Source organism: Streptomyces lasalocidi, from assembly GCF_005280215.1.
GTDB classification, from domain to species: domain Bacteria; phylum Actinomycetota; class Actinomycetes; order Streptomycetales; family Streptomycetaceae; genus Streptomyces; species Streptomyces longwoodensis.
In genome coordinates this window covers 1,755,325-1,812,103 of record NZ_SZNQ01000001.1, presented here as the reverse complement: position 1 = coordinate 1,812,103, position 56,779 = coordinate 1,755,325, and the positions used below count along the sequence as shown (strand labels likewise).

Sequence of the window (56,779 nt, the reverse complement as noted above, 5' to 3'; positions counted from 1 at the left end):
AGCGGCCCGGGTTGGGATGGGGGCACGCGGGCCTCTTGCGGGACGGGCGCCACCCCCCGCCGCGCTGACCGCCGAAGCCGCCGTACCCCCCGCCGCCGTAACCGCCGCCCGCCTGGCGGCCGATGAGCGGCGCGGGGCGGTCCTGCCACTCCGTCAGCGGCCGGCACTCGTGCAGCGGCAGGCGCAGGCCGCCCGCAGCGGCGGCCCGCAGGCTCGGCCGGAACGCCTCCGCGAGCACGCGCGCGTCGTCCAGCGCGTGGTGGGCCCGCTGCTGGACGACGCCGAAGTGCGCGGCGAGCGTCTCCAGTTTGTGGTTGGGCAGCGGCAGCCGCAGCTCCTTGGCGAGCGCGATGGTGCACAGCCGGTGCTTCACCGGGGCCTCGGACCGGGCCCGCGCGTACTCCCGGGCGATCATCTGCCAGTCGAAGACGGCGTTGTGCGCGACGAGGACCCGGCCCGCGAGCCGGGCCGCGAACTCCTCGGCGATGTCCGGGAAGAGGGGCGCGCCCTCCAGCGCCTCGCTCGTCAGGCCGTGGATCCACACCGGCCCCGGGTCCCGCTCCGGATTGACCGTCGTGTACCAGTGGTCCTCGACCTCGCCGCGCGCGTCCAGCCGGTACACGGCCGCCGAGATGATCCGGTCGTCGCGGGCCAGGCCGGTGGTCTCCACGTCGACGACCGCGTACCCCTGGGGATACGCGGCCGGCCACCCGGTGGGGGAGGACACTGCGGTGCGGTCTTCGAGCATGGTCACTGAGGATACGGGCCGGGACCGACAGCCGGACCGCCGCCTCCGGCGCGCGGGGGCGCGTGACGGCCCGCACGCGGGGGGCGCCACGCCCCCTGAGCGCGGGCGGAGCTAAGCGTGCGTCAGGGCGTCGCCGCCCGGCGCTCGGCCTCGGTCAGCGGCGGACCCGACAGGTGCGGCCGCTTCCGGCCGAGGAGCATCGGGAGCAGCATGCCGGGGGAGAACAGCCGGGTCGCGGGCTTCTCCAGGCCCATCACGTCGAGCAGCGCGCCGAGGGCCCGCGGGTCGCGGGCGCCGGTCTCCACGGCCCGGTCCACGAACCGGGCGAGGAAACGTTCCGTCGCGGTGGGCGGGGTGTCGCTCGCCCCGGGGTAGAAGGCGTCCTGACCCACAGCCAGGTCCCAGGCGGCGGCGACCGGCCGGGCCGCGGCGCGCTGGATCCGGCGGGCGGTGCCCGGCGCGGTGAGGGCGGTGGAGCGCAGGACGGTGCGCACGGCGAGGGCGCACTGCGCGGCGACCGTGAGGCCGTGCCCGTAGACCGGGTTGTAGCCCGCGACGGCGTCGCCGAGGACCACGAACCCGTCGGGCCAGCGCTCGGCCTTCTCGTAGTAGCGGCGGCGGTTGCCGGTGGCCCGGGTGGTGGCGACGCCGCCGAGCGGTTCGGCGTCCTTGATCAGCTCGCCGATCACCGGGTCGCCGAGCGTGAGCGCGAAGTCGGCGAAGGCGCCGGGGTCGTCGCCTGGCTCGCCGCCCCGGGTCCCGGCCAGGGTGACGATCCAGCGGTCGTCCTCGACCGGCAGCACGATGCCGCCCCGGCCCGGCGCCTTCGCCGGATTGGCCTGCACGTTGACGATCGGGAAGGCGAGGTGCCGGGTGGCCCCGGGTGCGCGGTAGAGCCGGGTGGCGTAGACGACGCCCGCGTCGACCTCGCGCTCGGTCACCCCGGGCAGCCCGAGGGCGGCCAGCCACCGGGGCGCGCGCGAGCCCCGTCCGGAGGCGTCGACGACCAGGTCCGCGGCCAGCACGTGCTCCTCGTCGCCCGCCCGTACGCGTACCCCGGTGACCCGTGCCGCGTCGCCCTCCAGCGCGAGGGCGGTGGTCCCCTGGCGGAGCGTCAGGCGCGGGTCGGCGAGCACCCGGTCGCGCAGCACCTGGTCGAGCAGGTCACGGGAGCAGACCAGGTTGCAGTGGTGGGTCGTCGTGAAGCGGCGGAACCAGACCTCGTTGGGGGCCCGGGAGACCATGTCGCCCATGATGTGCGCGAGCCGGGCGCCGCGCGCGAGGCTCGCGTCGACCACGCCCGGCAGCAGCTCCTCGAACGCCTTGACGCCGCCGCTCCACACCATGTGCGCGTGGCGGGACTGCGGGACGCCGCGCCGGGGTCCGGGGTCCGTGGGCAGCAGGTCGCGTTCGACGACCGTGACATCGGCGAACTCCGTGAGCGCGGCAGCGGCGAACAGACCGGCCGCGCTCGCGCCCAGCACGACGGCGGTGGGCCGGCGGGTGGTGGCTCTGTCGGGCATGGGGTGATCACGCTTTCTCGGTGCGAGCGACCGGAAGCCTACGTCCGGTCCCGCCGACTCTCAACGGCCGGGCGGACGTTGGCGCGGCCGGCCCGGCCGTCAGAGTCGGTGCGGACGTCGGTGCGGGCGCCCCGGCACCGGGGGTGGCATCCTCCCCGTGTGAACGCACCCACGCACGACGAGGCCCACGGCGGCACCCTCGGCGCCCGGCTGAACTGGCTGCGGGCGGCCGTCCTGGGCGCCAACGACGGCATCGTCTCCACGGCGGGCCTGGTGGTCGGCGTGGCCGGCGCGACCGACGACCGCGCGGCGCTGCTGACGGCGGGACTGGCCGGACTGCTCGCCGGCTCGATGTCGATGGCGGCGGGCGAGTACGTGTCCGTGTCGACCCAGCGGGACTCCGAGAAGGCGGCCCTCGCCCTGGAGAAGCGGGAGCTGCGCGACCAGCCCGAGGAGGAGCTGGAGGAGCTGGCCGGCCTCCTCCGGGAACGCGGGCTCAGCCGCGAGGTGGCCCGGGAGGCCGCGGAACAGCTGACCGAGCGCGACGCCCTGCGCGCCCACGCGCGCGTGGAGCTCGGCATCGACCCCGACGACCTGACCAACCCCTGGCACGCGGCCTGGGCGAGCTTCCTCGCCTTCACCGTGGGCGCGCTGCTGCCGCTGCTCGCGATCGTGCTGCCGCCCGCCGGGTGGCGGCTGTGGGTCACGGTCGGGTCCGTGCTGGCCGCCCTCGTCCTCACCGGCTGGTCGAGCGCCCGGCTGGGCGCCGCGCCCCCGGGCCGCGCGCTGGTGCGCAACGTGGCGGGCGGCGCGCTGGCAATGGGGGTCACCTACGCCGTCGGCACGCTGCTGGGGGCGGCCGGCGTCTGACCCACGCCGCCGGGACGCTGCTCGGGTGCGGCCGGTGTCCGACGCGGCACCCGGCGGGCGTCCGCCCGGGCCCGCCGCGCGCGCTCGACCTACCGCACCCCTGCCACGGCCCTGGCCGCCGTCCTGCCGCCCTGCCGCGCCGTCGTGCCGACCGGCGCCCTCGCCGCGCGGCCCGCGACCGGCGCGGCGTACGGTGAAGTGCGCTCGCCCACCCCGTGAGCGCAGCCGTTCCCCCGTCGGCCGACCCCGCACGAGAAGGACCCCCGCCCATGCGCGCCACCACCATCCACGCCCCCTACGACATGCGCGTGGAGGACGTGCCCGAGCCCGTCGTCCAGCTGCCGACCGACGCCGTGGTCCGGGTGCTGCGCGCCTGCATCTGCGGCAGCGACCTGTGGGCGTACCGCGGCGAGGCGGCCCGGCAGCCGGGCCAGCGGATCGGGCACGAGTTCCTCGGCGTCGTCGAGGAGACCGGCTCCGAGGTGGGCACGGTCCGGCGCGGTGACCTGGTGGTCGCGCCCTTCATGTGGTCCGACGGCGTCTGCGACTACTGCCGCGAGGGCCTGACGACGTCCTGCGAGCACGGCGGCTTCTGGGGCTCCGTCGGCTACGACGGCGGCCAGGGCGAGGCCGTGCGCGTGCCCTTCGCCGACGGCACCCTCGTGCAGCTCCCCAAGGACGCGGCCTCCGACGACCACCTGCTGTCCGCGCTGCTGACCCTCTCCGACGTCCTCGGCACCGGCCACCACGCCGCGCTCGGTGCGGGGGTCCGCCCCGGCGCCACGGTCGCCGTGGTCGGGGACGGCGCCGTGGGCCTGTGCGCGGTGCTGGCCGCCAAGCGGCTGGGCGCCGAGCGGATCATCGCACTGGGCCGGCACGAGGTCCGCACCGGCATCGCGCGCCGCTTCGGCGCCACCGACGTCGTCGCCGAGCGCGGTGACGCGGCGGTCGAGGCCGTCCGTGAGCTGACCCGGGGCCAGGGCGCGCACGCCGTCGTCGAGGCCGTCGGCACCGAGCAGTCCATGCGCACCGCGATCGGCGTCGCCCGGGACGGCGGGGCGGTCGGCTTCGTCGGCGTGCCGCACGGCAGCAGCACCGGCGTCGACCTGAGCGTCCTGTTCGACCGCAACGTCGCCCTGCGCGGCGGGGTCGCCCCGGTCCGCGCCTACATCCCGGACCTGCTGCCCGACGTGCTGGACGGCACGATCGACCCGTCGCCGGTGTTCGACCTGACCGTCGGCATCGAGGGCGTGCCGGACGGCTACAAGGCGATGGACGAGCGCACCGCCCTGAAGGTGCTCGTCACCAACTGACCCGCCCGCCCGGGCGTCCCGCGACGAGCGGCACCGGTCGCCCGCCCCTCGCGGCGCGCGACCGGTTCACCAGCGCGCCGCGTCCGCGCCCCAGGGCCCGGGCGGGCGCGCCCAGTCGTGCGGGCCGTCCGCGAACCACACGGCCGGGCGGGCGTACCGGAGGCGTCCCACCGGGCTGTCGGTCTCGGCGAGCCACCGCGCGGGGCCGTCGTACGGGACCGTGCCGACCTCCGCACCGTCCGCCGCCGCGCCGTCCGCCCCCGCACCGTCCGCCCCCGCACCGTCCTCCGGGAGAGGGCTCCCGCCCTGCAGCCACGCCGCCGTCCGGGCCAGCGCCAGCCGGACGAGCCGCCCCCGGCCCGCCGCGTCGCCGTACGCCTGCTCGGTCAGCGCCCGCAGGACGGCGGCCGCCAGCAGGTACCCCGTGCCGTGGTCGAGGGCCTGGGCCGGCAGGGCGCCCGGGCGCTCCGCGGAGCCCTCGACGGCCGCGATACCGGTGGCGACCTGCACCAGGCTGTCGAAGCCGCGCCGCCCGCCCCACGGCCCGTACGCGCCCCACGCCGACACCTGCGCCACCACCAGCCCCGGCCTGCGCTCGGCCAGCGCCTCGGGGGAGAGGCCGAAGCGGTCCAGCGCGCCGGGCCGGTAGCCGGTCACGACGACGTCCGCCGCCGCGAGCAGCTCCTCGAACCGGGCGCGGCCGGCCGCGAGGTCCAGCGTCGCCGACCGCTTCCCGAACCCGGTGTCGGCGTGCTGGTCCGGCAGTTCGGGCAGGTGCGGCGCGTCCAGGCGCAGCACGTCCGCGCCGAGCAGCGCGAGGGTACGGGTGGCCACCGGCCCGGCGAGGACCCGGGTCAGGTCCAGCACGCGCACTCCGGCGGCGGGCAGCAGGGGAGTGCCGTCGAGGGGCGGCAGCGCCCGCGCGCGTGAGGTGTCCAGGCGCACGCGCTCGACGAGCGGCCGGGTGGCGAGGGCCGCCGCCTGGCCGTGCGCGGCCCACTCGGCGGGCGTGCGCAGCGCCACGGCCAGTCCGCCGGCGCCGTACACGGCCGCCTCCACCTCCAGGGCGGGGCGGTCCCGCAGGGCGGACCCGACGGCCGCCGGGTCCTCGGGAACGTCCAGGGCGTGCAGCAACCGGGCGCGGTGGTGGGGGTAGTTGGCGTGGGTGCGCACCCAGCCGTCGGCGGTCCGCCAGAACCGCGACAGCGGGGCGAAGGTCTGCGGCGCGCGTCCGTCGACGAGCAGGTGCCGCTCGCCGGTGAACGCCGTGGCCACGGCCCCGTCGTCCACCGTCACCCGCGGCACCTCGACGCGGCCGGCCCGGTGGGCCCCGAGCTCGGCCGCGGCCAGCGCGCACGCGCCGACACAGGCGCGCGCCAGCTCCCGCACGGGCAGCCGCGCGGGCAGGGCGCCCGGCCGGACGACGGTCGACACGCGCGCGAGGAGCGCGGGGTCACCGCCCAGCTCGGACCAGACGGACCCGATGTCAGGCATGACTGTCATGACTGCCACTATGCATGATTGATTGAATCAATATGAACGAGCCCGTGCGGGCGCCGGTACACGCAGAAGGGGCCGGACGGTCTCCCGTCCGGCCCCGACCCCCTGCTCGACCGTCTACTTGACGGCCCGCAGCGCGTTGACGATGCCCCAGCCGTAGAAGCCGTTGACGCGCTTGTTGCCCACGCAGGTCGCGTCCTGCGTGCCGTTGCCGTCCTGGTCGTACGACTCGGGGCAGCCCGGGTTGACCGCCTGCACCTTCAGCAGCGCCTGCAGCTGCGCCGGGGTCGCCCACGGGTGCTTGGACTTCAGCAGCGCCGCGACGCCCGCCGCGTGCGGCGAGGCCATCGAGGTGCCCTGGAGCCAGCCGTACCCGCCGCCCGGCATCGTGGACAGGATGCGGCCGTTGGCCGACGGGGTGTCCGTCGGGATCTGGTAGAGCCGGTCACCGCCCGGCGCGGCCACGTCGATCACGCCGTAGCCGTACGACGAGTAGTACGACTTGTCGTTCTTGACGCCCGTCGCGCTCACCGTGACCACGCCCGGCAGCTGGGTCGGCACGTCGAAGCACTCGTGCGGGTCGATCGTGCGGGTCACCGGCGTCGCGTCGTCGGGGCTGCTGTCGTCCACGATCGCGTCGGAGTCCAGGTCGTCGGCGGAGTTGCCGGCGGACGCCAGGTTGAGCGTGCCCTTGCGCTGGGCGTACAGCTGGGCCCGGTTGACCGCGTCGACGATGGCCTTCTGGTCCGGGTCGTCCATGCAGTTGTACAGCCACGGGTCGACGTAGTAGCTGTTGTTCGTGATCTCCACGCCGTGGTCGGCGGCGAACACGAAGGCGCAGACCACGTTCTCCGGGTAGAACAGGCCGTTCGTCGGGTCGCTGACCTTGATGCCGGCGACCTTCACGCCGGGCGCGACACCGGCCACGCCGATGCCGTTGCGGGCCGCGGCTATCTCACCGGCGACGTGCGTGCCGTGGTAGTCCTCGGTCGGGTTGTAGGGACGCCAGGCCCCCGGCGTGGTGTCCGCGACACCGCCGACGCAGTTGGCCGACTGGGACGCGGAGAAGTTCGGCGCGAGGTCCGGGTGGGTGTCGTCCACACCGGTGTCGATCACCGCGACGGTGACCTTGCTGCTGCCGGGGTTGATCGCGGCCGCCTTGTCGGCGCCTATCGCGCGCAGGTCCCACTGGTCGGCCTCGAGCGGCTCGCTCTGGCCCGCCGCGGCGGAGGCGGCGGCGGCCTTCGCGGCCTCGGCCTTCGACAGGGGCTGCGCCGCGCCCTCGTCCGTGGTCCCGGCGGGGCTGAGCGGCGAGGTCCGCGTGGCACCCGCCGACTGCACCCCGCGCACGGCGCGTATCTGGGCGCCGAAGGAGGGGTTGGCCGAGTGCACGACGATCACGCCGATCTTGTCGTACGTGGTCACGACGGTGCCGTCGGCCGCGGCGATCGCCTTCTTCACCGACTCGATCGTGCGGTGGTCCACCTTGGTGTTGACGACGTACGCCAGCGTGCCGGCGTCCGCCGCCTGCGTGGCGGAGGTCGTGGCCGGCGCCGCCGAGGCCGCCGCCGGCAGGAAGCCGAGGGAGGCGGTCAGGGACAGCACGACCGGCACCGCGAGGGCGAGTCGGCGTCTGGAAGGCAGATGAGCCATGGGGTCTCCACATCATCCTGAAACGAAACCGGCCCGAGACGCAGGTGTGCTCGGGCAGGTACATGACGGGTGGTGCAGGCACCGAAGCTATCTCCCGCAGTCGCTGGCCAGCAATGACTTACGGCGATCTCGTGCACGCACTTGCGAAAGAACCCGGACCCGTTGAACCGGTCCATCCGTGGCGCCGTGACGTTGAACAGGGAGCCCGAGGACCGTCGAGCCCCCGGATTCCAGCCACCCGCAACACGAGGAGACTCCGTGGCCACCGAGACACCGCCCCCCTCGAGAACCCCAGCCCAACTCCCCTCCGCCGAGGAGTTCGTCGCGGTGCAGGAGAGCGCGGAGTTCGGTGAACTGCGCCGCGCGCACCGCTCGTTCGCGCTTCCGCTGACGCTCGCCTTCATCGTCTGGTACCTGCTGTACGTCCTGCTGTCCAACTACGCGGGCGACTTCATGGGCACCAAGGTGGCCGGCAACATCAACGTGGCCCTCGTGCTGGGCCTCGCGCAGTTCCTCACCACGTTCCTGATCGCCTGGTGGTACGCGCGGCACGCCGCCGCCAAGCTCGACCCGCGGGCCGAGGCCATCAAGTCCCGGATGGAGGGCGGCGCATGAGCCCCGTACAGCAGCACACCCTGCTCGCGGCCGGAGAGGCCAGTGAGCACCGGGGGCTGATCATCAGCCTGTTCGCGGTGTTCGTCCTCGCGACCCTCGTCATCACCGTGTGGGCCGGCCGCCAGACCAAGGACGCCGCCGACTTCTACGCCGGCGGACGGCAGTTCACCGGCTTCCAGAACGGACTCGCCGTCTCCGGCGACTACATGTCCGCCGCGTCCTTCCTCGGCATCGCCGGCGCCATCGCCCTCTTCGGCTACGACGGCTTCCTGTACTCCATCGGCTTCCTGGTCGCCTGGCTCGTCGCGCTGCTGCTGGTCGCCGAGCCGCTGCGCAACTCCGGCCGCTACACCATGGGTGACGTGCTGGCGTACCGCATGCGCCAGCGCCCCGTGCGCACCGCGGCCGGCACCTCCACGATCGTGGTGTCGATCTTCTACCTGCTCGCGCAGATGGCCGGCGCCGGCGTCCTGGTCTCGCTGCTGCTCGGCATCACCAGCGACAGCGGCAAGATCGGCATCGTGGCGCTGGTCGGCGTCCTGATGATCGTGTACGTCACCATCGGCGGCATGAAGGGCACCACCTGGGTCCAGATGGTCAAGGCGGTGCTGCTCATCGCGGGCGCGCTGCTGCTGACCTTCCTGGTCCTGCTGAAGTTCGACTTCAACGTCTCGGACCTGCTCGGCTCGGCCGCCGACAACAGCGGCAAGGGCGCCGCGTTCCTGGAGCCCGGCCTGAAGTACGGCGCCACCGGCACCACCAAGCTGGACTTCATCTCGCTCGGCATCGCGCTGGTCCTGGGCACCGCCGGCCTGCCGCACATCCTGATCCGCTTCTACACGGTGCCCACCGCCAAGGCCGCCCGGAAGTCGGTCATCTGGGCCATCGGCCTGATCGGCGCCTTCTACCTGATGACCCTGGCGCTCGGCTTCGGCGCCGCCGCCCTGATCAAGCCGGACGAGATCATCGCGTCCAACAAGGCGGGCAACACGGCGGCCCCGCTGCTCGCCCTGCACCTCGGCGGCGTCGACTCCAACTGGGGCGCCGTCCTGCTCGCCACCATCTCCGCGGTCGCCTTCGCCACGATCCTCGCGGTCGTCGCGGGCCTCACGCTCGCCTCGTCCTCGTCGTTCGCCCACGACATCTACGCGAACGTCATCAAGAAGGGCCGGGCCACCGAGAAGCAGGAGATCGGCGCGGCCCGCTGGGCCACCGTCGGCATCGGCGCCGTCTCGATCCTGCTGGGCGCCCTCGCCCGCGACCTGAACGTGGCCGGCCTCGTCGCCCTCGCCTTCGCGGTCGCCGCCTCCGCCAACCTGCCGACGCTCCTGTACAGCCTCTTCTGGAAGCGGTTCACCACCTCCGGCGCCCTGTGGTCGATCTACGGCGGCCTGGTCACCGCGGTCGGCCTGGTGCTGTTCTCCCCGGTCGTCTCCGGCAAGCCCACCTCGATGTTCCCGGACGTCGACTTCCACTGGTTCCCGCTGGAGAACCCCGGCATCATCTCCATCCCCGTCGGCTTCCTGCTCGGCATCGTCGGCACCCTGCTGTCCAAGGAGGAGCCCGACACCGCCAAGTACGCCGAACTGGAGGTCCGCTCCCTGACCGGCACCGGCGCCCACTGAGCCCACACCGCTCCCAGCGCACGACACGGCCGCGTCGTAGGTCCCTACGACGCGGCCGTGTCGTGCCTGTGGGATCGGGAACTGTCGTTGTCGGCGCCGTCACGTAGGCTCGCAGGTGACGGAAGAGATGACGTTCACGACGAGGGAGGGGGCCCACGTGCTCATCGACACCTACGGCCGGGTGGCCACCGACCTGAGGGTCTCGCTGACCGACCGGTGCAACCTGCGCTGCACGTACTGCATGCCCGAGGAGGGCCTGCAGTGGCTGGCCAAGCCCGACCTCCTGACCGACGACGAGATCGTCCGCCTCATCGACCTCGCCGTGCGCACCCTCGGCATCGAGGAGGTCCGCTTCACCGGCGGCGAACCCCTGCTGCGGCCCGGCCTGGTCGGCATCGTCGAGCGGGTCGCCGCCCTGACGCCCCGCCCCCAGATGTCCCTGACGACCAACGGCATCGGCCTGCGGCGCACGGCGACGGCCCTGAAGGCGGCCGGCCTGGACCGGGTCAACGTCTCGCTGGACACCCTGCGCCCGGACGTCTTCAAGACGCTCACCCGCCGCGACCGCCACCACGACGTCCTGGCCGGCCTGGAGGCCGCCCGCGAGGCGGGCCTGACCCCGGTCAAGGTCAACGCGGTCCTGATGCCGGGGCTGAACGCCGACGAGGCCCCCGACCTGCTCGCCTGGGCGGTCGAGCACGACTACGAACTGCGCTTCATCGAGCAGATGCCGCTGGACGCCCAGCACGGCTGGAAGCGCGACGGCATGGTCACCGCCGGCGACATCCTCACCTCCCTGCGCACCCGCTTCACCCTCACCCCCGAGGGCGAGGAGAAGCGCGGCTCGGCACCGGCGGAGCGCTGGCTGGTGGACGGCGGCCCGCACGTCGTCGGGGTCATCGCCTCCGTCACCCGCCCGTTCTGCGCGGCCTGCGACCGCACCCGCCTCACCGCCGACGGCCAGGTCCGCACCTGTCTGTTCGCCCGCGAGGAGACGGACCTGCGCGCCGCGCTCCGCTCCGGCGCCCCCGACGAGGAGATAGCCCGCCTGTGGCGGCTGGCGATGTGGGGCAAGAAGGCGGGCGCGGGCCTCGACGACCCGTCGTTCGTCCAGCCGGACCGCCCGATGTCGGCGATCGGCGGCTGAGCGCCGGGGTGCGTCCCGGGCCCTAGGAGCCCTCGGGCTCCCGCCAGTCCTCGAAGCGCACCACGTCCTTGAGGAAGCCCCGCACCCCGAGGAACTGCGACAGGTGCTCGCGGTGCTCCTCGCAGGCCAGCCACGTCTTCCGGCGCTCCGGCGTGTGGATCTTCGGGTTGTTCCAGGCCAGCACCCACACCGCGGCGGTGCGGCAGCCCTTGGCGGAACAGACCGGGGTCTCGTCACTCACCGCTTCGCTCCGCCCCTGCGCACACCCTGTGTCCCGCCCACTCGCGCTCCCCGCGCACTTGATCACTTCCGAACATCCCCGCACACAAAGGCGACGCCGAGCAGCCACGGGGGGAGCTGCCCGGCGTCGGTCCGTCGCTCCGACGGGGGATGCGGAGCGCGTACGCAGTATGTCACGGCGGACCATCCCCAGGGCACCTCAACAGCATGATTGGATCTGAGCTTTTCTTGAGCTTCGCCCGCGTATGACTCAAGGCCGCTCGGCCGGTCCACCGGGCCCGTCCTCCGGGACGGATTCCGCCTCCGGTCGCGCGCCGTGCGGCACGGTGGTCTCCGCCGGGCCCGGCAGCGCCTGCGGCGTGCCCAGCGACAGCGGCGTGGGCACGAACGTCGTGGGCATCCCCGGCGCGTTCTCCCGCCCGGCGTTCGCGATCACCACCGCGATGTACGGCAGGACCGCGCCGAGCACCAACGCCACCAGCGCCACGTGCCGTTCGACGTTCCACAGCGACGCCGCGAGGATCACCGCCAGCGTCCGGACCGTCATCGAGATGACGTACCGCCGCTGCCGTCCGCGCACGTCCTCCTGCAACCCCTGCCGCGCTCCGGTGATCCGGAACACCTGGACGCCGGTCCCGCCACCCTGCTTCCGCATCACATTCCACCATCCGCCCGCATCGCGCCCTGCCCCTCCACGGTACGCCGGGGCTGCGCCGCCTACGAGACCGGGTCGCCCCCCGGCCGGGCGAGCCGGCTGCGCCCGTCGCACGTACGGCGGTACCCGGCATGCGGCGTACCGCCCCCGGAACCAGACTGGGGGCACTGCTCACCCCTGAGCCGACGAGGAGGCAGCCATGGGCTGGTTGTGGGCGATCATCGTGGGATTCGTACTGGGCCTCATCGCCAAGGCGATCATCCCCGGCAAGCAGCACAGCCCGCTGTGGCTGACGACGATCTTCGGCATGCTCGGTGCGATCGTGGGCAACGCCATCGCCCGTGGTTTCGGCGTCGAGGAGACGCCCGGCATCGACTGGAGCCGCCACATCTTCCAGCTGATCGCGGCGATCGTCATCGTCGGCCTGGGCGACATGGCCTACATGGCCACGCTCGGCAAGCGCAAGCACCAGCGGGCCTGAGCGCGAACGCCCGCCGACGACGCGGGGCGGGTGCGCGGCCAGGGGCCCGCACCCGCCCCGCGTCGTTGCGACGACTACGCCCCGGTGACCTCGACGGCCGCCAGGTTCTTCTTGCCGCGCCGCAGCACCAGCCACCGGCCGTGCAGCAGGTCCCCGGCCGAGGGCACCGCGTCCTCGGCGGTCACCTTGACGTTGTTCACGTAGGCCCCGCCCTCCTTCACGGTCCGCCGCGCCGCGGACTTGCTGGCGACCAGGCCCACCTCGGCGAGCAGGTCCACCACGGGGGCCGGCTCGGCGACCCGGACGTGCGGCACCTCGGACAGCGCCGCGGCCAGCGTCCGCTCGTCCAGCTCCGCCAGCTCGCCCTGCCCGAACAGCGCCCTGGACGCGGCGATCACCGCGGCTGTCTGGTCGGCGCCGTGCACCAGCGTCGTCAGCTCCTCGGCCAGCGCACGCTGCGCGGCCCGGGCCTGCGGACGCTCCTCGGTCTGCCGCTCCAGCTCCTCCAGCTCCTCGCGGGACCGGAAGGACAGGATGCGCGCGTACCGCAAGATGTCCCGGTCGTCCACGTTCAGCCAGAACTGGTAGAACGCGTACGGCGTCGTCATCTCCGGGTCCAGCCAGACCGCGCCGCCCTCGGTCTTGCCGAACTTGGTGCCGTCGGCCTTCGTCATCAGCGGCGTGGCCAGCGCGTGCACGCTCGCTTCCGGCTCCAGCCGGTGGATCAGGTCCAGCCCGGCCGTGAGGTTGCCCCACTGGTCGCTGCCGCCCTGCTGGAGCGTGCAGCCGTAGCGCCGGTAGAGCTGGAGGAAGTCCATGCCCTGGAGGATCTGGTAGCTGAACTCCGTGTAGCTGATGCCCTGGTCGGACTCCAGGCGGCGGGCCACGGAGTCCTTCGTCAGCATCTTGTTGACGCGGAAGTGCTTGCCGATGTCCCGCAGGAACTCGATCGCGGACAGCCCGGCGGTCCAGTCGAGGTTGTTCACCATCACGGCGGCGTTCTCGCCCTCGAAGGACAGGAACGGCTCGATCTGCGAGCGCAGCCGGCCGACCCAACCGGCCACCGTCTCCGGGTCGTTCAGCGTGCGCTCCGCCGTCGGGCGGGGGTCGCCGATCAGGCCCGTCGCGCCGCCCACCAGCGCCAGCGGCCGGTGCCCGGCCTGCTGGAGGCGGCGCACGGTGAGCACCTGCACCAGATGTCCGACGTGCAGGGAGGGCGCGGTCGGGTCGAAGCCGCAATAGAACGTGACGGGACCGTCCGCGAGCGCCTTGCGCAAGGCGTCCTCGTCGGTGGACAGGGCGAACAGGCCCCGCCACTTCAGCTCGTCGACGATGTCCGTCACGGTTCTCGTGTCTCCTTGGATGATCCCGGGCGGCGAGCGCCGCCCGTCGGTGAACGCCTACGAGGTTATACGCCCCGGCTGACAGAGCTCATATTGAAATCGGGCACCCGCAGCGCGGGCATCGCGGCCCGGGTGAACCAGTCGCTCCACTCGCGCGGCAGCGTCTTCTCGGTGCGCCCGGCCTCGGTCGCCCGCCCCAGCAGGTCCACCGGCGACTCGTTGAACCGGAAGTTGTTCACCTCACCGGTGACCTCGCCGTCCTCCACGAGGTACACCCCGTCGCGGGTCAGCCCGGTCAGCAGCAGCGTGGCCGGGTCGACCTCGCGGATGTACCACAGGCAGGTCAGCAGCAGGCCCCGCTCGGTGCCCGCCACCATCTCCTCGAGCGACCGGTCGTCGCCGCCGTCCAGGATCAGGTTGCCGAGCGAGGGGGCCAGCGGCAGCCCCGTCAGCGCGGCGGCGAACCGGCTGGTGACCAGGTTCTCCAGGGCGCCGTCCGCGATCCAGTCGGTGGCCGGCACGGGCAGGCCGTTGTCGAACACCGACTGGTCGCCGCCGGAGGAGTGCGCGACGACGAACGGCGCCGACTCCAGGCCCGGCGCGTGCGGGTCGCTGCGCAGCGTGAGCGGCAGCTCGGTCAGCCGCTCGCCGAGCCGGGTGCCGCCGCCGGGCCGGGAGAACACCGTGCGCCCCTCGACCGCGTCCCGGCCCGACGCCGACCACATCTGGTAGATCAGCAGGTCCGCCACGGCCGTGGGCGGCAGCAGCGTCTCGTACCGCCCGGCCGGCAGGTCGACGCGCCGCTCGGCCCAGCCGAGGCGGACGGCGAGCTCGGCGTCCAGCGCGCCCGGGTCGACGTCCTTGAAGTCCCGCGTGGAGCGCCCCGCCCACGCCGAGCGCGTGCGGTCGGGCGACTTGGCGTTGAGCTCCAGCGTGCCCGTCGGCTGGTCGTGCCGCAGCCGCAGCCCGGTCGAGGTGCCGAGGTAGGTCGAGACCATCTCGTGGTTGGCGAAGCCGTACAGCTCGCGTCCGCCCGCCCGCGCGCGGGCGAACGCCTCGCCCAGCGCGGGCGCGAAGTCGGCGAACACCGCGGAGGACGTCTCGGCGGGCGGCTCGGTGAACTCCGGCGCCTGCGGCACCCCGGCGATCAGCGGCTGCGCGTCCTCGGCGGGACCGGCGCCGCGCGCGGCGGCCTCGGCGGCCCGCACCAGCGACTCCAGCTCGTCCACGGTCACGGCGGACCGCGACACCACGCCCGAGGCGGTGCCCTCGCGGCCGTCGACGGTCGCCACGACGGTGAGCGTCCGGCCGCGCGTCACGCCGTTCGTGGTGAGCGCGTTGCCCGCCCAGCGCAGGTTGGCCGTCGACTCCTCGTCGGCGATGACGACACAGCCGTCGGCCCGCGACAGCTCCAGGGCCCGCTCGACGATCTCGTGCGGCGTGTGGGTGGGGGCGCTCATCGACCGGCCTCCTGCGTGGTGTTCAGAATGTTGACGCCCTTGAAGAGGGCGGACGGGCAGCCGTGCGACACCGCGGCTACCTGGCCCGGCTGGGCCTTGCCGCAGTTGAAGGCGCCGCCGAGCACGTACGTCTGCGGGCCGCCGACGGCCGCCATCGAGCCCCAGAAGTCGGTGGTCGTCGCCTGGTAGGCCACGTCCCGCAGCTGCCCGGTCAGCCGCCCGTTCTCGATCCGGAAGAAGCGCTGCCCGGTGAACTGGAAGTTGTAGCGCTGCATGTCGATCGACCAGGAGCGGTCGCCCACCACGTAGACGCCGCGGTCGACGCCGCCGATCAGGTCCTCGGTCGACATCCCGGCGGGGTCCGGCCGCAGCGACACGTTCGCCATGCGCTGCACCGGCACATGCGCGGGGGAGTCGGCGTAGGCGCACCCGTTGGACCGCTCGAACCCGGTCAGCCGGGCGATCCGCCGGTCGAGCTGGTAGCCGACCAGGGTGCCCTCCTTCACCAGGTCCCAGGACTGCGCCTCGACGCCCTCGTCGTCGTAGCCGATGGTGGCCAGGCCGTGCTCGGCGGTGCGGTCACCGGTCACGTTCATCAGCTCAGAGCCGTAGCGCAGCGTGCCGAGCCGGTCGAAGGTGGCGAACGAGGTGCCCGCGTAGGCCGCCTCGTAGCCGAGCGCCCGGTCCAGCTCGGTGGCGTGCCCGATCGACTCGTGGATGGTCAGCCACAGGTTGGACGGGTCGACGACCAGGTCGTACAGGCCCGGCTCGACGCTCGGCGCGCGCATCTTCTCGGCCAGCAGCTCGGGGATCTGCTCCAGCTCGGTGTCCCAGTCCCAGCCGGTCCCGGTGAGGTACTCCCAGCCGCGTCCCGCCGGGGGCGCCAGGGTGCGCATGGAGTCGAACTCGCCGCTGGACTCGTCCACCGACACGGCGGTCAGCTGCGGGTGCAGCCGGACGCGCTGCTGCGTGGTCACCGTGCCCGCCGTGTCGGCGTAGAACTTGTTCTCGTGGACGGTGAGCAGCGAGGCGTCCACGTGGTCCACCCCGCGGGCCGCCAGCAGCCGGTCGCTCCAGTCGGCGAGCAGTGCGGTCTTCTCCGCGTCCGGCACGGCGAACGGATCGGTCTCGTACGACGACACCCACGTCCGGTCGGCGTGCACCGGCTCGTCGGCCAGCTCGACCAGCTCGTCCGAGCCCGCCGCCCTGATCACCTGCGCGGACAGCTTCGCCATCGCCACGGCCTGGCCCGCGACCCGGGCGGCCGCGTCCATGGTCAGGTCCACGCCCGAGGCGAACCCCCACGTCCCGCCGTGCACGACCCGCACCGCGTACCCGAGGTCGGTCGTGTCCGACGTCCCCGCGGGCCGGGCGTCCCGCAGCCGCCAGGACGCGCTGCGCACCCGTTCGAACCGGAAGTCCGCGTGCTGGGCCCCCAGCGCACGCGCGCGGGCGAGCGCGGCGTCGGCCAGCGCCCGGAGGGGGAGCGCCGTGAAGGCTTCGTCGATGGTATGAGGCACCTGCGTCTCTTTCTGCCGACGGGACGACCGTGAACGACCGGGTACGACCGGGGACGACCGAGGACCGGTGGGGGCGACGGACAGTGATCGTCACACCGCGGCCGTGAGCCTCCGATCATGTCGCGCCGACCGCCCCGCGGACCACACGTTTCCGGCGCCGTTGCGCAAACTTTCTGTAGGGACCCCACAGCGCGGCCCCTGCGCCACTGTCGGTGCCCCAATGTCCGCGGGCGCGGGCGGACCGATAGGTTTCTGGTGAAGCCGCCTGTCAGCCACGTGTCCGGGCGGGTGTGTCAGACCCCTATCGAAAGGGTGATCCGTTGAGCCGCTCGGTTCTCGTCACCGGAGGCAACCGGGGCATCGGCCTCGCCATCGCCCGTGCGTTCGCCGACGCCGGCGACAAGGTCGCGATCACGTACCGCTCGGGCGAGCCCCCGGAGGGCTTCCTGGCGGTCAAGTGCGACATCACCGACCCCGAGCAGGTGGAGCAGGCCTACAAGGAGATCGAGGAGCAGCACGGTGCCGTCGAGATCCTGGTCGCCAACGCCGGCATCACCAAGGACCAGCTGCTGATGCGGATGTCCGAGGAGGACTTCACCTCGGTCATCGACACCAACCTCACCGGCACCTTCCGCGTGGTCAAGCGCGCCAACCGCGGCATGCTGCGCGCCAAGAAGGGGCGGGTCGTCCTCGTCTCGTCCGTGGTGGGTCTGCTCGGCTCGCCCGGCCAGGCCAACTACGCCGCCTCCAAGGCCGCCCTGGTCGGCTTCGCGCGCTCCCTGGCCCGTGAGCTGGGCTCGCGCAACATCACCTTCAACGTCGTCGCACCCGGCTTCGTCGACACCGACATGACCAAGGCGCTCAGCGACGAGCAGCGCGCCGGCATCCTCGCGGGGGTGCCCCTCGGACGGTACGCGCAGCCGGAGGAGATCGCCGCGACGGTGCGGTTCCTCGCCTCGGACGACGCCTCGTACATCACTGGAGCCGTCATCCCCGTTGACGGCGGACTGGGAATGGGTCACTGATCACCATGAGCGGAATTCTCGAGGGCAAGCGCGTCCTGATCACCGGTGTGCTGATGGAGTCCTCCATCGCCTTCCACACCGCGAAGCTGGCCCAGGAGCAGGGTGCCGAGATCATCCTGACCGCGTTCCCGCGGCCCACGCTGACCGAGCGCATCGCCCGGAAGCTGCCCAAGCCCACCAAGGTCATCGAGCTCGACGTGACCAACGCCGAGCACCTCGGCCGGCTGGCCGACGTGGTCGGCGAGGAGCTCGGCGGCCTCGACGGCGTCGTGCACTCCGTCGGGTTCGCCCCGCAGGACGCCCTCGGCGGCAACTTCCTCAACACCCCGTTCGAGTCGGTGGCCACCGCCATGCACGTCTCGGCGTTCTCCCTGAAGTCGCTGACCATGGCCTGCCTGCCGCTGATGCAGAACGGCGGCTCGGTCGTCGGCCTCACCTTCGACGCCCAGTACGCCTGGCCGCAGTACGACTGGATGGGCCCGGCCAAGGCCGCCCTGGAGGCCACCAGCCGCTACGTGGCCCGCGACCTGGGCAAGCAGAACATCCGCTGCAACCTCATCTCGGCGGGCCCGATCGGCTCCATGGCCGCCAAGTCCATCCCGGGCTTCTCGGACCTCGCCGCCGTGTGGGACAGCCGCTCCCCGCTGGAGTGGGACCTGAAGGACCCGGAGCCGGCCGGCCGCGGCGTCGTCGCCCTGCTGAGCGACTGGTTCCCGAAGACCACCGGCGAGATCATCCACGTCGACGGCGGCCTGCACGCCATCGGTGCCTGACCGGCCCCCCACCGGCCCCGACGCCCCGTCCCCCGCAGCGCGCGGGGGGCGGGGCGTCGCCCGTTCGGCCCAGTCGGCCGGGCGGTCCGTACGGGTGACACGGCACGCTGGGAGGACGCACCGCCCGCCCCGCACCGCCCCGCCGCCGTACGGTCCGAGGAGGTCCCCTTGTGCGCCTGTCCCGAAGCCTGGCCCCAGTGACCGTCGCCGCCGCCCTCGTCCTGTGCGCGCCGTACGACGCGGTCTCGCACGCACGCGTGGACGCCTCCGCCGCACCGTTCGGGGCGGAGTGCCGCACGCGCGTGCACGGCTCCCACGTGGTCGCCGACTGCCACAACCCCTATGCCGACACGGACCGGGTCCGGCTGCACGTCGAATGCGCCCGCTGGTGGGACCTGGACACCGACGGCGCCCCTGTCGAGGCGGGACCCGCCGAGACCGTACGGCTGACCGGCCGCTGCTGGATGGAGGTCGGCAGGGCCTGGGTCAGCCACGAGAAGGTGTGAGCGGTGCCGCGCGCCGCCCCGGTCAGCCGGCCGCGGTGAAGCGTCCCGGGCGGCACAGGAACGGGTAGCTCGCGGCCTCCGCCGCCGCGGCCTCCGCGTCACCCGCGCGGACGGCGTCGACCAGCCGCGTGTGGTCCATGTGCGTCTCCGGGGTCAGCTCACGGCCGACGTCCTCGCGCAGCCAGTCCCGCAGCACCTCGCCCAGGTCGGCGTACATCGCCGTCATGACGTCGTTGTGGGAGGCCGCCACCACCGCAAGGTGGAACGTCGCGTCCGCCGCCACGAACGCCTCCGCGTCGCCGGACTCCCACGCCTCCTCGCGGCGCAGCAGCAGCGCGTCGAGCTGCTTGAGGTCCTTCTCGGTGCGCCGCTCGGCGGCCATCCGGGCCGCGCTCGACTCCAGCGTGGCCCGCAGCTCCGCGATGTGGCGGGGATCGGCGTCGGCGAACCGGCGGTGCATCACGCCCGCCAGCTCGCTGGTCGCGACCACGTAGGTGCCCGACCCCTGCCGGATGTCCAGCAGGCCGTTGTGGGCGAGGGCCCGGACGGCCTCGCGGACCGTGTTGCGGGCGACGCCCAGCTGCTCGACCAGCTCCGGCTCGGTGGGGATGCGGGAGCCGACCGGCCACTCGCCCGAGGTGATCTGGGTGCGCAGCGCGGAGATGACCTGCTCGGACAGCGCCGAGCGACGGGGATGGCTCAGAGGCATGGCTCACCTTCGCACGAGCGGGCCGGGACGGGGCCAACCGGGCCGGTCGCGACGGGACCACCCGGGCCGGTCGGGAGTGGACAACCAATCATCCCATGATTCTATGATGGCGCCATGGCACCCGAGGAGACCCGGACGACGACATCCGCCCCGAACCCCGCCCCGGCACCCGCCGGAGCCCCGGCCGCCGACGCGCACCGCCCCACGGCCGCGCGCGCGTGGCGGACCCGGCTGGTGGTCGTGGGCATCGTCCTGGCCGCCCTCAACCTGCGCCCCGCCATCACCAGCCTCGGCGCCCTCCTGGAAGAGGTCCGCGACGGACTCGGCATGAGCGGCGGCGTGGCCGGGCTGCTCACCTCCGTGCCGCCCCTGTGCTTCGCCGTCTTCGGCGTCACCGCGCCCCGCCTCGCCCGCCGCTTCGGCCCGGGCGCCGTGGTGTGCGCCGGCATGGTCGCCATCACCGCAGGTCTGCTCGTACGCCCCTACGCGGGCGGCACGGCGGGCTTCCTGGCCGCCAGCGCCCTGGCCCTCATGGGCATCGCGGTGAGCAACGTGCTGATGCCGGTCATCGTCAAGCGCCACTTCCCCGACCGGGTCGGCTCCATGACCGGGCTGTACTCGATGGCCCTGGCCCTCGGCACCTCCCTCGCCGCCGCGGCGACCGTGCCGATGACCGACTCGTTGGGCGGCAGCTGGCAGACCGGGCTCGCCGTGTGGGCGGGACTGGCCGGCGTCGCCGTCCTGCCCTGGCTGCTGCTCGTCCGCGACCGGGGGGACGAGTCCGCCGCGCCGGAGCGACCGCAGCGGCAGGCCGCGACGGAGGGGCGCACCGCGCGGGTGGAGTCGTCGGCGCCGCTGCGCATCACCCGCAGCCGCACCGCCTGGGCGCTCGCGGTGTTCTTCGGGCTCCAGGCCACCGCCGCCTACATCACGATGGGCTGGATGGCGCAGATCTTCCGTGACGCGGGCGTCGCCGCCGGCACCGCCGGGCTGCTGCTCGCGGTGACGATGGTGATGGGCGTCCCGCTGGCCTTCCTCATCCCGCGCGTGGCCGCCCGGCTGCCCCGGCAGGGCCCGATCGTCGTCGTGCTCGGCGTCTGCGGCCTCGTCGGCTACGCCGGGATGTACCTCGCCCCGGCCGCGGGCGCCTGGGCGTGGGCGCTGCTGCTCGGCGTCTCCAACTGCGCCTTCCCGCTCGCCCTCACCATGGTCGGGATGCGGGCCCGCACGGGCGCGGGCGTGGTCCAGCTGTCCGCCTTCGCGCAGAGCACCGGATACCTGATCTCGATCCCCGGCCCGCTCCTGGTGGGCGTCCTGTACGAGGCCACCGGCGGCTGGGGCGTGCCGCTGGCGCTGATGGCGGCCCTGATGGTGCCGCAGATGGTCGTCGGCGTCCTCGCGGGCCGCGACCGCACGATCGAGGACGAGGCGGCGGCGCGCGGGCCCCGGGGGACGGACCGGGCGCACGGGGTGGGAGACTGACCGCATGCCCGTGCTCGATCCGAATCCCCAGAACGGCCAGAAGAAGATGTTGATCGTCTTCGGCTCGTTCCTCGCCATCTTCGTGGTCATCGCCGTCATCGCGACGATCGCCTCGCCCTGAGCCGTCGCCGGTACCGCCCGTGCAGGCCGGCCCCGTGCGGGGTGGTGCTAGCCCCCCTGTCCCCTAGGGGGCCAGGGTCAGGGTCAAGTGGGTGGATCACCGGATGGGACGCGGCCCGCGGATTCCGTAGCTTCGAGATGTGGCCGCGGACGGCGGCCCGCACCCACTCGGAGACGATCGGCGACCCGCGGAGGCATCCATGTCGGCCCCTACGCACACCCGGCCCCACCCGGCGACCACGGGCGGCGTCGGCACCCGGCTGCCCTGGTGGGCCCTGGCCCTGCCGACCCTCGCCTTCATCACCCTGCTCGCGCTGATACTCAACCCGGCCGACGCCCAGGCGGCCGCCGGCGAGCCCGTCCTCGCGCACGTCCTGGAGCGGCTGCGGGACCTGCTCGCGCGGTGACCGGAGGCGTCGGTGAAGCCGCCCGTCAACTCCCTGAGCCCGGTGGCGTGTTTCGTGCGAAGCTGGGAGTCATGAGCGCCGCAGAACCTCGCACGATCGTCCTCTTCCGGCATGCGAAAGCCGACTGGCCCCAGGTGACCGACCACGAGCGACCGCTCGCGGACCGCGGCCGCAAGGACGCGGCCGAGGCCGGACGCAGACTGCTCGACACGGGCGTCGCCGTCGACCTGGCGCTGTGCTCCACCGCGACCCGCACCCGGGAGACCTGGAAACTGGCCGTGCACGAGTTCCCGCACCGGCCGAAGACCATCTACGAGGAGCGGATCTACGAGGCCTCGCCGGGCGAGCTGATCGCCCTGCTCAACGAGACCCCGGACGACGTCGGCAACCTCCTGCTGGTCGGCCACAACCCGGGGGTGCACGCCCTCGCCGAGATCCTCGCGGGCTCCGCCGAGGCCGACGCCGGCGGACGGATGAACCGCCGGGGCTTCCCGGCCGCCGCCTTCGCCGTCCTGTCCTTCGAGGGTCCCTGGAAGTCCCTGGAACCCCGGGTGGCGACCCTGCGCGACTACTGGGCCCCGAGCGACTGACCGGGCGGCCGACCCGCCGAGCACGGCGGGCCGTCAGCCGCGCCCCGTCACTGCTCGTCGTGGGCCGTCAGCCGCGCCCCGTCACTGCTCGTCGTGGGTGTCCGCCGCCTCGACCTCTTCGCGGGTGACGCCCAGCAGGTACAGCACGGTGTCCAGGAACGGCACGTTCACCGCGGCGTGCGCCGCCTCCCGCACCACCGGCTTGGCGTTGAAGGCGACCCCGAGACCGGCCGCGTTCAGCATGTCCAGGTCGTTGGCGCCGTCGCCGACGGCCACGGTCTGCGACAGCGGTACGCCCGCCTCCGAGGCGAACCGGCGCAGCAGCCGCGCCTTGCCCGCGCGGTCCACGATCTCGCCGGTCACCCGGCCGGTCAGCCGCCCGTCGACGATCTCCAGGGTGTTGGCCTGGGCGAAGTCGAGGCCCAGCCGCTCCTTGAGGTCGTCGGTGACCTGGGTGAACCCGCCGGAGACGACGCCCACCTGGTAGCCGAGCCGCTTCAGGGTGCGGATCAGCGTGCGGGCGCCCGGGGTCAGCCGTACCTCGGCGCGGACCTTCTCCACCACCGACGCGTCCAGCCCCTCCAGCAGCGCCACGCGCGCGTGCAGCGACTGCTCGAAGTCCAGCTCACCGCGCATCGCCGCCGCCGTGACCTCGGCGACCTTGTCCTCGCAGCCGGCGTGCGCCGCGAAGAGCTCGATCACCTCGTCCTGGATCAGCGTCGAGTCCACGTCCATCACCACGAGCCGCTGGGCCCGCCGGTGCAGCCCGGCCGAGACGACCGCGACATCCACGCCGACCGCGGCGGCGTCCGTGACCAGGGCGGTGCGCAGGGGCCCGGTCTCGACACCGGACACGGCGAACTCGACGGCCGTGACCGGGTACTTGGCGAGCCGGAAGATGCGGTCGATGTTGCCGCCGGCCTTCGCGATCCGCGCGGCGACGGCGGCGGTGGCCTCGGCGGTGAGCGGGTGGCCCAGCACGGTGACGAGGGACCGGCCCAGACCACGCGGACGGTTGTCACCGGTGCCGGAGATGATCTCCGCCTGCATCTTCATCGACTCGGCCCAGCTGTGCACGGTCGACCGCAGCTCACCCTCCAGGGCGTGCGGCGGCGCCGTGACCAGCGCGCACAGCACCATCCGGCCACGGGTCACGACCTGCTCGATGTCGACCACGTCCACGGAGTAGGCCGCGAGGGTGTCGAAGAGGCCGGCCGTGATGCCCGGCCGGTCCTTGCCGAAGATCTTGACGAGCAGAGTCGGAACGTCGGCGGGCGGAGTCTGCGAAGCGCTCATGGTGTGACCACCGTATCCGGCACTCGGTGCCTCCCGCCGCCCCGGTCCGCCTGGCGGACAGGGAACAGTGGGCGACGAGGAGGTGGCGACAGAGCGACGGAGCGACGGAAGGGCGGAACGACGGACGCGGCGCAATGACGTCCGCGACGCCCCTACCCCTTCGGTCGCTTGGGCGGACGCACCGGCGGGGGAGGGGGAGGGGGAGGCGGTGGCGGACCGTCGCCCCACGAGGTCCGCGGCTTCCTCCCCGGCGGCCGCCCGAGCGGCCCCGCGACCGTCGGCGCACCCGACGCGTCCCTCCGGGCCGGTGGCGCGGCGTCCTCCGGCTCCGGCTCTCCGCCCCGCGGCTCCCGCAGCTCCTCCGGCAGCCGCAGGTAGGGATTCGTCCCCGGGTTCGGCGGCCGGTACGGCGCACCCGGCGCGTAGGGACCGGCACCCGCGCCGGGGGAGACGGCCGCCTCACCCCGTACCTCCGCCGTTCCCGTCCCCACGGGTACCGCCCGCGCTCCCGCCGCCCCGCACACCCACGCCAGCCAGCCCCCGACCGCTCCCGCACCCACGCCCCACAGCGCCCCGCAGGCCAGCGCCGTCCCGAGCCGCCCCCGCAGCTCGACCCCCGCACCGAACGCGTCGAAGCCCAGCACCGACAGCGACGCGTCCGCCGACACCTCCGTCAGCCGGGCCAGCAGCGGAAGCGTCACGGCCGTGGCGATCCCCAGCCGCAGCGCACAGCGCCCCACGAACCCGCCGACACCGACGGAGCCGCCGACGCCGACGGGACCGCCGACACCAGCGCGACTGACGGGGCCGCCGACACCGGCGCGACCGCCGACACCGGCGCGACCGCCGACACCGACGGGGCCGCCGACGCCGTCGCGACCGCCGTCACCGTCAGGACCGGCTCCCGCACCGGCCCCCGTACCAACGCCCCGCGTACCCCCGCCGCCACCCCCGACCGGCGTCCGTACCCCCACCAACACCCCCGCCAGCAGCATCATCAGACCCGCCGCGACCCCCAACAGCCACACCCGGCCGTCCAGTTCGGCCAGCCGCGCCAGCGTCACCGTCCGGTCGCCGCCCGAGCCCAGCAGGTCGTCCAGGGGGTCGGGCAGCACCTTCGTCAGGGCCCCGGACGCCCGCCCGTCGAACGGCACGAGCAGGCCGACGTCGACCCCGAGCCACACCCCGTTCGGCGCTCCCAGCAGCGCGGCGCCCGCGATCCGCTTCGGGTGCGCGTCGCCGACCGCCGCGCAGGCCGCCGCGGCGAGACCGGCCAGGACCGCCGTCAGCACCACGGTGACCAGCGCGGAAACGGCCGGCCGCACCACCCGGTGCACGGCCTCCCAGCCGCGCGGCAGCGGTGTGCGGCGAGAGGCCAGCAGGGCGATCAGCAGCACCCCGGCCGACCAGGCCAGCCCGCCGAGTAGCGTCGGCGCGGTGTCCACCGTGAAGCCGACGGCCGCCTTCGCGTCGGCCAGGTCGCCGAGCCGGTCCGGCAGCAGGCCCCCGATGTCCCCGACCCCGGGCAGGGTCACCCCGGTCCGGCCGCTCCCGCCGGGCAGGTCGTCCAGCCCGAGCGAGCCGCCGTCGAGCGTGACGACGTCGTGTCCGGCCCACGCCAGTCCGCCGAGCATCGCCACGAACAACGCGACCACCGTGCCCGCGCGGGCGAGGAGTTCGGCCGGCGTGAGCACCGCTCCGGCCGCGCGCAGGGACCGCAGGAAGAACCACGACAGCAGCAGCGCGCCGACCAGGCCGACCCCGAGTGGCGTGATCTCCATGGCGGTGGCCGTCCGCGCGCCGGACAGCCCGAACGCGGACACGTCGCCCGACGGCGTCACCGAACCCCCGGCCCCCAGTGCCACGACGGCCGCCGTCATCGGGCCCAACGAGCCCTCGGCGTCCGCCTCCAGCAGGTGCAGCCCCAGTGCCGCCACGCCCGCCATCCCGATCAACGCCCAGCTCACCGCGGCGATCGCGGACAGCAGTACGTCCCCCCACGGCACACCCGGGGAGCGGCGCGCGTTCCCGGCCGTCCCGGTATCCGTCCCGGCACCCATGCAGACCCCCCGATCCGCGACGCGGGGCGACGCACTCCGGTGCGGTACGGCCGCCCGTGTCCCCCTCGCGTGCGTTTACCACTCTCCGGGCAGGTTTCAACCCCGTCAACGGGAACGGCCGATGAGGCGGCGGGCTCCGTTCGCAAGGCCCGACTTTCGGTCAGAGGGCCACTCCTGAAATAGTTCCCCCCGATGTTCGACATCCCTAGACTCCCCGCATCGGGGGCAATTCGGGGGACAACTCAGTGGGGCATGGAGTGCCGGAACTCGTACTGGAAACAAACGGACGTACCTGGACGCTCGATCCGTCCAGGGCCTACACCCTCGGACGTGATCCGCAGGGCGACATCGTCTTCGACGACGCCAGGGTCTCCTGGCGTCACGCCACGGTCAGCTTCGACGGCCGCGGTTGGGTCATCGAGGACCACGGCAGCACCAACGGCACGTACGCGCGGGGACAGCGCGTCCAGCGGCTGGAGCTGGGCCCGGGCACGGCGTTGTACCTGGGCAACGCCACCGACGGCCCCCGCCTGAACCTGACCGCCGACCCGGCCGCCGTGCCGGCGCCGCAGGCGCAACAGCCGTACGCGGCGCAGGGCGCGAACCCGGGCTGGGCGCAGCAGGCACCGCCGCAGCAGGCCCCGCAGCCGGGCTGGCAGCAGCCGCACCAGGCGCCGCCGCCCGCCTCGCACATCCCCCAGCAGCCGGGCCCGGGCGAGCAGTTCGCGCAGCAGGTCCCCGGTGGTGCCGCGGGGGCACCGCCGGCCCACGGCGACCGCAGCCCCACCACGTTCCACCAGTTCTCGCTGGGCCGCGTGATGCGCATCGGCCGTGCCCTGGAGAACGACCTGGTCGTCTCCGACCTGCAGGTCTCGCGCAACCACGCCGAGTTCCACGCGACGCCCGACGGCCGCATGGAGATCCGCGACCTGGGCTCGCACAACGGCACCTACGTCAACGGCCAGCCGATCCCCAAGGGCGGCACGCAGCTGCTCGGCCCGACGGACGTCGTCGGCGTCGGCCACTCGACGTTCCGCATCGTCGGTGACCGGCTCGAGGAGTTCGTCGACACCGGTGAGGTCTCCTTCTCGGCCCGCCACCTGACCGTCACGGTTGACGGCGGCAAGCAGATCCTCAAGGACGTCTCGTTCGGCGTCCCGGAGAAGTCGCTGGTCGCGGTGATCGGCCCGTCCGGTTCCGGCAAGTCGACGCTGTTGAAGGCGCTCACCGGGTACCGGCCCGCCGACCAGGGCGAGGTCCTCTACGACAACCGCAACCTGTACAAGCAGTTCGCCGAGCTGCGCCAGCGCATCGGTCTGGTCCCGCAGGACGACATCCTGCACAAGGAGCTGACCGTCAAGAAGGCCCTGAAGTACGCGGCCAAGCTGCGCTTCCCGGCCGACACCACGGGCGCCGAGCGCAACGCCCGCATCGGCGAGGTGCTGCGCGAGCTCAAGCTCGACATCCACAAGGACAAGAAGGTCACCTCGCTCTCCGGCGGCCAGCGCAAGCGCGTCTCGGTGGCCCTGGAGCTGCTGACCAAGCCGTCGCTGATCTTCCTCGACGAGCCCACGTCGGGCCTCGACCCGGGCATGGACCGCGACGTCATGCAGCTGCTGCGCGGCCTGGCGGACGACGGCCGCACGGTCCTGGTGGTGACCCACTCCGTGGCCGAGCTGGCGCTGTGCGACAAGCTGCTGGTGATGGCGCCGGGCGGCGCGGTCGCCTACTTCGGGCCGCCCGAGGAGGCGCTGAACTTCTTCGGCTACGACACCTGGGCCGACGTCTTCTCCGCCTTCGAGAACTACCGCGACTACGACTGGGCGGGCCGCTGGAAGGGCTCGCAGCACTACCAGATGTACGCCGCGGACATCGACGCGGTGGCGCCGCAGGCCGTACAGGTGCCGCCGATGCAGGCGATGAAGCCGCCGAAGCCGCAGGGCTGGCTGAGCCAGTTCCTCACGCTGGTGCGCCGCTACGTCTCGGTGATCGCGTCCGACAAGGGCTTCCTCGGCCTGATGGTGATCCTGCCGGCGGTGCTCGGCGCGGTGAGCCTGCTGATCGACTCCGACAAGGGCCTGCTGCCCAACCCGGTCAACCCGAACACCGGCCGGATCATCCCCAACGGCACGGCCACCACGGTCCTGCTGATCCTCGCGGTGGGCGCCTGCTTCGCGGGGGCCGCCAACTCGGTCCGCGAGCTGATCAAGGAACGGGTCATTTACGAGCGGGAGCGGGCGACCGGCCTGTCGCGCTCGGCGTACCTGATGTCGAAGGTGTTCGTGCTCGGCATGATCACCGTGCTGCAGGGCCTGCTGGTCGGCGTCATCGGCTTCTCCAGCCGGGAGATCCCCGAGAAGGGCCTCGTGCTGGGCGGCGCCACCCTGCTGGAACTCTCCGTTCCGATCATGGCGCTGGGCTTCACCTCGATGATGTTCGGCCTGATCATCTCCTCGCTGGTGAAGACCGCCGAGAAGACCATGCCGCTGCTGGTGATGTTCGCGATCATCCAGGTCGTCTTCACCGGCTGCTTGTTCACCCTGCACGGCTCGATCGGCGTCAACGAGTTCTCGTACCTGATGCCGTCGCGCTGGGCGGTCGCCGCGGCGGGCGCCACGTTGGACTTCAACAGGATCAGCCCGCCGGAGACGGCCGGGGACACCGACCCGCTGTGGGACCACACGGCCGGCGCCTGGGGCCTGGACATGGCCGCCCTGCTCGCTCTCGGCGTGATCTGCGGCTTCTTCGTGGCCCGCTTCCTGCGCCGCCACGAGCCCGAGGTCATGCGCAAGTAGGCGTCCCGGACGACCCCGAAGGGCGGCCCCCGGTCAGGTGGGGGGCCGCCCTTCGGTGTGCGGGGGCGCCGGTCAGTAGGCGCTGTTCACGTTGTCGATCGAGCCGTAGCGGTGCGCCGCGTAGTTGGCGGCGGCCGTGATGTTGGCGACCGGGTCGTAGATGTTCCAGGACGTGCCGGCCACGTGGTACGTGGCGAACGTCGGCGGGATCACCTGCAGCAGACCCTTGGACGGGATGCCGTTGATGGCGTTGATGTCCCAGTCGTTGATCGCGTACGGGTTGCCCGAGGACTCACGCATGATGTTGCGGTGCAGACCGCTGTAGCTGCCCGGGATGCCCTTGGACTTCATGATGTCCAGGGAGTGCCGGATCCAGCCGTCCAGGTTGTTGCTGTACGTCTTGGCGGAGACCAGCTTGACCTGGGGGCGCTGCGCCGAGCGGCTCGCGGCCTTGGCCTTGCGCGCGGCGGCGGCCTTCTTGGCCGCGGCCTTCTTCGCGGCGGCAGCGGAGGCCGCCTTCTTCGCGGCGGCGGCCTTCTTGGCGGCTGCGGCCTTCTTCACGGCGTCGGCGGCGGCCTTCTTCTTCGCCTCGATGGCGTCGACCTTCACGCTGCTGCCGGCGAGCTGGTCGGTGATGTCGGCCTTGACGCCGGCGAGCTGCTCGGAGCTGTACGCCACACGGGTCGACGCGGCGGCCTCGCGGGTGGTCGTCTGCGCGTCGGCCGGGACCACCGTGAAGGCGACGGCGGCGGCGCCGAGCGTGGCGACACCGGCGAGCGCGATCTTGTGGGTGTTCTTGGGCATGGCGGGATGGACCTCTTCGAATAGCGCGGAGATCGCTCGGCGGCCGTGGGGACAAAGGCTGCGTTTCGGCACGAACGCCGCGGGGAAAACTCCGCGGCGCTGAGCGACGAGAGCAATTCTTAGCGGCCGCAAAATCGCCAGGCAAAGGTGTGACCTACGATGCCGGGTAGTGGATCAGGTAAGGGCAAAACGGGACAGACCATGCCGTCTGCCCCGCTCGCGACGAATCTCTTTGTCTCCTAATGTCCTTCGTACGTGATGTGGGCCCTATGTGCGGGCTCACACGGCGGACACAGCGTTCTCACCACGAGTTGCTGGCGCAATGCGGTGCGTGAGGGGGTTCCCGGGCAGCAGCAGATGGACGTCCCCGAACTCGTGCCACAGGTAGCGCCCGTTCAGCGCCGCCTCGTAACTGCGCTCCACCACCGCCCGCCCCGCGACCGCCCGGAGCATCAGCAGGTGCGAGGCCTCCGGCTCGTGCAGCCCGGTCAGCAGCCCGTCCACCGCCCGCACCCCGCGCTCCGGCGTCACCACCAGGTCCGTCCACCCCTCCCGCGCGCGGACCACCCCGTCGGCACCGGCCGCCGACTCCACCGCCCGCACCGCGGTCGTCCCCACGGCGATGACCCGGCCGCCCCCGGCCCGCACCGCGTCGACCAGCCGCGCCGACGCCTCCGGCACCGAGAACCGCTCCGGGTACGGCGGCTCGTGCGCCTCCGCCGACGCCACCCCGGTGTGCAGCGTGACCGGCGCGAACTGCACCCCCCGGCTCACCAGCTCCGCCACCAGGGCGGCCGTGAAGGGACGCGCGGCACTCGGCATCTCCGCGCTGCCCGAACCGTCCGGCGAGGGCAGGGCGAACACCGTCTGGTAGACCGACAGCGGCTGGTCCCGCTCCGTGTAGGAGTAGCGAATGGGCCGCCCGTGCTCCCGCAGCAGCGCGGGGACGTCGGCCACGGCCCCGCGCGCGGGAGCGGCGGCCGCCGGCCCCCGCCCCGCTGTCCGCGCGGGGGCGTCCGGCGCGGACACCCGGGCCCACCACAGCCGCTCACCCCGCCCGCTCTGCGGCTCCTCCAGCACCAGCACGGCGCCCGGCAGCCGCACGCGGGTGCCCGCGGGGCCGCCCGCACGCGCGCGCGTGGTTCCTCTCCCGTCCGGGTCCCGCAGCTCGACCGCCCACCGCCCGTCGTCCCCGCGCGTGGAGAAGTGCACCACCACGCGCGCGGACCCGACCCACCCGTCCACGGCCGCGGCCAGCGTGGACGAGGTGTTCACGACCAGCACGTCCCCGGCCCGCAGCAGCCCCGGCAGCTCCCGGAACGCGTGGTGCGCCACCTCCGTCCCGCGCGACACCAGCAGCCGTACGTCGTCCCGGCGCAGCCCCGGACCGCGCTGCTCCGCGGGCACGCGCGCGGAGAGCTCCTCGGGCACCCGCAGCGCCGGGGTCATCGCCCCTCCACCAGGGTCGGCGCGCTGTAGCGGCCGCTCGCCGGACGGTCGTCCAGCAGCCGCAGGAAGCCCGGCACCACCGCGGCCGGCTCGGGCCGGGGCGCTCCGTCGTCGGGCACCGCCGCCGCGTACAGGTCGGTGGCCATGTCCCCGGGGTCCACCGCCCACACCCGCAGCCCCGGCTCCTCCACGGCCAGCACGGCCGCCAGGTGGTCCACGGCCGCCTTCGACGCCCCGTAGCCGCCCCAGGTGCCGTAGGCCTCGACCGCCGCGTCCGAGCTCACCACGACGACCGCGCCGGTCGCGGACGCCCGCAGCGGCGGCAGCGCCTCCTGCACCAGCCCCAGCGCCGCCACCACGTTCACCTCCAGCGCCCGGCGCAGCCCGTCCAGCGGCAGCCGCGCCAGCGGGACCAGCGGTTCGGCGCCCAGGGCGCTCGCGTTGTGCACCACCAGGTCCGGCCCGCCGAGCCGCCGGGCCGCACCGACCAGCTCCCCGCGGTGCGCGGCGTCCGTCACGTCGCCCGGCAGCGCCTCCACGCGCGTGCCGTGCACGGCGACGGCGCCCGCCGCCTCCTCCAGCTCCCGCGCCGTCCTGGCGTCCAGCACCAGGTCCCAGCCCCGCGCGGCGAGCCCCTCGGCCAGCGCGCGTCCCAGCCCCTTCGACGCCCCCGTGATGATCGCGACCGGCATGACGACCGTCCCCTCGTCCGTTCCGCCGCACCTCGGCGGTGCCGTCACCGTAGGAACGCCGACACGGCTGCCGCGTCGGACCGCGGACCCGCCCCGCGCGGGCCCTTCGCCCTACACCGCCGAGCCCGCGACCAGCGGCCTAGGACCCCGCCCGGGCCACCACCGCGACACGGCCTAGGACCCCCGCCCTAGCCGGAGCCGTCCACAGCCCGATCCGCGGTGTCACAGCCCGCCGGTACCGTGAGGAACATGAGTCACGGCCCCCGGTCCGGCCTCGCCGCGGTGAGCTCCGCGCTGCTGGCCATGAGCAGGCACCTCGAGGTGCGCGACGTCCTGAAGACGATCGTGGCCTCGGCCCGCGAGCTGCTCGGCGCGCAGTACGCGGCCCTCGGCGTGCCGGACGACCACGGGGGCTTCGCCCAGTTCGTCGTCGACGGGGTGAGCGACGAGCAGTGGCGGGCCATCGGGCCCCTGCCCCGCCAGCACGGCATCCTCGCGTCGATGCTCCACGAGGCCAGGGCCGAGCGCCTGGCCGACGTGCGCGAGGACCCCCGCTTCGAGGGCTGGCCGTCCGCGCACCCCGAGATGTCCGACTTCCTGGGCCTGCCCATCCGCGACGGCGACGAGGTCATCGGCGCCCTGTTCCTCGCCAACAAGGACTGCCCCAAGCCCGACGGCGGCTGCGGCTTCACCGAGGACGACGAGGAACTGCTGTCGATCCTCGCGCAGCACGCCGCGATCGCCCTGACCAACGCCCGCCTGTACGAGCGCAGCCGCGAGCTGACCATCGCCGAGGAGCGCTCCCGGCTGGCCCACGAGCTGCACGACGCGGTGAGCCAGAAGCTGTTCTCCCTGCGGCTGACCGCCCAGGCCGCCGCCGCCCTGGTCGACCGGGACCCCTCCCGCGCCAAGGGCGAGCTCCAGCAGGTCGCCGCACTCGCCGCCGAGGCCGCGGACGAGCTGCGCGCCGCCGTGGTCGAGCTGCGCCCCGCCGCCCTCGACGAGGACGGCCTCGTCGCCACCCTGCGCACCCAGGTGCACGTCCTGGACCGCGCCCACACCGCGCACGTCACCTTCCGCAGCCACGGCGTGCGCGCCCTGCCCGCTGCCCAGGAGGAGGCCCTGCTGCGCGTCGCCCAGGAGGCCCTGCACAACGCCCTGCGCCACGCGGACGCCACCCGTGTCGACGTCACCCTGGACAAGCACGGCCAGGGCGCCGTCCTGCGCGTCAGCGACGACGGCCGCGGCTTCGACACCCGGGTCGTGCGTCGGGCCGGCCGCCACCTCGGCCTCGTCTCCATGCGGGACCGGGCGAGCGGCGTCGGCGGCGCACTGACGGTGGAGTCGGCGCCCGGCAAGGGCACCGTGATCGAGATGGAGGTCCCCGGTGGCTGACGCAATCAGGGTGCTGCTCGTCGACGACCACCAGGTCGTCCGCCGGGGCCTGCGCACCTTCCTGGAGGTGCAGGACGACATCGAGGTCGTCGGCGAGGCCGCCGACGGCGCCGAAGGGATCGACCGCGCCGAGGAACTGCGGCCCGACGTCGTGCTGATGGACGTCAAGATGCCAGGACTGGACGGCGTCGACGCCCTGCGCCGGCTCCGCGAGCTCGACAACCCCGCGCGCGTGCTGATCGTCACCAGCTTCACCGAGCAGCGCACGGTGGTCCCCGCCCTGCGCGCGGGCGCCGCCGGCTACGTGTACAAGGACGTCGACCCCGACGCCCTCGCCACCGCCATCCGCTCGGTGCACGCCGGCCACGTGCTGCTCCAGCCCGAGGTCGCCGGCGCCCTGCTGTCCCAGGAGGAGGCGGGCGGCGGTCAGGGCAGGGGCGGTTCGCTCACCGACCGGGAGCGGGAGGTGCTTGGCCTCATCGCGGACGGCCGCTCCAACCGGGAGATCGCTCGCGCCCTCGTGCTGTCCGAGAAGACGGTCAAGACCCACGTCTCGAACATCCTGATGAAGCTCGACCTCGCGGACCGCACCCAGGCCGCGCTGTGGGCCGTGCGCCACGGCATGGCCGGCTGACCCCCGGCCGGGCACAGCTCCCCGGCCACCGCCGCCGCGGCACGCCCACGCCATCGCCGTACGCCGACCGCCGCGGCACGCCCATGCCATCGCCGTACGCCTACCGCCGCGGCACGCCCACCCGGCCGCCGCACGCCTGCCGCCGCGGTACGCGCGCGTCCGCTCAGCGCACCCCGCGCTCCCGCTCCTCCACGTACGCGTTGTACGCGGCCACCCGCGCCCGCCGGGCCGTCCGCTCCACCGGGCGCAGCGCGTGGGTCCGCGCCGCCATCTCGGACGCGCTGACCGCGCCCCCGTGCCCGTTGCCGTACGCCAGCGAGACCAGCAGCCCCACCCGCTCGGCCAGCTCCAGCACCCGCACCGCCCGCGGCGGGTACCCGGGCGCCAGCGCCTCCCGCTCCCGCTCGGCCCGCGCCCGGTACGCCTCGATCGCCGCCGCGGCCACCGGCCCCGACCCGGCCACGTCCAGCCGCGTCAGCACCTCCGTGGCGTCCCGCAGCGCCTCCGCCAGCTCCCGCTCCGCCTCGCCCAGCGACGGCACGTCCGCGGGCGGCGCCTCCCGCACCGGCAGGCAGTGCCACACCACCTCCACGTGCACGTCACCCTCGGGCCCGGCCTCGTGCACCTGCGGCACCAGCCCCAGCGCGGCCCCGTGACCGACCACCGCCTCCCCGGCCTCCAGGGCCCGCGCGTTGAACTCCGGCGGCCCGCTGAGCCCCAGCGGATGCCCGGGCGCCGGCAGCGCCACCCGCAGCCCGGTCACCCCCAGCGCCCGCAGGCGGCCGAGCGCCAGCGACAGCCCCACGGGCACCGGCTCACCGGGCAGCCCCTCCACCCGGTGCACCGCGTCACCGCCGACGATGGCGAGCACGGCGTCGTCCGGCGGGACAAGTCCGGCCAAGAGGGCATTTCCCCAGGCCGCGAGGCGACCCGAGCGAGGTTCCGAGTGCATGCCCTCCACCCTAAGGACCCCACCGATGGAACGGGCCGCCCGGCCGGTGGCGTAGATTTCTTCGAGGGCCGTGCCCACCGGCGCGGCGGACCGAGCCACTGGCGAACGCGACAGCCGAGACCGGCCACACTGCAAGGGGAGACAACGCGCTCATGAGCGATGTTCTGGAGCTTCAGGACGTATCCGTGGTCCGTGAGGGCCGGGCTCTGGTGGACCAGGTCTCCTGGTCGGTGAAGGAAGGCGAGCGCTGGGTCATCCTCGGCCCGAACGGCGCCGGCAAGACCACCCTGCTCAACGTCGCGTCCAGCTACCTCTACCCCAGCAAGGGCACCGCCACCATCCTCGGCGAGACCCTCGGCCGCCCCGGCACCGACGTCTTCGAGCTGCGCCCCCGCATCGGTGTGGCCGGCATCGCCATGGCCGACAAGCTCCCCAAGCGCCAGACCGTCCTGCAGACCGTGCTGACCGCCGCGTACGGCATGACGGCCGCCTGGCAGGAGGAGTACGAGGACATCGACGAGCAGCGCGCCCGCGCCTTCCTCGACCGCCTCGGCATGAGCGACTACCTGGACCGCAGGTTCGGCACCCTCTCCGAGGGAGAGCGCAAGCGCACCCTCATCGCCCGCGCCCTGATGACCGACCCCGAGCTGCTGCTCCTCGACGAGCCGGCGGCCGGACTCGACCTCGGCGGCCGCGAGGACCTCGTGCGCCGACTCGGCCGGCTCGCCCGCGACCCCATCGCCCCTTCGATGATCATGGTCACGCACCACGTCGAGGAGATCGCCCCCGGCTTCACCCACGTCCTCATGATCCGTCAGGGCAAGGTCCTCGCCGCCGGCCCCATCGAGCTCGAACTGAGTTCGCGCAACCTCTCCCACTGCTTCGGCCTCCCGCTCGTCGTCGAGCAGGTCGGCGACCGCTGGACGGCACAGGGCCTGCCGATGTCCTGAACGGCCGCCCGCCGCACCGGGGTAGACCCGGACGGCACGGGCCCCGGCGCCCCCGCACGGCCCCCCTCGCGCCCTGTCCGCGCCGCACGCGCGGTCCTACCATGACCATGTGAACGACATCGACGCATGGGTGTGGTGGCTGGTCGGCGCGGCCGCGCTCGGAATCCCCCTCGTGGTCACGGCCATGCCCGAGTTCGGCATGCTCGCGGTGGGCGCCATCGCCGCCGCCGCGGCCGCCGGGGTCGGCCTCGGCGCCGTCTCCCAGGTGCTCGTGTTCGTCGTCGTCTCGGTCGCCCTCATCGCCGTGGTCCGGCCCATCGCCAACCGGCACCGCTCACAGCGACCCCAACTCGCCACGGGCATCGACGCCTTGAGGGGCAAGCAAGCCGTCGTCCTGGAGCGCGTCGACGGCTCCGGCGGCCGCATCAAGCTCGCCGGCGAGGTCTGGTCCGCCCGCGCACTCGACGGCGACCAGAGCTACGAACCGGGTCAGCAGGTCGACGTCGTGGACATCGAGGGGGCCACGGCGATCGTCATGTGACCTCGTACGACGGTCAGTTGGCGCGACTGCGCCCAACACGGCCCCAACGCACGCGACGGTCTGTCAGACTCGACCAGCAAGATCTTCAACACCCATAAGATCTTCCGAAGGCGCCGAAGCGGAGAAGGGTACGGGGAGTTCGATGGAACCGGTCATCATCGTCCTGATCATTCTGGTGGTGTTGGTCTTCATCGCCCTGATCAAGACCATCCAGGTCATCCCACAGGCCAGCGCGGCCATCGTCGAGCGCTTCGGCCGCTACACACGGACGCTGAACGCGGGCCTCAACATCGTCGTCCCGTTCATCGACACCATCCGCAACCGCATCGACCTGCGCGAACAGGTCGTCCCCTTCCCGCCGCAGCCGGTGATCACCCAGGACAACCTGGTCGTCAACATCGACACCGTCATCTACTACCAGGTGACCGACGCCCGCGCCGCCACCTACGAGGTCGCCAGCTACATCCAGGCCATCGAGCAGCTGACGGTCACCACGCTGCGCAACATCATCGGCGGCATGGACCTGGAGCGGACCCTGACCTCCCGCGAGGAGATCAACGCGGCCCTGCGCGGCGTCCTCGACGAGGCCACCGGCAAGTGGGGCATCCGCGTCAACCGCGTGGAGCTGAAGGCGATCGAGCCCCCGACCTCCATCCAGGACTCGATGGAGAAGCAGATGCGCGCCGACCGTGACAAGCGCGCCGCGATCCTCACCGCCGAAGGCACGCGCCAGGCCGCCATCCTGACGGCCGAGGGCGAGAAGCAGTCCGCGATCCTCAAGGCCGAGGGTGAGGCCAAGGCGGCCGCCCTGCGCGCCGAGGGCGAGGCCCAGGCCGTCCGCACGGTCTTCGAGGCCATCCACGCCGGCGACCCCGACCAGAAGCTCCTCAGCTACCAGTACCTCCAGATGCTCCCGAAGATCGCCGAGGGCGACGCCAACAAGCTCTGGATCGTCCCCAGCGAGATCGGCGACGCCCTCAAGGGCCTGTCCGGCGCCATGGGCAACTTCGGCCCGCTGGGCGGCGGTTCGGGCGGCGGCAACGGGAACAACAACGGCGGCAACTCCTCCGGCACGGAGCGCCGCGAGCGACCGACGATCGACTGACGGCACAGCCCCGCACCGCACGGCCCGGCACAGCAAAGTTCCCCGTACCCCCCAAGGGGGCGCGGGGAACCGCGCGTTCAGCGCCCGACGGCGGCTACATCAGGCCGCGTCCCGGGCCAGCCACTCCGGCAGGGCCGACAGGTCCTCCGCCCCCAGCGCCAGCAGCATCGCGTCGGCCGGCGTCGGCTCGAACGGTGTCCGCAGGAGCTGCATCCCCGCCTCCTCCGGAGTCCGGTCCGCCTTGCGGTGGTTGTCCTCCGCGCACGAGGCCACCGTGTTCAGCCACGAGTCCTGCCCGCCCCGGGACCGCGGCACCACGTGGTCCACGGTCGTCGCCCGCCGCCCGCAGTACGCGCACCGGTGCCGGTCCCGCACCAGCACACCCCGCCGCGACCACGGAGCTTGTCTTCGGAAGGGCACCCGTACGTACCTGCACAGCCTGATCACCCGGGGCGCCGGTATGTCGACCGCGGCGCCGCGCATCCGCAGTTCGGGGTGGGCCTGCTCGACGACGGCCTTGTCCTGGAGCACCAGCACGACGGCTCGGTTGAGCGTCACCGTCGACAGCGGCTCGAAGCTCGCGTTCAGCACCAGCGTGTCCCGCATACCAGCCCACCTCCCGTGCACCGGCCCACCCCGCGGCGGGCTGGGATCAACTCTGGCCGGGCACGCCGAGATGGACAACGCAATATCTGCTGCTCCCACGAGGGGTGACCCCCGCGACCCCCGGCAACAAAAATGCCCGCCCCTGATCACTTCCAAGACCAGGGGCGGGCAAACGTTCAGTGAATGATGAGATGACTCATCCCTCAGCGGGATTCTCGTACTCACCGATCAGCTGGGCGCGCGCGATCGTGTGGAACCGCAGGTTGAAGCCCACCACGGCCGGCGAGGCGTCCGCGTCGGGGCCCAGCTCCTCCTGGTCCACCGCGTACACCGTGAAGACGTACCGGTGCGGTCCGTCCCCGGGCGGCGGCGCGGCCCCGCCGAAGTCCTTCGAGCCGTAGTCGTTGCGCGCGTGGACGGCGCCCTCCGGCAGCCCATCGAACGTCCCGCCGCCCGCACCCGCCGGCAGCTCCGTCACGGAGGCCGGGATGTCGAACAGGACCCAGTGCCAGAACCCGCTGCCGGTCGGCGCGTCCGGGTCGTAGCAGGTCACGGCGAAGCTCTTGGTCTCCGGCGGGAAACCCTCCCAGCGCAGGTGCGGAGAGGTGTTGCCCTCGGCCTGGACCTGGTCGCTCTTGAGCGTCCCGCCCTCCTCGACGTCCTGGCTCGTCACCGTGAACGACGGCACGGGCGGGTGGAAGTCGTGGGGGAGCGGCCGCCGCTTGAGCTCGGTCACCTGGGTACCTCCTGAATCGGTGCGTCCGGTACGGGACCGAGCCTAGAACCAGTTGCGCCGGCTGCCGACCTCCGACAGCCACTGGTTGAGGTACCCGGCCCAGTCGGTCGACTGGTAGTCGTGCAGCCCCACCTGGAACGAGCGGAACGTGTCGCTGCCCTCGCTGAACAGACCCGGCTTCTTGTCCATCTCCAGCACCACGTCCATCGCGTGCTCGTCGGCCACGAAGCTCAGCTCGACCTGGTTCAGCCCTCGGTACTGCGACGGCGGGAAGAACTCGATCTCCTGGTAGAACGGCAGCGTCTGGCGGGTGCCCCGGATGTGGCCGCGCTCCATGTCCGCGCTCTTGAAGCGGAAGCCCAGCTGGAGGAAGGCGTCGAGGATGGCCTTCTGCGCCGGCAGCGGGTGGACGTTGATCGGGTCCAGGTCGGAGGAGTCCACGGCCCGCGCGATGGCCAGCTCGGTCGTCACCCCGATGTTCATCCCGCGCAGCGACTGCCCGTCGATCATCGTGACCGGCGTCTCCCACGGGATCTCGATCCCGAACGGCACCGCGTGCACCGCGCCCGCCTGCAGCTGGAAGGCACCGCCCAGCCGCACCTTGGTGAACTCGACGTTCTGCTTGTACTCCGTGTCCTGGCCCTCGACCTCGACCACGGCCTGCAGCCCCACGGACAGACCCTCGATGTCCTGGTTCACGGACCCGCCCTGGATCCGCACCTCACCCTGGACGACGCCGCCCGGAACGACGTTGACCTCGGTCAGCACCGTCTCGACCGAGGCACCGCCGGCCCCCAGACTCGCGAGCAGCTTCTTGAACGCCATGACTCTCCCTTGTGACCGTGGCGGCGGACCCCGGACGACCCCTGCGATCGACGTGATCCCCTGCCCCCTACCAACGCGATCCGACCGTGGCCGGTTCCGCGCCCCCACCCTGGCAAAGCCGGACGCTCCCTGACCACCCCGCGCACCCGTGCGACTGCACTACGCTCGGAGGGCATGATCGCGACCCCCGACCGTACGCCCCTCCCACGGGACTTCTTCGACCGGCCCGTCCTCGAGGTCGCCCCCGACCTGCTCGGCCGGCTCCTCGTCCGGGAGACCCCCGACGGCCCGGTCGTCCTGCGCCTGACGGAGGTCGAGGCCTACGACGGCCAGAACGACCCGGGGTCCCACGCCTACCGCGGCCGCACCCCCCGCAACGCGGTGATGTTCGGGCCACCCGGACACGTGTACGTCTACTTCACCTACGGCATGTGGCACTGCATGAACCTGGTGTGCGGCCCCGAGGGCCGGTCCAGCGCGGTCCTGCTGCGCGCCGGCGAGATCGTCGAGGGCGCGGAACTGGCTCGCACCCGCCGGCTCTCGGCCCGCAACGACAAGGAATTGGCCAAGGGGCCGGCCCGCCTCGCCACGGCGCTCGGCATCGACCGGAGCCTCGACGGCACGGACGCGTGCGCCACCGGCGACACCCCCCTGCGGGTGCTCACCGGCACCCCCGTCAGCCGCGACCAGGTGTGCAACGGACCGCGCACGGGAGTGGCCGGCGAGGGAGGCGTCCACCCCTGGCGGTACTGGGTCGCGGACGACCCCACGGTGAGCCCCTACCGGGCCCACGTCCCCCGGCGGCGCCGAAGTTGACTCCCTCCGGGGAGGCGCGTAATGTGGCCCGAGCCGCTGAACCGGGTACGGCGATCGCCTGCAGCCGGAGCGGCCAACCCACTACAACGACTTCCCCCAACGGGGTCGCTTTCGACGTGTCCGCACGTTCGAATTCGAACTCGCGGATCTCGATTATGAGATCGCCGGGGGAATCGGCTAACGTAGTGAATGTCGAAAGGCCGACGAGCGAAAGCGAGTAGGTCTGCGGCAATCCCGTCGACAGGGAATCGGGTCAGAGAATGATCTGATAGAGTCGGAAACGCAAGACCGAAGGGAAGCGCCCGGAGGAAAGCCGCGAGAGAGTCTCTCGGGTGAGTACAAAGGAAGCGACCGTTCCTTGAGAACTCAACAGCGTGCCAAAAATCAACGCCAGATATGTTGATACCCCGTCTCCGGTCATCACGACCGGGACGAGGTTCCTTTGAAGAAAACACAGCGAGGACGCTGTGAACCGTTGAGCCTATTCCGCTCGACGGTTCCGCTCTCGTGGTGTGCACCGGCTGAATCTTTTTTGGCCGAGTAAACATTCACGGAGAGTTTGATCCTGGCTCAGGACGAACGCTGGCGGCGTGCTTAACACATGCAAGTCGAACGATGAACCACTTCGGTGGGGATTAGTGGCGAACGGGTGAGTAACACGTGGGCAATCTGCCCTTCACTCTGGGACAAGCCCTGGAAACGGGGTCTAATACCGGATATCACTCTTGCAGGCATCTGTGAGGGTCGAAAGCTCCGGCGGTGAAGGATGAGCCCGCGGCCTATCAGCTTGTTGGTGAGGTAACGGCTCACCAAGGCGACGACGGGTAGCCGGCCTGAGAGGGCGACCGGCCACACTGGGACTGAGACACGGCCCAGACTCCTACGGGAGGCAGCAGTGGGGAATATTGCACAATGGGCGAAAGCCTGATGCAGCGACGCCGCGTGAGGGATGACGGCCTTCGGGTTGTAAACCTCTTTCAGCAGGGAAGAAGCGAAAGTGACGGTACCTGCAGAAGAAGCGCCGGCTAACTACGTGCCAGCAGCCGCGGTAATACGTAGGGCGCAAGCGTTGTCCGGAATTATTGGGCGTAAAGAGCTCGTAGGCGGCTTGTCACGTCGGGTGTGAAAGCCCGGGGCTTAACCCCGGGTCTGCATTCGATACGGGCTAGCTAGAGTGTGGTAGGGGAGATCGGAATTCCTGGTGTAGCGGTGAAATGCGCAGATATCAGGAGGAACACCGGTGGCGAAGGCGGATCTCTGGGCCATTACTGACGCTGAGGAGCGAAAGCGTGGGGAGCGAACAGGATTAGATACCCTGGTAGTCCACGCCGTAAACGGTGGGAACTAGGTGTTGGCGACATTCCACGTCGTCGGTGCCGCAGCTAACGCATTAAGTTCCCCGCCTGGGGAGTACGGCCGCAAGGCTAAAACTCAAAGGAATTGACGGGGGCCCGCACAAGCAGCGGAGCATGTGGCTTAATTCGACGCAACGCGAAGAACCTTACCAAGGCTTGACATACACCGGAAACGTCTGGAGACAGGCGCCCCCTTGTGGTCGGTGTACAGGTGGTGCATGGCTGTCGTCAGCTCGTGTCGTGAGATGTTGGGTTAAGTCCCGCAACGAGCGCAACCCTTGTCCTGTGTTGCCAGCATGCCCTTCGGGGTGATGGGGACTCACAGGAGACCGCCGGGGTCAACTCGGAGGAAGGTGGGGACGACGTCAAGTCATCATGCCCCTTATGTCTTGGGCTGCACACGTGCTACAATGGCCGGTACAATGAGCTGCGATACCGTGAGGTGGAGCGAATCTCAAAAAGCCGGTCTCAGTTCGGATTGGGGTCTGCAACTCGACCCCATGAAGTCGGAGTTGCTAGTAATCGCAGATCAGCATTGCTGCGGTGAATACGTTCCCGGGCCTTGTACACACCGCCCGTCACGTCACGAAAGTTGGTAACACCCGAAGCCGGTGGCCCAACCCCTTGTGGGAGGGAGCCGTCGAAGGTGGGACTAGCGATTGGGACGAAGTCGTAACAAGGTAGCCGTACCGGAAGGTGCGGCTGGATCACCTCCTTTCTAAGGAGCACTTCTAGGCCGCTTCGCGGTCCAGAGGCCAGTACATCGGCGAATGTCCGGTGCTGGTTGCTCATGGGTGGAACGTTGATTATTCGGCACGGTCTGGAAGTCTCCTGTTAGTACTGCTTCGGCGTGGAACGCAGGGAGGACGGAAGGATCGGGTCGGGCACGCTGTTGGGTGTCTGAGGGAATGAACTTCCTCAGTCGCCGGCCCCAGTGAACTCCGGAGTGATCCGGGGGTGATGGGTGGCTGGTCGTTGTTTGAGAACTGCACAGTGGACGCGAGCATCTGTGGCCAAGTTTTTAAGGGCGCACGGTGGATGCCTTGGCACCAGGAACCGATGAAGGACGTGGGAGGCCGCGATAGTCCCCGGGGAGCCGTCAACCAGGCTTTGATCCGGGGGTTTCCGAATGGGGAAACCCGGCAGTCGTCATGGGCTGTCACCCACTGCTGAACACATAGGCAGTGTGGAGGGAACGAGGGGAAGTGAAACATCTCAGTACCCTCAGGAAGAGAAAACAACCGTGATTCCGGGAGTAGTGGCGAGCGAAACTGGATGAGGCCAAACCGTATGCGTGTGAGACCCGGCAGGGGTTGCGCATACGGGGTTGTGGGATCTCTCTTTCACAGTCTGCCGGCTGTGAGGCGAGTCAGAAACCGTTGATGTAGACGAAGGACATGCGAAAGGTCCGGCGTAGAGGGTAAGACCCCCGTAGTCGAAACGTCAGCGGCTCGTTTGAGAGACACCCAAGTAGCACGGGGCCCGAGAAATCCCGTGTGAATCTGGCGGGACCACCCGCTAAGCCTAAATATTCCCTGGTGACCGATAGCGGATAGTACCGTGAGGGAATGGTGAAAAGTACCCCGGGAGGGGAGTGAAATAGTACCTGAAACCGTGTGCCTACAAGCCGTGGGAGCGTCGGAGTGGAGCTTGCTCCATTCTCGTGACTGCGTGCCTTTTGAAGAATGAGCCTGCGAGTTTGCGGTGTGTTGCGAGGTTAACCCGGGTGGGGTAGCCGTAGCGAAAGCGAGTCCGAACAGGGCGTTTCAGTAGCACGCTCAAGACCCGAAGCGGAGTGATCTAGCCATGGGCAGGTTGAAGCGGAGGTAAGACTTCGTGGAGGACCGAACCCACCAGGGTTGAAAACCTGGGGGATGACCTGTGGTTAGGGGTGAAAGGCCAATCAAACTCCGTGATAGCTGGTTCTCCCCGAAATGCATTTAGGTGCAGCGTCGTGTGTTTCTTGCCGGAGGTAGAGCACTGGATAGGCGATGGGCCCTACCGGGTTACTGACCTTAGCCAAACTCCGAATGCCGGTAAGTGAGAGCGCGGCAGTGAGACTGTGGGGGATAAGCTCCATGGTCGAGAGGGAAACAGCCCAGAGCATCGACTAAGGCCCCTAAGCGTACGCTAAGTGGGAAAGGATGTGGAGTCGCAGAGACAACCAGGAGGTTGGCTTAGAAGCAGCCACCCTTGAAAGAGTGCGTAATAGCTCACTGGTCTAGTGATTCCGCGCCGACAATGTAGCGGGGCTCAAGCGTACCGCCGAAGTCGTGTCATTGCAGCATATACGGCCAACGCCGGCTGTGATGGGTAGGGGAGCGTCGTCTGCCGGGTGAAGCGGCACTGGAAGGTAGTCGTGGACGGTTGACGAGTGAGAATGCAGGCATGAGTAGCGATACACACGTGAGAAACGTGTGCGCCGATTGACTAAGGGTTCCTGGGTCAAGCTGATCTGCCCAGGGTAAGTCGGGACCTAAGGCGAGGCCGACAGGCGTAGTCGATGGATAACCGGTTGATATTCCGGTACCCGCTGTGAAGCGTCAAACATCGAATCCAGTGATGCTAAGGCCGTGAAGCCGCCCTGATCTCTTCGGAGTTGAGGGGAGTGGTGGAGCCGCTGACCCGATCTGGTAGTAGGTGAGTGATGGGGTGACGCAGGAAGGTAGTCCAGCCCGGGCGGTGGTTGTCCCGGGGTAAGGGTGTAGGCCGTGATCCAGGCAAATCCGGATCACACGAGGCTGAGACCTGATGCCGAGCCGATTGTGGTGAAGTGGATGATCCTATGCTGTCGAGAAAAGCCTCTAGCGAGTTTCATGGCGGCCCGTACCCTAAACCGACTCAGGTGGTCAGGTAGAGAATACCGAGGCGTTCGGGTGAACTATGGTTAAGGAACTCGGCAAAATGCCCCCGTAACTTCGGGAGAAGGGGGGCCACATCCGGTGATGAGTCTTGCACTCTGAGCTGGGGGTGGCCGCAGAGACCAGCGAGAAGCGACTGTTTACTAAAAACACAGGTCCGTGCGAAGCCGTAAGGCGATGTATACGGACTGACGCCTGCCCGGTGCTGGAACGTTAAGGGGACCGGTTAGCTCCATTTCGGTGGGGCGAAGCTGAGAACTTAAGCGCCAGTAAACGGCGGTGGTAACTATAACCATCCTAAGGTAGCGAAATTCCTTGTCGGGTAAGTTCCGACCTGCACGAATGGCGTAACGACTTCTCGACTGTCTCAACCATAGGCCCGGTGAAATTGCACTACGAGTAAAGATGCTCGTTTCGCGCAGCAGGACGGAAAGACCCCGGGACCTTTACTACAGTTTGATATTGGTGTTCGGTTCGGCTTGTGTAGGATAGCTGGGAGACTTTGAAGCGGCCACGCCAGTGGTTGTGGAGTCGTCGTTGAAATACCAGTCTGGTCGTGCTGGATGTCTAACCTGGGTCCGTGATCCGGATCAGGGACAGTGTCTGATGGGTAGTTTAACTGGGGCGGTTGCCTCCTAAAGGGTAACGGAGGCGCCCAAAGGTTCCCTCAGCCTGGTTGGCAATCAGGTGTTGAGTGTAAGTGCACAAGGGAGCTTGACTGTGAGACCGACGGGTCGAGCAGGGACGAAAGTCGGGACTAGTGATCCGGCGGTGGCTTGTGGAAGCGCCGTCGCTCAACGGATAAAAGGTACCCCGGGGATAACAGGCTGATCTTCCCCAAGAGTCCATATCGACGGGATGGTTTGGCACCTCGATGTCGGCTCGTCGCATCCTGGGGCTGGAGTCGGTCCCAAGGGTTGGGCTGTTCGCCCATTAAAGCGGTACGCGAGCTGGGTTTAGAACGTCGTGAGACAGTTCGGTCCCTATCCGCTGTGCGCGTAGGAGTCTTGAGAAGGGCTGTCCCTAGTACGAGAGGACCGGGACGGACGAACCTCTGGTGTGCCAGTTGTCCTGCCAAGGGCATGGCTGGTTGGCTACGTTCGGGAGGGATAACCGCTGAAAGCATCTAAGCGGGAAGCCTGCTTCGAGATGAGGACTCCCACCCACTTGATGGGGTAAGGCTCCCAGTAGACGACTGGGTTGATAGGCCGGATCTGGAAGCACGGTAACGTGTGGAGGTGACCGGTACTAATAGGCCGAGGGCTTGTCCTCAGTTGCTCGCGTCCACTGTGTTAGTTCTGAGGCAACGAACAGTTGCCGGTTCAGAGCAGAACAGCCAACAGAATAGTGTGCTTGTTCGCTCGAAACCATTAGGGTTTCGGTGGTCATAGCGTAGGGGAAACGCCCGGTTACATTTCGAACCCGGAAGCTAAGCCTTACAGCGCCGATGGTACTGCAGGGGGGACCCTGTGGGAGAGTAGGACACCGCCGAACAATCTTTGGGAAGGACCCCTGGTCACCAGCGTTCAGCTGGGACCAGGGGTCCTTTCGTTTTTACAATGCTTGAGGTACCGAAGACAGGAGTCACCGATGTCCACCAACTCTCCCGACGACCGACCGGAGCGCGACCAGCGGCGACGGGACAGTGGTGACCGCGGCGGCAACGACCGCGGTGGCTTCCGTCGCAACGACCGTGCCGGCAGCGACCGGGGCGGGAGCGACCGCGGAGGCTTCCGCCGTGACGACCGCCGTGACGACCGCCGTGATGACCGGCGTGAGCCTCGTCGTGACGACCGCGGTGGGTTCCGCCGTGATGATCGCGGGGACCGTGGCGACCGTCCCGCGTTCCGGCGCGATGACCGTCGTGACGGCGGCGACCGCGGCGGCTTCCGCCGTGACGACCGCGGCGACCGCCCTCCCTTCCGACGCGACGACCGCGGTGAGCGTCCCACGTTCCGCCGTGACGACCGGCGCGATGACCGTCGCGACGACCGCGGTGAGCGTCCCGCGTTCCGCCGTGACGATCGGCGCGATGACCGTCGCGACGACCGGCGTGATGACCGGCGTGAGCCTCGTCGTGACGACCGCGGTGGGTTCCGGCGTGACGACCGCGGGGACCGTGGCGACCGTCCCGCGTTCCGGCGCGATGACCGTCGTGACGGGGGCGACCGCGGTGGCTTCCGGCGTGACGATCGTGGCGACCGCCCCTCTTTCCGGCGTGACGACCGTCGCGACGACCGCGGTGGCTTCCGGCGCGACGACCGGGGTGACCGTCCTTCCTTCCGTCGTGACGACCGTCCTTCCTTCGGCCGTGACGACCGCCGCGATGACCGCCGTGACGACCGACGGGATGACCGCCGTGACGACCGACGGGATGACCGTCGCGACGACCGCGGTGGCTTCCGGCGCGACGACCGAGGGGACCGGGGCGACCGTCCCGCGTTCCGCCGCGATGACCGCGGTGACCGTCCCTCGTTCCGCCGTGACGACCGCGGTGACCGCGGTGACCGCGGCGGGTTCCGCCGTGACGACCGCGGGGACCGGGGCGACCGTCCCGCGTTCCGCCGTGACGACCGCGGTGACCGTCCCTCTTACCGCAGCGACGACCGCCGTGACGACCGGCGTGACGACCGTCGGGATGACCGGCGTGACGGTGAGCGCGGTGGTGGGTTCCGTGGCGGGCGGGACGACCGTGGTGGCCGTGGGCCCCGTCGGGACGACCGTGGCGGTCGGCCGGGTGGCGGGTTCCGTGGCCGGCCCGGTGACGACCGGCGCGGTGGCGGGCGCTTCCGTGACGAGCGGGACCGCGACCGTGACCGCGACCGGGACCGCGAGCCGATCAAGCGGCTGCCGATCCCCGAGGACGTCACGGGCGACGAGATCGACAACGACGTACGGCAGGAGCTCCAGAGCCTGCCCAAGACGCTCGCCGAGGACGTCGCCAAGAACCTGGTGATGGTCGCGCGGCTCATCGACGAGGACCCCGAGGGTGCCTACGGCTACTCCAAGGTGGCCCTGCGCCTGGCGTCCCGCGTCGCTGCCGTGCGCGAGGCGGCCGGCTTCGCGGCGTACGCCAACCAGAAGTACGCCGAGGCGCTGGCGGAGTTCCGGGCGGCGCGCCGGATGACCGGGACCGTCGACCTGTGGCCGTTGATGGCCGACTGCGAGCGTGGGCTCGGGCGGCCGGAGAAGGCGCTGGACATGGCCGGTGCGCCCGAGGTGCACAAGCTGGACAAGGCCGGTCAGGTCGAGATGCGGCTCGTCGCGGCCGGTGCCCGACGTGACATGGGGCAGCTGGACGCGGCCATCGTGACGCTCCAGAGCCCGGAGCTGGCCTCCAACTCTGTCCAGCCGTGGACCGCCCGGCTGCGGTACGCCTACGGCGACGCGCTGCTCGCGGCCGGGCGCAGCGGTGAGGCGCGGGAGTGGTTCGCCAAGGCCGTGGAGGCCGACCGGGACGGCAGCACGGACGCCTCCGACCGGCTCGCCGAGCTGGACGGCGTGGAGTTCGTCGACGCCCTCGACGAGACCGCGGACGGCCTGGACGCCGACGCGGTGGCGGAGAAGGCGGTCGGTCAGGACGACGACGCGGCCGACCGGGCCGGCGACGAGCGAGCGGCGGACGACGAGGACGACGAAGACGTCGAGGACGATGTCGACGTTGACGACACTGACGACGTCGAGGACGATGTCGACGTTGACGACACTGACGACGTCGATGACGACGCGGACGTCGAAGGCATCCGGGTCGACGCTGACGACGAGGACGACGCTGACGACGAGGCCCGCGGCGAGCGCTGAGGCGCCGTGAACCTCGGGTGAGCACGATCAAGGGGCGGGTCCCCGGACGCAAGTCCGGAGGCCCGCCCCTTCGTGTGTCCGGGTGCGCCGTTCGTGCCGTCAGAGGTCCAGCGCGCGCAGCACCAGCCCCGACGCCGGCTTCGGGCCGAAGGACGTCGACTTGCGGGGCATGGTGACGCCTTGGCGGGCCAGGTCGCGGACGACCTCCTCGCGGACGGGGTGCAGCAGGACGGCCGTACCGCCGTCGCGTTCCGCCTTGTCGACCGTGGCCGCCGTGTCGTGGATGTAGGCGATGCGGGCGGGGTCGTCCTCGGGGACGTGCCAGAGGTGGTCCAGGAGCGTGGCGTGCAGGACCGTCGCGTCCAGGGTGCGCCAGGCGGCCGGGCGGTCGGCGGGGACGGTGCGGGCCAGGAGCGCCGGGTCGGGCCGGTCCAGGAGGTGGAAGGCGCCGTCCCCGGCGAGCAGGAACGCGTTGCCCGCGCAGGCGGCGTCCGCCAGCGCGTCCAGGGCCTCGGCCAGGGGCACGTCGAGCCGGCGGACGCGGAAGTGGTCGCGGACGGCGGTCAGCGCGTCGGCCACGGGCAGGCCGTGCAGCAGGCGGTGGATGGCGCGGACGCGCAGCGGGTAGCGGGCCGTGTCGACCAGGAGGACCAGGCCGTGGTCCCAGGGGCTGGGGGAGGGGTGCTCGGCGCGCAGCCGGCGGTAGGTCGCCCAGCGGTGGTGGCCGTCGGCGATCAGGGCCTGGTGGCGGGCCAGGTCCGACCGGACGGCGGCCAGGTCGTCGGGGTCGGTGACCGACCACAGGCGGTGGGCGTAGCCGTCCAGGGTGGTCGTGGACAGCAGCGGGGGCCGTGTCGTCGCCTCGTCCACGACGCGGGCCGCGGCGCCGGCGCCGGCGCCGCGGTAGGTCAGCAGCAGGGGTTCGAGGTTCGCGCAGGTGGCCCGCATGAGGGCGGCGCGGTCGGCGACGATGTGCGGCATGACGTCCTCGTGGGGGAGGACCACGCCCTCGGAGGGGCCGCTGACGCGCAGGGTGCCGATGAGGCCGCGCTGGAGCATGCCGTCGGCGTGCCGCTGCTCGTAGACGTACAGGGCGGGCTCGGGGTCCGCGGTCAGGACGCCCTCGGCGAGCCAGCGGCGCAGGGTGTCGGCCGCCTGTTCGTTGCGTTCGCCGGCGGTGGTGGCCTGGGGGAGGATCAGCCGCACGATGTTGTACGGGTCCGCGTCCTGGAGCTGGTGCAGGCCGTCCGGGCGGACGACGACGTCGTACGGGGGTGAGGTGACGGCCGCCAGGCTGCCGACCCGGTCGGGGTCGTAGCGCAGGCCTCGGAACGGGGTGAGTTCCAGGCCTCGGGGCGCCGTCGCCTGCGAGTGACCTGCTGTGTTCATCAGGGCATCGTACGTGTGTCGGTGGCATGCGCGATGATCGGGGAAAGCGAGCGAACGAGGAGCGATGCGGAATGAGCCAGCGCGTCAGGACGAGGCCCGAGGGCAGTGCACGGGCCCTGAGCGAGGCGTACGACACGGCGCTGCTCGACCTCGACGGGGTGGTGTACGCGGGCGGGAGCGCGATCGCGCACGCCGTGGAGTCGCTGGCCACCGCGCGGGACGGCGGGATGCACCTCGCGTACGTGACCAACAACGCGCTGCGCACCCCGGACGCCGTGGCCGATCACCTGACCGAGCTGGGCATCCCGGCGGCGGCGGACGACGTCATCACCTCGGCGCAGGCGGTCGCCCGGCTGATCAGTGAGCAGGTGCCGCAGGGCGCGCGCGTGCTGGTGATCGGCGGCGAGGGGCTGCGGGTGGCGCTGCGCGAGCGGGGGCTGGAGCCGGTGGAGTCGGCGGACGACGACCCGGCGGCCGTGGTGCAGGGATTCGGCGGGCCCGACCTGCCCTGGGGGCGGTTCGCGGAGGCGTCGTACGCGGTCGCGCGCGGGGTGCCGTGGTTCGCGTCCAACACGGACCTGACGATCCCGAGCGGGCGGGGGATCGCGCCGGGCAACGGCGCCGCGGTGGAGGTCGTGCGGATCGCCACGGGAGCCGAGCCGCAGGTCGCGGGCAAGCCGCTGCCGCCGATGCACCGGGAGACGATCCTGCGCACCGGCGCCGAGCGGCCGTTGGTGGTCGGTGACCGGCTGGACACGGACATCGAGGGCGCGTTCAACGGTGAGGTGGACTCGCTGCTGGTGCTGACCGGGGTGACGGACGGCGCGCAGCTGCTGGCGGCGCCGCCGCGGCACCGGCCGACGTTCGTGGACCGGGACCTGCGTGGGCTGCTCACCGGGCAGCCGGACGTCGAGGAGGCCGACGGCGGCTTCCGGTGCGGCGGGTGGACCGCGTCCGCGGACGGCGAGCGCCTGCGCCTGGAGGGCGACGGCGACGGTCTGGACGGGCTGCGGGCGCTGTGCGCGGCGGCCTGGACGTCCGCCGGGGACGGCTCCTGCACCCTGGACGGGGAGAAGGCGCTGGCGCGGCTGGGGATGTGAGGGGGTGTCGGGGGAACCCGCGCGCGGTGGTGGGCCGGGCCTGAGCGGGCGGGTCCGGGCCGGGGATCGAAGGGCCTTCGCAGGGTAGGCTAACCTAACTGCGTGTTGGTCGACAGTGTTCCCGAACAGCGCGCGGAGCCGGTTGCCGCGCCCTCGGCCCGGCGGGCAGTTCGTGCCGTCGGGCTGCTCGCCTCCCTGGGCGTCCTGGCCGTCGTCGCCCTGGCGAGCATCGCCGTCGGGGCGAAGGAGCTGTCCGTCGCCCAGGTGTGGCACGGGCTGTTCGCGTCCTCGGGGACGTACGGCGACGTCGTCGTCGACGAGCGGCTGGCGCGCACCCTGCTCGGGCTGCTCGCCGGGGCGGCCCTCGGGCTCGCCGGGGCCGTGCTCCAGGCGCTCACCCGCAATCCGCTGGCCGATCCGGGGCTGCTCGGCATCAACGCCGGGGCGTCCGCCGCGGTCGTCACCGCCATCACCTTCTTCGGCGTCACGAGCCTGAGCGGGTACGTGTGGTTCGCCTTCCTGGGCGCGGCCGCGGTGGGCGCACTGGTCTGGTTCCTCGGCGGCAGCCGCGGGGCGACGCCGGTGCGGCTCGCGCTGGCGGGCACGGCGATCAGCGCCGCGCTGTACGGCTACCTCCAGGCCGTGATGATCACCAACGGCGCGGCGCTCGCCAAGATGCGCTTCTGGACGGTGGGTTCGCTGTCCTCCGCGACCGACACCACGATCGAGCAGGTCCTGCCGTTCCTGGTGGCCGGCACGGTCCTCGCGCTCGCCCTCGCCCGGCCGCTGAACGCGATGGAGATGGGCGACGACACCGCGCGGGCCCTCGGCGCCCACCTCAACCGCACCCGGGCGCTGTCGATGCTGGCCGCCACCGTGCTGTGCGGGGCGGCGACCGCCGCGTGCGGGCCCATCGTGTTCGTCGGGCTGATGGTGCCGCACGTCGTGCGCTCCTTCACCGGGCCCGACCTGCGCTGGATCCTGCCGTACGCCGCCGTGCTGTCGCCCGTGCTGCTGCTCGGCTCGGACGTGATCGGCCGCGTCGTGGCCCGGCCCTCCGAGGTCCAGGTCGGGATCATCACCGCGATCATCGGCGGCCCGGTCTTCATCTTTCTCGTACGACGGCGGAGGACGGCGCAGCTGTGACGACCGAAGTGAAGGCGGACAGGGGACCCGGCCGGCGCGGGCCGCGTGCGCTGCGCACCCCGGGCGGGCTGTCCGTCCGGCTGGATCCGCGGGCCCTGGTGGTCGTCGTCCTGCTGCTGCTCGCCGCGCTGGGCGCGGGGGTCGTGCTGATCGGCACCGGCGACTACCCGATCCCGCCCGGCGACGTCCTCAAGACGCTCCTCGGCAACGGCGACCCGGGCCAGGAGTTCATCGTCAACGAGCTGCGGCTGCCCCGGGTCCTCGTCGGCCTGCTCGTCGGTGCCTCGCTGGGCCTGGGCGGCGCGCTGTTCCAGGCCGTCTCGCGCAACCCGCTCGGCAGCCCCGACGTGCTCGGCCTCGGGCAGGGCGCGACCGCCGGGGCGCTCGTCGTCATCGTGCTGTTCTCCGGGGACGCCGACGCGGTCACCGTGGGCGCGCTGGTGGGCGGTCTGGTGACCGGCGCGGCCATCTACCTGATGGCCTGGAAGCGCGGTGTGCACGGCTACCGGCTGGTGCTCGTCGGCATCGGCGTCTCCGCGATGGCCACCGCGGTCAACGGCTACCTGATGACCAAGGCCGACTTCGTCGACGCGGCGCGGGCCCTGGTGTGGATGACCGGCACGCTCGACGGGCGGGACTGGAAGCAGGTCTGGCCGCTGCTCGTCCTGTTCTGCGTGCTGGTCCCGCTGGTCCTCGCCAACGCGCGCGGGCTGCGCATGATGGAGATGGGCGACGACGTCTCCCACGCCCTGGGCGTGCGCGTGGAACGGGTGCGGATGCTGCTGATGGTGTGCGCCGTCCTGCTCACCGCGGCCGCCACCGCCGCCGCGGGCCCCGTCAGCTTCGTGGCGCTCACCGCGCCGCAACTCGCCCGGCGCCTGACCCGCTCGCCGGGACCGAACCTCGTGCCGTCCCTGTGCATGGGCGCCGCCCTGCTGGTCGTCGCCGACTGGGCGTCCCAGCGGTTGTTCGGCGACGGGCAGCTGCCCGTCGGCGTGGTCACCGGCGTGCTCGGCGGTGTCTACCTGCTGTGGCTGCTGGTCACCGAGCGCAGGGCGGGCCGGATATGAGCACCGCCGCCGGCCCCGACCGCGGGCGCATCGACCGAAGGAGCACCGTGAACCGCCTGTCCGCCGAGAACGTCACCCTCGCCTACGACCAGCGGGTGATCGCCGAGCAGCTGTCGGTGGAGATCCCCGACCACTCCTTCACGGTGATCGTCGGTCCCAACGCGTGCGGCAAGTCGACGCTCCTGCGGGCCCTGTCACGGATGCTCAAGCCCAGCCGCGGCCGGGTGCTGCTGGACGGACAGGCCATCCAGTCCCTGCCGGCCAAGCAGGTCGCCCGCACCCTGGGCCTGCTGCCGCAGTCGTCCATCGCGCCCGACGGGATCACCGTCGCCGACCTGGTCGGCCGCGGCCGCTACCCGCACCAGGGCCTGCTGCGCCAGTGGTCCGCCGAGGACGAGCGGGTGGTGCACGAGTCGATGCGGCAGACCGGGGTGGCCGAGCTGGCCGAGCGGTACGTCGACGAGCTGTCCGGCGGTCAGCGCCAGCGCGTGTGGATCGCCATGGCGCTCGCCCAGCAGACCCCGCTGCTGCTCCTGGACGAGCCGACGACGTACCTCGACATCCAGCACCAGATCGACGTGCTCGACCTGTGCGCCGAGCTGCACGAGGAGCAGGGGCGGACGCTGGTCGCCGTGCTGCACGACCTCAACCACGCCGCCCGGTACGCCACCCATCTGATCGCCCTGAAGGCCGGCCGGGTCGTCGCCCAGGGCACGCCGGGCGAGGTGGTCACCGCGGAGCTGGTCGAGGAGGTGTTCCAGCTGCGCTGCCAGGTCATCGACGACCCGGAGACGGGCACGCCGCTGGTCGTACCGGCGGCACGGAAGGCACGCGCACGCGTGGCGGCCGCGGAGGCTTCGTGAGGGAGCCCGGGCACGCCGCCGGTGGGGCCAGTTGTCCGCGGGACGCCCACGGCAGCGTCCTGAGGACGACTACAGCAGCTTCCTGAGGACGAGCAGGTCGCGCAGGCCCGCGTGCAGGGACACCCGGCCCGAGCCCCACGCCTTGGCGAAGTGCAGCCGCCCGTCGACCAGGGCGACCAGGTCGTCACCGGTCATCGACAGCCGGATCTCGGCCTTCTCCCGGGGCGGCCCCGGCACCGTGTCGTCGACCCGGATCCGGCCGCCCGTCATCCGGCCCAGGAACGTGGTGTCCAGGTCGGTGACGTGGCAGCTGACCGAGCGGTCCAGCGCGGCGGCCGCGCGGACGTCCCCCTCGGCCCGGCCCATGCTGTCCGAGAGCTTCTCGAGTGCGGCACGGCACTCCTCGATCGTCGCCATCGGGCACGACGGTACCGCAGCGCTTCGCGGTAGCGTCTGGGCATGAGCGACACGGAAACCCCCCGGGAGGAGGCGGCCGCACAGGTGGCTGCCGCAACGGCCGGGGGAACCGCGGGGGAGCCGGCCGCGCAGGCCGCCGGCCCCGCCGCCGGGGAGCCGGCCGAACCCGACGACGACCCGGCCGCCCCCGCCCCGCTCGGCGTGCCCCGCACCCCCACCGGCCACGCCGAGGTCGACGCCCACCTCGAACGGCTGGGCGACGCCGACCACCTCGCCACGGACGGACACGTGGAGGTGTACGAGGATGTACACCGGGGCTTGCGCGACGCGCTCACCGCGCTCGACGCCCGCCCGGGACCTCCCGTCCCCCCACCGCCGTACGGACCTAGGAGCTGAACCGACCGTGGCAGGAGTCGCACGTCGCCGTCTCGACGCGGAGCTGGTGCGCCGCAAGCTCGCGCGCTCGCGCGAGCACGCCAGCCAGCTGATCGCCGCCGGACGGGTCACCGTCGGCAGGACCGTGGCGACCAAGCCCGCCACGCAGGTGGAGACCGCGGTGGCCATCCTCGTCGCGACCGACGACAGCGACCCCGACTACGTCTCGCGCGGCGGCCACAAGCTCGCCGGGGCCCTGGAGGTCTTCGTCCCGCAGGGCCTCGTCGTGCGGGGCCGGCGCGCGCTGGACGCCGGCGCGTCCACCGGCGGCTTCACCGACGTGCTGCTGCGCGCGGGCGCCGCGCACGTGGTGGCCGTGGACGTGGGGTACGGACAGCTCGCCTGGTCCCTGCAGAGCGATGAACGCGTCACCGTCAAGGACCGTACGAACGTACGCGAGTTGACGCTCGAAGCGATCGATGGGGAGCCTGTGGATCTTGTCGTGGGGGACTTGTCCTTCATCCCGCTCGGGCTGGTGCTGCCCGCCCTGGCACGCTGCACCGGACCGGACGCCGACCTGGTGATGATGGTCAAGCCGCAGTTCGAGGTGGGGAAGGAACGGCTGGGCAGCGGGGGCGTGGTCCGCAGCCCGCAGCTGCGGGCCGAGGCCGTGCGGGGCGTGGCCGGGCGGGCGTGGGAACTGGGACTCGGCGTCCGGGGCGTCACGGCGAGCCCGCTGCCGGGCCCCTCGGGCAACGTCGAGTACTTTCTGTGGCTGCGCGCCGGGGCACCCGCCCTGGACCCGGCCGACGTCGACCGTGCAGTGGCGGAGGGGCCGCGGTGACCGAGAACCGAGCACGTACCGTCTTCCTGCTGGCCCACACGGGCCGGCCCGCCGCCATCCGCAGCGCGGAACTGGTGGTCGCGGGCCTGCTGCGGTCCGGGATCGGGGTGCGCGTCCTGGAGTACGAGGCGCGCGACCTGCCCCTGCCGCCCGAGGTGGAACTCGTCAAGGAGGCGACCCCGCAGTGCCTCGACGGGTGCGAGCTGCTGATCGTCCTCGGCGGTGACGGGACGCTGCTGCGCGGCGCGGAGTTCGCGCGGGCGTCGGGCGTGCCGATGCTCGGCGTCAACCTCGGGCGGGTCGGCTTTCTCGCCGAGGCCGAGCGCGACGACCTGGACAAGGTCGTCGACCGGGTGGTGTCCCGGGCGTACGAGGTCGAGGAGCGGATGACCGTCGACGTCGTCGTGCACCGAAACGGCGACATCGTGCACACCGACTGGGCGCTGAACGAGGCGGCCGTGCAGAAGGCCGGCGCCGAGAAGCTGCTGGAAGTGGTGCTGGAGATCGACGGGCGGCCGGTGACCGGGTTCGGCTGCGACGGCATCGTGCTGTCGACGCCGACCGGGTCCACCGCGTACGCGTTCTCGGCCGGCGGGCCCGTGGTGTGGCCCGAGGTGGAGGCGCTGCTGATGGTGCCGATCAGCGCGCACGCGCTGTTCGCCAAGCCGCTGGTGACCTCGCCCGACTCGGTGCTGGCCGTCGAGGTGCTGCCGCACGTCCCGCCGGGCGTGCTGTGGTGCGACGGGCGGCGGACCGTGGAGCTGCCGCCGGGGGCGCGGGTGGAGGTGCGGCGCGGTGCCGTGCCGGTCCGGCTGGCCCGGCTGCACCACGCCTCGTTCACGGACCGATTGGTCGCCAAGTTCGCCCTGCCGGTGTCCGGTTGGCGGGGAGCCCCGCACTAGGGCCTGTCGTTTGGATCATTCCGGCGTCGCGGGGTCCGGCACGCGCATCTGCGGCGTTGTCGTCGGTGGGCGACGCTCCGCGTCGCCGCCCTCCTCCGCCTTGCAGCTGCACGCACCGGACCCCGCTCGGGTCGGCGACAAGGCGCCGTGGGCCGGGCCGGACTGATCCGAACGACAGGCCCTAGCCGGCGGGCCGTCCGCGGGGCCGGTGGGGTGCCGGCTCCGGCGGGCCACCCGCCCGGGTGACAAGGGCACCTCGCACTTCCTCGGCCCGACCTCGTAAGGTCTTCACCGTGCTGGAAGAGATGCGGATACGGTCGCTCGGAGTCATCGACGACGCCGTCGTCGAGCTGTCGCCAGGCTTCACCGCCGTGACGGGTGAGACGGGCGCCGGCAAGACCATGGTGGTCACCAGCCTCGGGCTGCTCCTCGGCGGACGCGCGGACGCCGCGCTCGTGCGGATCGGGGCCGAGAAGGCGGTCGTCGAGGGGCGCATCACCGTGCCCGCGGACGCCCCGGTGGCCGTGCGCGCCGAGGAGGCGGGCGCCGAGCTGGACGACGGGGCGCTGCTGATCAGCCGTACCGTCTCGGCCGAGGGGCGCTCGCGGGCGCACCTGGGCGGGCGCAGCGTGCCCGTGGGCATGCTGGCCGAGCTGGCCGACGAGCTGGTGGCCGTGCACGGGCAGACCGACCAG

The 56,779-nt window shown here is 71.9% G+C and carries 49 protein-coding genes, 3 rRNA genes and 1 pseudogene (2 of these 53 running past the window's edge); 32 read left to right on the top strand and 21 right to left on the bottom strand.

Features of this window, described 5'->3' with window-relative positions; all coding sequences use genetic code 11:
* Window positions 1-748 carry the 5' portion of a DEDDh family exonuclease gene (locus E4U91_RS08090; protein ID WP_137306198.1) on the bottom strand. Its footprint begins 266 nt before the window's first position, so only the first 748 of its 1,014 coding nucleotides appear in the window; it begins with the start codon at window positions 746-748; its stop codon lies off the left edge, out of view.
* 122 nt (window positions 749-870) lie between these two features.
* Window positions 871-2,271: an NAD(P)/FAD-dependent oxidoreductase gene (locus E4U91_RS08085; RefSeq protein ID WP_137306197.1), complete on the bottom strand. Its 1,401-nt coding sequence runs from the start codon at window positions 2,269-2,271 to the stop codon at window positions 871-873.
* A 159-nt stretch (window positions 2,272-2,430) separates the two neighbouring features.
* Here E4U91_RS08085 and E4U91_RS08080 point away from each other — a divergent pair, with 159 nt between their 5' ends.
* Together E4U91_RS08080 and E4U91_RS08075 are read left to right on the top strand one after the other, a co-directional pair.
* Window positions 2,431-3,141, top strand: a complete 711-nt coding sequence (locus tag E4U91_RS08080; RefSeq protein WP_137306196.1) for a VIT1/CCC1 transporter family protein — start codon at window positions 2,431-2,433, stop codon at window positions 3,139-3,141.
* A gap of 269 nt (window positions 3,142-3,410) precedes the next feature.
* The gene (locus E4U91_RS08075) at window positions 3,411-4,454 is read left to right on the top strand and encodes a zinc-dependent alcohol dehydrogenase family protein (protein ID WP_137306195.1); all 1,044 of its coding nucleotides are present in this window, start codon (window positions 3,411-3,413) and stop codon (window positions 4,452-4,454) included.
* Between the two features lie 66 nt (window positions 4,455-4,520).
* Here the strand turns inward: E4U91_RS08075 and E4U91_RS08070 are convergent, their stop codons facing one another.
* Complete coding sequence (locus tag E4U91_RS08070) at window positions 4,521-5,948, bottom strand: CoA transferase (protein WP_137310720.1); 1,428 nt, start codon at window positions 5,946-5,948, stop codon at window positions 4,521-4,523.
* Between the two features lie 123 nt (window positions 5,949-6,071).
* Window positions 6,072-7,607, bottom strand: a complete 1,536-nt coding sequence (locus tag E4U91_RS08065; RefSeq protein WP_137306194.1) for a S8 family peptidase — start codon at window positions 7,605-7,607, stop codon at window positions 6,072-6,074.
* Between the two features lie 258 nt (window positions 7,608-7,865).
* On the opposite strand from E4U91_RS08065, the gene E4U91_RS08060 reads away from it, so the two are divergent.
* From E4U91_RS08060 to moaA, 3 genes are all read left to right on the top strand, one after another.
* Window positions 7,866-8,222, top strand: a complete 357-nt coding sequence (locus E4U91_RS08060) for a DUF485 domain-containing protein (RefSeq protein WP_137306193.1) — start codon at window positions 7,866-7,868, stop codon at window positions 8,220-8,222.
* On the top strand, window positions 8,219-9,847 hold the full coding sequence (locus E4U91_RS08055; protein WP_137306192.1) for a solute symporter family protein: 1,629 nt from the start codon (window positions 8,219-8,221) through the stop codon (window positions 9,845-9,847). The genes E4U91_RS08060 and E4U91_RS08055 overlap by 4 nt, the downstream gene beginning before the upstream one ends.
* Before the next feature lie 157 nt (window positions 9,848-10,004).
* Entirely contained in the window at window positions 10,005-10,994 is a 990-nt protein-coding gene (moaA, locus tag E4U91_RS08050; protein WP_241678830.1) for a GTP 3',8-cyclase MoaA, read from the top strand.
* A gap of 22 nt (window positions 10,995-11,016) precedes the next feature.
* On the opposite strand, the gene E4U91_RS08045 is transcribed toward moaA, so the two are convergent.
* Window positions 11,017-11,235 carry a hypothetical protein gene (locus tag E4U91_RS08045; RefSeq protein WP_067232491.1) on the bottom strand — a complete coding sequence of 73 codons (219 nt, stop codon included), beginning with the start codon at window positions 11,233-11,235 and terminating at the stop codon, window positions 11,017-11,019.
* 249 nt (window positions 11,236-11,484) lie between these two features.
* Complete coding sequence (locus tag E4U91_RS08040; RefSeq protein WP_137306190.1) at window positions 11,485-11,889, bottom strand: DUF3099 domain-containing protein; 405 nt, start codon at window positions 11,887-11,889, stop codon at window positions 11,485-11,487.
* Window positions 11,890-12,088: 199 nt separating this feature from the next.
* Between E4U91_RS08040 and E4U91_RS08035 the strand changes: the two genes are divergently transcribed.
* Window positions 12,089-12,370 carry a GlsB/YeaQ/YmgE family stress response membrane protein gene (locus tag E4U91_RS08035; RefSeq protein WP_137306189.1) on the top strand — a complete coding sequence of 94 codons (282 nt, stop codon included), beginning with the start codon at window positions 12,089-12,091 and terminating at the stop codon, window positions 12,368-12,370.
* A 74-nt stretch (window positions 12,371-12,444) separates the two neighbouring features.
* Here E4U91_RS08035 and tyrS read toward each other — a convergent pair whose 3' ends face one another.
* From tyrS to E4U91_RS08020, 3 genes are all read right to left on the bottom strand, one after another.
* Window positions 12,445-13,713: a tyrosine--tRNA ligase gene (gene tyrS / locus E4U91_RS08030; RefSeq protein WP_137306188.1), complete on the bottom strand. Its 1,269-nt coding sequence runs from the start codon at window positions 13,711-13,713 to the stop codon at window positions 12,445-12,447.
* Between the two features lie 65 nt (window positions 13,714-13,778).
* Window positions 13,779-15,173, bottom strand: coding sequence for a metallopeptidase TldD-related protein (locus tag E4U91_RS08025; protein WP_137306187.1), 1,395 nt, complete (start codon window positions 15,171-15,173; stop codon window positions 13,779-13,781).
* The gene (locus tag E4U91_RS08020) at window positions 15,170-16,693 is read right to left on the bottom strand and encodes a TldD/PmbA family protein (RefSeq protein WP_137306186.1); all 1,524 of its coding nucleotides are present in this window, start codon (window positions 16,691-16,693) and stop codon (window positions 15,170-15,172) included. Before E4U91_RS08020 ends, E4U91_RS08025 begins: the two co-directional genes overlap by 4 nt.
* 320 nt (window positions 16,694-17,013) lie before the next feature.
* Here E4U91_RS08020 and fabG point away from each other — a divergent pair, with 320 nt between their 5' ends.
* From fabG to E4U91_RS08005, 3 genes are all read left to right on the top strand, one after another.
* Complete coding sequence (fabG, locus tag E4U91_RS08015; RefSeq protein WP_137306185.1) at window positions 17,014-17,718, top strand: 3-oxoacyl-[acyl-carrier-protein] reductase; 705 nt, start codon at window positions 17,014-17,016, stop codon at window positions 17,716-17,718.
* Window positions 17,719-17,723: 5 nt separating this feature from the next.
* A complete protein-coding gene (gene fabI / locus E4U91_RS08010; protein ID WP_137306184.1) occupies window positions 17,724-18,491 on the top strand; it encodes an enoyl-ACP reductase FabI in 768 nt (255 codons plus the stop codon).
* 170 nt (window positions 18,492-18,661) lie between these two features.
* Window positions 18,662-18,997: a hypothetical protein gene (locus E4U91_RS08005; protein WP_137306183.1), complete on the top strand. Its 336-nt coding sequence runs from the start codon at window positions 18,662-18,664 to the stop codon at window positions 18,995-18,997.
* A gap of 22 nt (window positions 18,998-19,019) precedes the next feature.
* On the opposite strand, the gene E4U91_RS08000 is transcribed toward E4U91_RS08005, so the two are convergent.
* Window positions 19,020-19,706 carry a FadR/GntR family transcriptional regulator gene (locus tag E4U91_RS08000; RefSeq protein WP_137306182.1) on the bottom strand — a complete coding sequence of 229 codons (687 nt, stop codon included), beginning with the start codon at window positions 19,704-19,706 and terminating at the stop codon, window positions 19,020-19,022.
* A gap of 114 nt (window positions 19,707-19,820) precedes the next feature.
* Between E4U91_RS08000 and E4U91_RS07995 the strand changes: the two genes are divergently transcribed.
* The 4 genes from E4U91_RS07995 to E4U91_RS07980 all read left to right on the top strand — a co-directional run bounded on the left by E4U91_RS07995 (window position 19,821) and on the right by E4U91_RS07980 (window position 22,305).
* On the top strand, window positions 19,821-21,188 hold the full coding sequence (locus E4U91_RS07995; RefSeq protein ID WP_137306181.1) for a CynX/NimT family MFS transporter: 1,368 nt from the start codon (window positions 19,821-19,823) through the stop codon (window positions 21,186-21,188).
* Window positions 21,189-21,192: 4 nt separating this feature from the next.
* Entirely contained in the window at window positions 21,193-21,309 is a 117-nt protein-coding gene (locus E4U91_RS39565; RefSeq protein WP_107104192.1) for an SGM_5486 family transporter-associated protein, read from the top strand.
* A 199-nt stretch (window positions 21,310-21,508) separates the two neighbouring features.
* Entirely contained in the window at window positions 21,509-21,715 is a 207-nt protein-coding gene (locus E4U91_RS07985) for a hypothetical protein (protein ID WP_137306180.1), read from the top strand.
* Window positions 21,716-21,786: 71 nt separating this feature from the next.
* On the top strand, window positions 21,787-22,305 hold the full coding sequence (locus tag E4U91_RS07980) for a SixA phosphatase family protein (protein ID WP_137306179.1): 519 nt from the start codon (window positions 21,787-21,789) through the stop codon (window positions 22,303-22,305).
* Between the two features lie 81 nt (window positions 22,306-22,386).
* Here the strand turns inward: E4U91_RS07980 and serB are convergent, their stop codons facing one another.
* Window positions 22,387-23,601, bottom strand: coding sequence for a phosphoserine phosphatase SerB (serB, locus tag E4U91_RS07975; RefSeq protein ID WP_137306178.1), 1,215 nt, complete (start codon window positions 23,599-23,601; stop codon window positions 22,387-22,389).
* Between the two features lie 152 nt (window positions 23,602-23,753).
* Complete coding sequence (locus tag E4U91_RS07970; protein WP_137306177.1) at window positions 23,754-25,661, bottom strand: streptophobe family protein; 1,908 nt, start codon at window positions 25,659-25,661, stop codon at window positions 23,754-23,756.
* A gap of 257 nt (window positions 25,662-25,918) precedes the next feature.
* On the opposite strand from E4U91_RS07970, the gene E4U91_RS07965 reads away from it, so the two are divergent.
* Window positions 25,919-28,456 carry an FHA domain-containing protein gene (locus tag E4U91_RS07965; protein WP_174867770.1) on the top strand — a complete coding sequence of 846 codons (2,538 nt, stop codon included), beginning with the start codon at window positions 25,919-25,921 and terminating at the stop codon, window positions 28,454-28,456.
* A gap of 72 nt (window positions 28,457-28,528) precedes the next feature.
* Here the strand turns inward: E4U91_RS07965 and E4U91_RS07960 are convergent, their stop codons facing one another.
* From E4U91_RS07960 to E4U91_RS07950, 3 genes are all read right to left on the bottom strand, one after another.
* Entirely contained in the window at window positions 28,529-29,260 is a 732-nt protein-coding gene (locus E4U91_RS07960) for a transglycosylase SLT domain-containing protein (protein ID WP_137306175.1), read from the bottom strand.
* Window positions 29,261-29,539: 279 nt separating this feature from the next.
* Window positions 29,540-30,709 (bottom strand): S-adenosylmethionine:tRNA ribosyltransferase-isomerase, encoded by a 1,170-nt coding sequence (locus E4U91_RS07955; RefSeq protein ID WP_137306174.1) that lies wholly within the window; start codon window positions 30,707-30,709, stop codon window positions 29,540-29,542.
* The gene (locus E4U91_RS07950) at window positions 30,706-31,401 is read right to left on the bottom strand and encodes an SDR family NAD(P)-dependent oxidoreductase (RefSeq protein WP_137306173.1); all 696 of its coding nucleotides are present in this window, start codon (window positions 31,399-31,401) and stop codon (window positions 30,706-30,708) included. Before E4U91_RS07950 ends, E4U91_RS07955 begins: the two co-directional genes overlap by 4 nt.
* A gap of 249 nt (window positions 31,402-31,650) precedes the next feature.
* Here E4U91_RS07950 and E4U91_RS07945 point away from each other — a divergent pair, with 249 nt between their 5' ends.
* Both E4U91_RS07945 and E4U91_RS07940 read left to right on the top strand, forming a co-directional pair.
* Entirely contained in the window at window positions 31,651-32,796 is a 1,146-nt protein-coding gene (locus E4U91_RS07945) for a GAF domain-containing sensor histidine kinase (RefSeq protein ID WP_137306172.1), read from the top strand.
* Window positions 32,789-33,430, top strand: coding sequence for a response regulator (locus tag E4U91_RS07940; protein WP_137306171.1), 642 nt, complete (start codon window positions 32,789-32,791; stop codon window positions 33,428-33,430). The genes E4U91_RS07945 and E4U91_RS07940 overlap by 8 nt, the downstream gene beginning before the upstream one ends.
* Window positions 33,431-33,593: 163 nt before the next feature.
* Here E4U91_RS07940 and E4U91_RS07935 read toward each other — a convergent pair whose 3' ends face one another.
* Window positions 33,594-34,382: a hypothetical protein gene (locus tag E4U91_RS07935; protein ID WP_137306170.1), complete on the bottom strand. Its 789-nt coding sequence runs from the start codon at window positions 34,380-34,382 to the stop codon at window positions 33,594-33,596.
* A 152-nt stretch (window positions 34,383-34,534) separates the two neighbouring features.
* Here E4U91_RS07935 and E4U91_RS07930 point away from each other — a divergent pair, with 152 nt between their 5' ends.
* From E4U91_RS07930 to E4U91_RS07920, 3 genes are all read left to right on the top strand, one after another.
* Complete coding sequence (locus E4U91_RS07930; protein WP_137304516.1) at window positions 34,535-35,332, top strand: ABC transporter ATP-binding protein; 798 nt, start codon at window positions 34,535-34,537, stop codon at window positions 35,330-35,332.
* A 109-nt stretch (window positions 35,333-35,441) separates the two neighbouring features.
* Entirely contained in the window at window positions 35,442-35,873 is a 432-nt protein-coding gene (locus E4U91_RS07925; RefSeq protein ID WP_137306169.1) for an NfeD family protein, read from the top strand.
* 142 nt (window positions 35,874-36,015) lie between these two features.
* Window positions 36,016-36,978, top strand: coding sequence for an SPFH domain-containing protein (locus E4U91_RS07920; RefSeq protein WP_067232552.1), 963 nt, complete (start codon window positions 36,016-36,018; stop codon window positions 36,976-36,978).
* 99 nt (window positions 36,979-37,077) lie between these two features.
* Here E4U91_RS07920 and E4U91_RS07915 read toward each other — a convergent pair whose 3' ends face one another.
* From E4U91_RS07915 to E4U91_RS07905, 3 genes are all read right to left on the bottom strand, one after another.
* Window positions 37,078-37,584 (bottom strand): HNH endonuclease, encoded by a 507-nt coding sequence (locus tag E4U91_RS07915; protein ID WP_137306168.1) that lies wholly within the window; start codon window positions 37,582-37,584, stop codon window positions 37,078-37,080.
* Window positions 37,585-37,780: 196 nt separating this feature from the next.
* A complete protein-coding gene (locus E4U91_RS07910; protein ID WP_137306167.1) occupies window positions 37,781-38,320 on the bottom strand; it encodes a YbhB/YbcL family Raf kinase inhibitor-like protein in 540 nt (179 codons plus the stop codon).
* 42 nt (window positions 38,321-38,362) lie between these two features.
* The gene (locus E4U91_RS07905) at window positions 38,363-39,145 is read right to left on the bottom strand and encodes a sporulation protein (RefSeq protein WP_137306166.1); all 783 of its coding nucleotides are present in this window, start codon (window positions 39,143-39,145) and stop codon (window positions 38,363-38,365) included.
* Window positions 39,146-39,319: 174 nt separating this feature from the next.
* Here E4U91_RS07905 and E4U91_RS07900 point away from each other — a divergent pair, with 174 nt between their 5' ends.
* From E4U91_RS07900 to E4U91_RS07875, 5 genes and pseudogenes are all read left to right on the top strand, one after another.
* Window positions 39,320-39,961, top strand: coding sequence for a DNA-3-methyladenine glycosylase (locus tag E4U91_RS07900; RefSeq protein ID WP_137306165.1), 642 nt, complete (start codon window positions 39,320-39,322; stop codon window positions 39,959-39,961).
* Between the two features lie 547 nt (window positions 39,962-40,508).
* Window positions 40,509-42,034: ribosomal RNA gene (locus tag E4U91_RS07895) — 16S ribosomal RNA — on the top strand.
* 293 nt (window positions 42,035-42,327) lie between these two features.
* Window positions 42,328-45,449: ribosomal RNA gene (locus tag E4U91_RS07890) — 23S ribosomal RNA — on the top strand.
* 105 nt (window positions 45,450-45,554) lie between these two features.
* A 5S ribosomal RNA gene (gene rrf / locus E4U91_RS07885) occupies window positions 45,555-45,671 on the top strand.
* Together the 16S, 23S and 5S rRNA genes form the textbook arrangement of a ribosomal RNA operon.
* A 1,353-nt stretch (window positions 45,672-47,024) precedes the next feature.
* Window positions 47,025-47,712 (top strand): annotated as a pseudogene (locus E4U91_RS07875) (tetratricopeptide repeat protein); the annotation flags it as partial.
* Between the two features lie 365 nt (window positions 47,713-48,077).
* On the opposite strand, the gene E4U91_RS07870 reads toward E4U91_RS07875, so the two are convergent.
* Window positions 48,078-49,367: a DUF1015 family protein gene (locus tag E4U91_RS07870; RefSeq protein WP_137306163.1), complete on the bottom strand. Its 1,290-nt coding sequence runs from the start codon at window positions 49,365-49,367 to the stop codon at window positions 48,078-48,080.
* Between the two features lie 71 nt (window positions 49,368-49,438).
* Between E4U91_RS07870 and E4U91_RS07865 the strand changes: the two genes are divergently transcribed.
* The 4 genes from E4U91_RS07865 (at window position 49,439) to E4U91_RS07850 (ending at window position 53,546) form a co-directional block, all read left to right on the top strand.
* Entirely contained in the window at window positions 49,439-50,467 is a 1,029-nt protein-coding gene (locus E4U91_RS07865) for an HAD-IIA family hydrolase (protein WP_137306162.1), read from the top strand.
* 102 nt (window positions 50,468-50,569) lie between these two features.
* The gene (locus tag E4U91_RS07860) at window positions 50,570-51,613 is read left to right on the top strand and encodes a FecCD family ABC transporter permease (RefSeq protein WP_137306161.1); all 1,044 of its coding nucleotides are present in this window, start codon (window positions 50,570-50,572) and stop codon (window positions 51,611-51,613) included.
* Entirely contained in the window at window positions 51,610-52,683 is a 1,074-nt protein-coding gene (locus E4U91_RS07855) for a FecCD family ABC transporter permease (protein ID WP_241678532.1), read from the top strand. The genes E4U91_RS07860 and E4U91_RS07855 overlap by 4 nt, the downstream gene beginning before the upstream one ends.
* Window positions 52,680-53,546: an ABC transporter ATP-binding protein gene (locus tag E4U91_RS07850; RefSeq protein ID WP_174867768.1), complete on the top strand. Its 867-nt coding sequence runs from the start codon at window positions 52,680-52,682 to the stop codon at window positions 53,544-53,546. The genes E4U91_RS07855 and E4U91_RS07850 overlap by 4 nt, the downstream gene beginning before the upstream one ends.
* 69 nt (window positions 53,547-53,615) lie before the next feature.
* Here E4U91_RS07850 and E4U91_RS07845 read toward each other — a convergent pair whose 3' ends face one another.
* A complete protein-coding gene (locus E4U91_RS07845; protein ID WP_067234854.1) occupies window positions 53,616-53,963 on the bottom strand; it encodes an SCP2 sterol-binding domain-containing protein in 348 nt (115 codons plus the stop codon).
* A 42-nt stretch (window positions 53,964-54,005) separates the two neighbouring features.
* On the opposite strand from E4U91_RS07845, the gene E4U91_RS07840 reads away from it, so the two are divergent.
* The 4 genes from E4U91_RS07840 to recN form a co-directional block, all read left to right on the top strand.
* The gene (locus E4U91_RS07840; protein WP_137306159.1) at window positions 54,006-54,359 is read left to right on the top strand and encodes a hypothetical protein; all 354 of its coding nucleotides are present in this window, start codon (window positions 54,006-54,008) and stop codon (window positions 54,357-54,359) included.
* A gap of 7 nt (window positions 54,360-54,366) precedes the next feature.
* Entirely contained in the window at window positions 54,367-55,182 is an 816-nt protein-coding gene (locus tag E4U91_RS07835; protein ID WP_137306158.1) for a TlyA family RNA methyltransferase, read from the top strand.
* Window positions 55,179-56,084: an NAD kinase gene (locus E4U91_RS07830; protein ID WP_137306157.1), complete on the top strand. Its 906-nt coding sequence runs from the start codon at window positions 55,179-55,181 to the stop codon at window positions 56,082-56,084. The genes E4U91_RS07835 and E4U91_RS07830 overlap by 4 nt, the downstream gene beginning before the upstream one ends.
* A 305-nt stretch (window positions 56,085-56,389) precedes the next feature.
* Window positions 56,390-56,779: the 5' end (the start) of a DNA repair protein RecN gene (recN, locus tag E4U91_RS07820; RefSeq protein WP_137310718.1), read on the top strand. Its footprint extends 1,329 nt past the window's final position; the window shows 390 of its 1,719 coding nt (coding positions 1-390); it begins with the start codon at window positions 56,390-56,392; the stop codon falls past the right edge of the window.

Coding starts and splice junctions, on each gene's coding strand:
- E4U91_RS07920 (WP_067232552.1), top strand. CDS start 36,016: ATGGAACCGGTCATCATCGTCCTGATCATTCTGGTGGTGTTGGTCTTC.
- E4U91_RS08070 (WP_137310720.1), bottom strand. CDS start 5,948: ATGCCTGACATCGGGTCCGTCTGGTCCGAGCTGGGCGGTGACCCCGCG.
- E4U91_RS07905 (WP_137306166.1), bottom strand. CDS start 39,145: ATGGCGTTCAAGAAGCTGCTCGCGAGTCTGGGGGCCGGCGGTGCCTCG.
- E4U91_RS07960 (WP_137306175.1), bottom strand. CDS start 29,260: ATGCCCAAGAACACCCACAAGATCGCGCTCGCCGGTGTCGCCACGCTC.
- serB (WP_137306178.1), bottom strand. CDS start 23,601: ATGAGCGCTTCGCAGACTCCGCCCGCCGACGTTCCGACTCTGCTCGTC.
- E4U91_RS08065 (WP_137306194.1), bottom strand. CDS start 7,607: ATGGCTCATCTGCCTTCCAGACGCCGACTCGCCCTCGCGGTGCCGGTC.
- E4U91_RS39565 (WP_107104192.1), top strand. CDS start 21,193: ATGCCCGTGCTCGATCCGAATCCCCAGAACGGCCAGAAGAAGATGTTG.
- E4U91_RS07955 (WP_137306174.1), bottom strand. CDS start 30,709: ATGACCCCGGCGCTGCGGGTGCCCGAGGAGCTCTCCGCGCGCGTGCCC.
- E4U91_RS08025 (WP_137306187.1), bottom strand. CDS start 15,173: ATGAGCGCCCCCACCCACACGCCGCACGAGATCGTCGAGCGGGCCCTG.
- E4U91_RS07840 (WP_137306159.1), top strand. CDS start 54,006: ATGAGCGACACGGAAACCCCCCGGGAGGAGGCGGCCGCACAGGTGGCT.
- E4U91_RS08000 (WP_137306182.1), bottom strand. CDS start 19,706: ATGCCTCTGAGCCATCCCCGTCGCTCGGCGCTGTCCGAGCAGGTCATC.
- E4U91_RS08035 (WP_137306189.1), top strand. CDS start 12,089: ATGGGCTGGTTGTGGGCGATCATCGTGGGATTCGTACTGGGCCTCATC.
- E4U91_RS07970 (WP_137306177.1), bottom strand. CDS start 25,661: ATGGGTGCCGGGACGGATACCGGGACGGCCGGGAACGCGCGCCGCTCC.
- E4U91_RS08040 (WP_137306190.1), bottom strand. CDS start 11,889: ATGCGGAAGCAGGGTGGCGGGACCGGCGTCCAGGTGTTCCGGATCACC.
- E4U91_RS07995 (WP_137306181.1), top strand. CDS start 19,821: ATGGCACCCGAGGAGACCCGGACGACGACATCCGCCCCGAACCCCGCC.
- E4U91_RS07985 (WP_137306180.1), top strand. CDS start 21,509: ATGTCGGCCCCTACGCACACCCGGCCCCACCCGGCGACCACGGGCGGC.
- E4U91_RS07935 (WP_137306170.1), bottom strand. CDS start 34,382: ATGCACTCGGAACCTCGCTCGGGTCGCCTCGCGGCCTGGGGAAATGCC.
- E4U91_RS07845 (WP_067234854.1), bottom strand. CDS start 53,963: ATGGCGACGATCGAGGAGTGCCGTGCCGCACTCGAGAAGCTCTCGGAC.
- E4U91_RS08055 (WP_137306192.1), top strand. CDS start 8,219: ATGAGCCCCGTACAGCAGCACACCCTGCTCGCGGCCGGAGAGGCCAGT.
- E4U91_RS07900 (WP_137306165.1), top strand. CDS start 39,320: ATGATCGCGACCCCCGACCGTACGCCCCTCCCACGGGACTTCTTCGAC.
- E4U91_RS08085 (WP_137306197.1), bottom strand. CDS start 2,271: ATGCCCGACAGAGCCACCACCCGCCGGCCCACCGCCGTCGTGCTGGGC.
- E4U91_RS08075 (WP_137306195.1), top strand. CDS start 3,411: ATGCGCGCCACCACCATCCACGCCCCCTACGACATGCGCGTGGAGGAC.
- fabI (WP_137306184.1), top strand. CDS start 17,724: ATGAGCGGAATTCTCGAGGGCAAGCGCGTCCTGATCACCGGTGTGCTG.
- E4U91_RS07915 (WP_137306168.1), bottom strand. CDS start 37,584: ATGCGGGACACGCTGGTGCTGAACGCGAGCTTCGAGCCGCTGTCGACG.
- E4U91_RS07980 (WP_137306179.1), top strand. CDS start 21,787: ATGAGCGCCGCAGAACCTCGCACGATCGTCCTCTTCCGGCATGCGAAA.
- E4U91_RS07950 (WP_137306173.1), bottom strand. CDS start 31,401: ATGCCGGTCGCGATCATCACGGGGGCGTCGAAGGGGCTGGGACGCGCG.
- E4U91_RS07945 (WP_137306172.1), top strand. CDS start 31,651: ATGAGTCACGGCCCCCGGTCCGGCCTCGCCGCGGTGAGCTCCGCGCTG.
- E4U91_RS07850 (WP_174867768.1), top strand. CDS start 52,680: ATGAGCACCGCCGCCGGCCCCGACCGCGGGCGCATCGACCGAAGGAGC.
- E4U91_RS07930 (WP_137304516.1), top strand. CDS start 34,535: ATGAGCGATGTTCTGGAGCTTCAGGACGTATCCGTGGTCCGTGAGGGC.
- E4U91_RS07870 (WP_137306163.1), bottom strand. CDS start 49,367: ATGAACACAGCAGGTCACTCGCAGGCGACGGCGCCCCGAGGCCTGGAA.
- E4U91_RS07865 (WP_137306162.1), top strand. CDS start 49,439: ATGAGCCAGCGCGTCAGGACGAGGCCCGAGGGCAGTGCACGGGCCCTG.